This window comes from Acidimicrobiales bacterium (assembly GCA_016794585.1).
Taxonomy (GTDB): Bacteria; Actinomycetota; Acidimicrobiia; order Acidimicrobiales; family DATDAH01; genus JAEUJM01.
Genome location: JAEUJM010000026.1, coordinates 1 through 57,671, shown reverse-complemented (window position 1 = coordinate 57,671; position 57,671 = coordinate 1). Strand labels below are relative to the sequence as shown.

The 57,671-nt window shown below is 72.8% G+C and carries 46 protein-coding genes and 2 tRNA genes (1 of these 48 running past the window's edge); 13 read left to right on the top strand and 35 right to left on the bottom strand.

All coding sequences use genetic code 11. The features are described 5' to 3' along the window. From JNK12_12900 to JNK12_12890, 3 genes are all read right to left on the bottom strand, one after another. Window positions 1–353 carry the 5' portion of a thiolase family protein gene (locus tag JNK12_12900; protein MBL8776831.1) on the bottom strand. 826 nt of this gene lie to the left of the window's left edge, so the window shows 353 of its 1,179 coding nt (coding positions 1–353); it begins with the start codon at window positions 351–353; its stop codon lies beyond the left edge, outside the window. A 77-nt stretch (window positions 354–430) separates the two neighbouring features. Next, complete coding sequence (locus JNK12_12895) at window positions 431–1,261, bottom strand: thioesterase family protein (protein ID MBL8776830.1); 831 nt, start codon at window positions 1,259–1,261, stop codon at window positions 431–433. A gap of 8 nt (window positions 1,262–1,269) precedes the next feature. Continuing rightward, complete coding sequence (locus tag JNK12_12890; protein MBL8776829.1) at window positions 1,270–2,040, bottom strand: SDR family NAD(P)-dependent oxidoreductase; 771 nt, start codon at window positions 2,038–2,040, stop codon at window positions 1,270–1,272. 195 nt (window positions 2,041–2,235) lie between these two features. Here JNK12_12890 and JNK12_12885 point away from each other — a divergent pair, with 195 nt between their 5' ends. Together JNK12_12885 and JNK12_12880 are read left to right on the top strand one after the other, a co-directional pair. Further along, complete coding sequence (locus JNK12_12885) at window positions 2,236–3,843, top strand: OB-fold domain-containing protein (protein ID MBL8776828.1); 1,608 nt, start codon at window positions 2,236–2,238, stop codon at window positions 3,841–3,843. 37 nt (window positions 3,844–3,880) lie between these two features. Next, a complete protein-coding gene (locus tag JNK12_12880; GenBank protein MBL8776827.1) occupies window positions 3,881–4,705 on the top strand; it encodes a hypothetical protein in 825 nt (274 codons plus the stop codon). Here the strand turns inward: JNK12_12880 and hypE are convergent, their stop codons facing one another. The 4 genes from hypE to JNK12_12860 are packed head-to-tail and all read right to left on the bottom strand — an operon-like array spanning window position 4,706 to window position 9,935. Then, on the bottom strand, window positions 4,706–5,812 hold the full coding sequence (gene hypE, locus JNK12_12875; GenBank protein ID MBL8776826.1) for a hydrogenase expression/formation protein HypE: 1,107 nt from the start codon (window positions 5,810–5,812) through the stop codon (window positions 4,706–4,708). A gap of 22 nt (window positions 5,813–5,834) precedes the next feature. Further along, complete coding sequence (hypD, locus tag JNK12_12870; GenBank protein MBL8776825.1) at window positions 5,835–6,947, bottom strand: hydrogenase formation protein HypD; 1,113 nt, start codon at window positions 6,945–6,947, stop codon at window positions 5,835–5,837. After that, complete coding sequence (locus JNK12_12865) at window positions 6,944–7,210, bottom strand: HypC/HybG/HupF family hydrogenase formation chaperone (protein ID MBL8776824.1); 267 nt, start codon at window positions 7,208–7,210, stop codon at window positions 6,944–6,946. Before JNK12_12865 ends, hypD begins: the two co-directional genes overlap by 4 nt. A 1-nt stretch (window position 7,211) precedes the next feature. Continuing rightward, complete coding sequence (locus JNK12_12860) at window positions 7,212–9,935, bottom strand: carbamoyltransferase HypF (protein MBL8776823.1); 2,724 nt, start codon at window positions 9,933–9,935, stop codon at window positions 7,212–7,214. 238 nt (window positions 9,936–10,173) lie between these two features. Here JNK12_12860 and JNK12_12855 point away from each other — a divergent pair, with 238 nt between their 5' ends. Further along, window positions 10,174–10,509 (top strand): hydrogenase maturation nickel metallochaperone HypA, encoded by a 336-nt coding sequence (locus JNK12_12855; GenBank protein MBL8776822.1) that lies wholly within the window; start codon window positions 10,174–10,176, stop codon window positions 10,507–10,509. A 3-nt stretch (window positions 10,510–10,512) separates the two neighbouring features. Beyond that, window positions 10,513–11,313 (top strand): hydrogenase nickel incorporation protein HypB, encoded by an 801-nt coding sequence (gene hypB, locus JNK12_12850; GenBank protein ID MBL8776821.1) that lies wholly within the window; start codon window positions 10,513–10,515, stop codon window positions 11,311–11,313. A gap of 17 nt (window positions 11,314–11,330) precedes the next feature. Here hypB and JNK12_12845 read toward each other — a convergent pair whose 3' ends face one another. The 7 genes from JNK12_12845 to JNK12_12815 all read right to left on the bottom strand — a co-directional run bounded on the left by JNK12_12845 (window position 11,331) and on the right by JNK12_12815 (window position 20,081). Further along, window positions 11,331–12,122, bottom strand: coding sequence for an enoyl-CoA hydratase/isomerase family protein (locus JNK12_12845; GenBank protein MBL8776820.1), 792 nt, complete (start codon window positions 12,120–12,122; stop codon window positions 11,331–11,333). A 21-nt stretch (window positions 12,123–12,143) separates the two neighbouring features. Next, window positions 12,144–13,112, bottom strand: coding sequence for an LLM class flavin-dependent oxidoreductase (locus tag JNK12_12840; protein MBL8776819.1), 969 nt, complete (start codon window positions 13,110–13,112; stop codon window positions 12,144–12,146). Window positions 13,113–13,164: 52 nt separating this feature from the next. Then, on the bottom strand, window positions 13,165–15,693 hold the full coding sequence (locus JNK12_12835; GenBank protein MBL8776818.1) for a glycoside hydrolase family 3 C-terminal domain-containing protein: 2,529 nt from the start codon (window positions 15,691–15,693) through the stop codon (window positions 13,165–13,167). Between the two features lie 144 nt (window positions 15,694–15,837). Beyond that, the gene (locus tag JNK12_12830) at window positions 15,838–16,821 is read right to left on the bottom strand and encodes an NADPH:quinone oxidoreductase family protein (protein ID MBL8776817.1); all 984 of its coding nucleotides are present in this window, start codon (window positions 16,819–16,821) and stop codon (window positions 15,838–15,840) included. A 2-nt stretch (window positions 16,822–16,823) separates the two neighbouring features. Then, window positions 16,824–17,603 carry an enoyl-CoA hydratase/isomerase family protein gene (locus JNK12_12825; GenBank protein ID MBL8776816.1) on the bottom strand — a complete coding sequence of 260 codons (780 nt, stop codon included), beginning with the start codon at window positions 17,601–17,603 and terminating at the stop codon, window positions 16,824–16,826. Window positions 17,604–17,718: 115 nt separating this feature from the next. Further along, on the bottom strand, window positions 17,719–18,786 hold the full coding sequence (locus JNK12_12820; GenBank protein ID MBL8776815.1) for a phosphotransferase family protein: 1,068 nt from the start codon (window positions 18,784–18,786) through the stop codon (window positions 17,719–17,721). After that, on the bottom strand, window positions 18,783–20,081 hold the full coding sequence (locus tag JNK12_12815) for an acyl-CoA dehydrogenase family protein (GenBank protein MBL8776814.1): 1,299 nt from the start codon (window positions 20,079–20,081) through the stop codon (window positions 18,783–18,785). Before JNK12_12815 ends, JNK12_12820 begins: the two co-directional genes overlap by 4 nt. Window positions 20,082–20,207: 126 nt before the next feature. On the opposite strand from JNK12_12815, the gene JNK12_12810 reads away from it, so the two are divergent. The 3 genes from JNK12_12810 (at window position 20,208) to JNK12_12800 (ending at window position 24,316) form a co-directional block, all read left to right on the top strand. Then, the gene (locus JNK12_12810) at window positions 20,208–20,735 is read left to right on the top strand and encodes an AAA family ATPase (GenBank protein MBL8776813.1); all 528 of its coding nucleotides are present in this window, start codon (window positions 20,208–20,210) and stop codon (window positions 20,733–20,735) included. 186 nt (window positions 20,736–20,921) lie between these two features. Continuing rightward, complete coding sequence (locus JNK12_12805; GenBank protein ID MBL8776812.1) at window positions 20,922–22,508, top strand: hypothetical protein; 1,587 nt, start codon at window positions 20,922–20,924, stop codon at window positions 22,506–22,508. Continuing rightward, on the top strand, window positions 22,505–24,316 hold the full coding sequence (locus JNK12_12800) for a glycosyltransferase (protein ID MBL8776811.1): 1,812 nt from the start codon (window positions 22,505–22,507) through the stop codon (window positions 24,314–24,316). Before JNK12_12805 ends, JNK12_12800 begins: the two co-directional genes overlap by 4 nt. Here the strand turns inward: JNK12_12800 and JNK12_12795 are convergent. Next, window positions 24,289–25,050 carry a DeoR/GlpR transcriptional regulator gene (locus tag JNK12_12795; GenBank protein ID MBL8776810.1) on the bottom strand — a complete coding sequence of 254 codons (762 nt, stop codon included), beginning with the start codon at window positions 25,048–25,050 and terminating at the stop codon, window positions 24,289–24,291. The two genes, JNK12_12800 and JNK12_12795, sit on opposite strands and share 28 nt — an antisense overlap. A gap of 101 nt (window positions 25,051–25,151) precedes the next feature. On the opposite strand from JNK12_12795, the gene rhaI reads away from it, so the two are divergent. From rhaI to JNK12_12775, 4 genes are all read left to right on the top strand, one after another. After that, the gene (gene rhaI / locus JNK12_12790; protein ID MBL8776809.1) at window positions 25,152–26,318 is read left to right on the top strand and encodes an L-rhamnose isomerase; all 1,167 of its coding nucleotides are present in this window, start codon (window positions 25,152–25,154) and stop codon (window positions 26,316–26,318) included. After that, on the top strand, window positions 26,315–28,342 hold the full coding sequence (locus JNK12_12785; GenBank protein ID MBL8776808.1) for a bifunctional aldolase/short-chain dehydrogenase: 2,028 nt from the start codon (window positions 26,315–26,317) through the stop codon (window positions 28,340–28,342). The genes rhaI and JNK12_12785 overlap by 4 nt, the downstream gene beginning before the upstream one ends. Window positions 28,343–28,799: 457 nt before the next feature. Next, complete coding sequence (locus JNK12_12780) at window positions 28,800–30,329, top strand: rhamnulokinase (protein MBL8776807.1); 1,530 nt, start codon at window positions 28,800–28,802, stop codon at window positions 30,327–30,329. Window positions 30,330–30,334: 5 nt separating this feature from the next. Next, window positions 30,335–31,552 (top strand): alpha-hydroxy-acid oxidizing protein, encoded by a 1,218-nt coding sequence (locus tag JNK12_12775; GenBank protein MBL8776806.1) that lies wholly within the window; start codon window positions 30,335–30,337, stop codon window positions 31,550–31,552. Here the strand turns inward: JNK12_12775 and JNK12_12770 are convergent. The 6 genes from JNK12_12770 to JNK12_12745 form a co-directional block, all read right to left on the bottom strand. Next, window positions 31,533–32,048, bottom strand: coding sequence for a nuclear transport factor 2 family protein (locus JNK12_12770; GenBank protein ID MBL8776805.1), 516 nt, complete (start codon window positions 32,046–32,048; stop codon window positions 31,533–31,535). The genes JNK12_12775 and JNK12_12770 overlap by 20 nt on opposite strands. Next, entirely contained in the window at window positions 32,045–33,082 is a 1,038-nt protein-coding gene (locus JNK12_12765) for an SDR family NAD(P)-dependent oxidoreductase (protein MBL8776804.1), read from the bottom strand. Before JNK12_12765 ends, JNK12_12770 begins: the two co-directional genes overlap by 4 nt. A gap of 28 nt (window positions 33,083–33,110) precedes the next feature. Then, the gene (locus JNK12_12760) at window positions 33,111–34,436 is read right to left on the bottom strand and encodes a DUF1298 domain-containing protein (GenBank protein ID MBL8776803.1); all 1,326 of its coding nucleotides are present in this window, start codon (window positions 34,434–34,436) and stop codon (window positions 33,111–33,113) included. Window positions 34,437–34,652: 216 nt separating this feature from the next. Continuing rightward, on the bottom strand, window positions 34,653–36,041 hold the full coding sequence (locus JNK12_12755; GenBank protein ID MBL8776802.1) for an ABC transporter substrate-binding protein: 1,389 nt from the start codon (window positions 36,039–36,041) through the stop codon (window positions 34,653–34,655). Next, a complete protein-coding gene (locus tag JNK12_12750) occupies window positions 36,041–38,905 on the bottom strand; it encodes an ATP-binding cassette domain-containing protein (GenBank protein ID MBL8776801.1) in 2,865 nt (954 codons plus the stop codon). Before JNK12_12750 ends, JNK12_12755 begins: the two co-directional genes overlap by 1 nt. Window position 38,906: 1 nt before the next feature. Next, window positions 38,907–41,111: an MFS transporter gene (locus JNK12_12745; protein ID MBL8776800.1), complete on the bottom strand. Its 2,205-nt coding sequence runs from the start codon at window positions 41,109–41,111 to the stop codon at window positions 38,907–38,909. Window positions 41,112–41,313: 202 nt separating this feature from the next. On the opposite strand from JNK12_12745, the gene JNK12_12740 reads away from it, so the two are divergent. Beyond that, on the top strand, window positions 41,314–43,998 hold the full coding sequence (locus JNK12_12740) for a family 78 glycoside hydrolase catalytic domain (protein ID MBL8776799.1): 2,685 nt from the start codon (window positions 41,314–41,316) through the stop codon (window positions 43,996–43,998). A gap of 31 nt (window positions 43,999–44,029) precedes the next feature. Here JNK12_12740 and JNK12_12735 read toward each other — a convergent pair whose 3' ends face one another. The 8 genes from JNK12_12735 to JNK12_12700 form a co-directional block, all read right to left on the bottom strand. Beyond that, window positions 44,030–44,767 (bottom strand): SDR family oxidoreductase, encoded by a 738-nt coding sequence (locus JNK12_12735; protein ID MBL8776798.1) that lies wholly within the window; start codon window positions 44,765–44,767, stop codon window positions 44,030–44,032. A 79-nt stretch (window positions 44,768–44,846) separates the two neighbouring features. Continuing rightward, window positions 44,847–45,461: a TetR/AcrR family transcriptional regulator gene (locus JNK12_12730; protein MBL8776797.1), complete on the bottom strand. Its 615-nt coding sequence runs from the start codon at window positions 45,459–45,461 to the stop codon at window positions 44,847–44,849. A 22-nt stretch (window positions 45,462–45,483) separates the two neighbouring features. Continuing rightward, window positions 45,484–46,902, bottom strand: a complete 1,419-nt coding sequence (locus JNK12_12725; protein MBL8776796.1) for an ABC transporter substrate-binding protein — start codon at window positions 46,900–46,902, stop codon at window positions 45,484–45,486. Window positions 46,903–46,955: 53 nt separating this feature from the next. Continuing rightward, a complete protein-coding gene (locus JNK12_12720) occupies window positions 46,956–48,200 on the bottom strand; it encodes an amidohydrolase family protein (protein MBL8776795.1) in 1,245 nt (414 codons plus the stop codon). A gap of 115 nt (window positions 48,201–48,315) precedes the next feature. Then, window positions 48,316–49,464: a thiolase family protein gene (locus tag JNK12_12715; protein MBL8776794.1), complete on the bottom strand. Its 1,149-nt coding sequence runs from the start codon at window positions 49,462–49,464 to the stop codon at window positions 48,316–48,318. Window positions 49,465–49,552: 88 nt separating this feature from the next. Beyond that, window positions 49,553–49,999: an OB-fold domain-containing protein gene (locus JNK12_12710; GenBank protein MBL8776793.1), complete on the bottom strand. Its 447-nt coding sequence runs from the start codon at window positions 49,997–49,999 to the stop codon at window positions 49,553–49,555. Between the two features lie 76 nt (window positions 50,000–50,075). Next, window positions 50,076–51,680 (bottom strand): MFS transporter, encoded by a 1,605-nt coding sequence (locus JNK12_12705; GenBank protein MBL8776792.1) that lies wholly within the window; start codon window positions 51,678–51,680, stop codon window positions 50,076–50,078. Between the two features lie 209 nt (window positions 51,681–51,889). Continuing rightward, a tRNA-Glu gene (locus JNK12_12700) sits at window positions 51,890–51,962 on the bottom strand. Between the two features lie 121 nt (window positions 51,963–52,083). Here JNK12_12700 and purT point away from each other — a divergent pair. Continuing rightward, the gene (gene purT / locus JNK12_12695; protein MBL8776791.1) at window positions 52,084–53,310 is read left to right on the top strand and encodes a formate-dependent phosphoribosylglycinamide formyltransferase; all 1,227 of its coding nucleotides are present in this window, start codon (window positions 52,084–52,086) and stop codon (window positions 53,308–53,310) included. Between the two features lie 25 nt (window positions 53,311–53,335). Here purT and JNK12_12690 read toward each other — a convergent pair. From JNK12_12690 to JNK12_12665, 6 genes are all read right to left on the bottom strand, one after another. Continuing rightward, window positions 53,336–53,407: transfer RNA gene (locus JNK12_12690), tRNA-Gln, on the bottom strand. 120 nt (window positions 53,408–53,527) lie between these two features. Beyond that, window positions 53,528–54,493: a hypothetical protein gene (locus JNK12_12685; protein ID MBL8776790.1), complete on the bottom strand. Its 966-nt coding sequence runs from the start codon at window positions 54,491–54,493 to the stop codon at window positions 53,528–53,530. A gap of 147 nt (window positions 54,494–54,640) precedes the next feature. Next, window positions 54,641–55,315, bottom strand: coding sequence for a YdcF family protein (locus JNK12_12680; protein MBL8776789.1), 675 nt, complete (start codon window positions 55,313–55,315; stop codon window positions 54,641–54,643). Continuing rightward, window positions 55,312–56,646, bottom strand: a complete 1,335-nt coding sequence (locus JNK12_12675; GenBank protein MBL8776788.1) for a glutamate--tRNA ligase — start codon at window positions 56,644–56,646, stop codon at window positions 55,312–55,314. The genes JNK12_12680 and JNK12_12675 overlap by 4 nt, the downstream gene beginning before the upstream one ends. Before the next feature lie 81 nt (window positions 56,647–56,727). After that, entirely contained in the window at window positions 56,728–57,474 is a 747-nt protein-coding gene (locus JNK12_12670; GenBank protein ID MBL8776787.1) for a nuclear transport factor 2 family protein, read from the bottom strand. After that, window positions 57,465–57,671 (bottom strand): magnesium transporter CorA (locus tag JNK12_12665; GenBank protein MBL8776786.1); only part of this gene is annotated, 207 nt, incomplete at its 5' end. The genes JNK12_12670 and JNK12_12665, both read right to left, overlap by 10 nt.

Genomic DNA, 57,671 nt, shown 5'->3' with positions numbered 1-57,671 from the left:
GTGGACGACGCCTGGACGCCGCCGGCGACCACGATGCGGTCCATGTCCGAGCGGATCGTGCCGGCAGCGGTGGCGACCGCGGCGAGGCCGGAGGCGCAGTGGCGGTTGTGGGCCACGCCGGGGACGTTGTCCATGCCCAGCTCGGTGGCGGCGTAGCGGGCGAGGTCACCGCCGCCGTAGAGGGCCTCCCCGAGGACGATGTCGTCGACCCGGGTGGGATCGATGCCCGAGCGGGCCACCGCCTCGGCGACCGCCTTGGTGGCGAGCTCGAGCCCGTCGACGTCGTTCAGCGAGCCCTTGAAGGCGGTGCCGATGGCGGTGCGGGCGGTCGAGACGATGACGGCGTCAGCCACGGTTCGGGTCCTTTGCGAGGAGAGGGCGCGTTCTGGCACCGAAATCCGGTGCCAGAACGTCCGGAGTGGGGCGCCCGTCAGCCACGGCCCGGGTCCTTGGCGGGCATGGGGCGCAACATGGCGTCCTGGACGTAGGACGCCACGAGGGCGCCGGCGGGGGTGAAGACGTCGGCGCGGCCGTAGCTGCGCCCGTGGCCGGCGTGGGGGCTGCGGTGCGCGAGCAGCAGCCAGTCGTCGGCGGGGAAGGGCTCGTGGAAGGTGAGGGTGTGGCTGACCACGCCCGTGGCCAGGGTGTCGTGGGCCTGGGACTGGCCGACGCCGGCGTGGGGGCGCATGGCCGTGCCGATGAGGAACCCGTCCGAGGCGAAGGCCAGCACCGCCTGCGCGGTGAGCAGGTCGTCGGGGGCGCCGGGGAAGCGGGTCCAGACGTCGAGCTCGGCCGGGCCCGTGAGCTCGGGGTCCGAGATGTCGACGTCGCCGACGATCTGCACCTGCCACTCGTCGGGGCCACCCGAGGCGGGGGTCTCCGGTGGTGCGCCCACGGTCGGGGCCGGGTCGGCGTGGTGGATGAAGTCGGGCTCGTCGGCGGTGAGCAGCACCAGCGAGCGGGTGCAGAGGCGGTCGCCCTGGCTGATGGTCACGGTGCTGCTGGCGAAGGCGCGACCCCCGTGCATCGTCTCGACCGCGACGTCCAGGGGTGTGCCCGGCGCCGCACCCCGGGCGAACACGGTGTGGATGGTCTTGGCCCGCTTGCCCTCGTGGCCGATCGAGGCCGCCACCAGCGACTGGGCCAGCAACTGGCCGCCGAAGATGACCTCGTGGCCGGTCTCGACCTCGGGGGCGCGGTAGCGGTCGGGGCCGGTCGGCTCGAGGGCGAGGCCGGCGACGAGGTGGTCGACCTTCAGCACGGCCGTGCCTACTTCGGCGGGAAGCGCAGGGCGCCGTCGAGGCGGATGTTCTCGCCGTTGAGGTAGGGGTTGCGGGCGATGGACTCGACGAGGAGGGCGAACTCCTCGGGCTTGCCCATGCGCTTCGGGAACTGGATGCCCTCCTCCAGCTTCTCGCGCATCTGCTCGGGGACGCTCAACATCAGCGGGGTGCCCATGGTGCCGGGGGCGATGGCGCACACCCGGATGCCGAGGGGCGAGAGGTCACGGGCCATGGGCAGGGTCATGCCGAGGATGGCGGCCTTGGCGGTGCCGTAGGCCAACTGGCCGGTCTGACCCTCCATGCCGGCGATGGACGCGGTGTTGACGATGACGCCGCGCTCGCCCTCTTCGGTGGGCTCGTTGGCGGCCATGGCCGCGGCCGCCAGGCGGGACACGTTGAAGGTGCCGAACGCGTTCATCTCCATCGTGCCGGTGAAGCTGGCCTTGTCGTGGGGGGTGCCGTCACGGCCGACCGTGCGGCCCCCACCGACCCCGCCGCCGGCGACGTTGACCACCAGTGAGAGGGTGCCGAGCTCGCCACCGGCGGCGATGGCCCCGGCGACGGCGTCGTCGTCGTTCACGTCGCCGGTGGCGAACCGGGCCCGGTCGCCGAGCTCGGTGGCCAGTGCCTCCGCCCGCTCGGCGTCGCGGTCGAACACGACCACGCCGTAGCCCACCTCGGCCAGGTGGCGCACGGTGGCGCCCCCGAGCCCACCGGCGCCGCCGGTGACGATCGCTGCACGTCCCTGTGGATCCATGGGTTCCCTTCCCCCGAAGTCGCTGGGACCGTAGAGGCCTCTAACAGTCACGTCAACTCTCGCCCGTTTCGCCCACGATGCCGGTGGTAGGGTCCGCGCCGTTTCTGACGCCGACGTCACGCCAGGCCTCCTGCCCCGGCCCGCCGGCCCGGCCCCCGGGGAGGGATCGTGCGACCGCTGCCGCAGCTGACACCGATGAACGAGTGGTTCTGGACGTCGGGGGCGGACGGACAGCTGCGCGTCCAGCGCTGCGACGACTGCCAGGCGTTCGTCCACCCGCCGGCGCCGATCTGCCCCGAGTGCCGCAGCCGTGCGTGGACGCCGACGGTGGTGTCCGGTCGGGCGACGGTCATCGGCGCCACCGTCAACCACCAGCAGTGGCTCCCCGGCTTCGCCCCGCCCTACGCGGTGGCCAACGTCGCCCTGCACGACGCCCCTGGTGTCCACCTCACCACCAACGTCGTCGGCTGCGAGCCCGACGAGGTGCACGTCGGCCAGGTGGTCCAGGTGCAGTTCGAGGCACAGGACGACGTCTGGCTGCCGCTCTTCGCGCCGGCCTCCCCCGGTGAGGACGACCCGGTGGACCGGGTGCCCGAACCGCGGCGGCCGACGCCCCGAGCGCCGCTGGGCGACCACCGCTACGAGCACGCCAGCGCCATCACCGGCATCGGGCGGTCCGCCATCGGCCGGCGCCAGATGGTCGACCCGCTCTCGCTCACCATGGACGCCTGCCAGGCCGCCGTGGCCGACGCCGGCCTCACCCTCGACGACATCGACGGCTTGTCCACCTACCCCGGGCCCGGGCCCATGGGCATGAGCGAAGGGGGCGTCATGGCCGTCGAGGAGGCCCTGCGCCTGCACCCCACCTGGCACAACGGCGGCGGCGAGCTCCCGGGCCCCGGCGGCGCCGTGATCGCCGCCATGCTGGCCGTCGCCGGCGGCCTGTGCCGCCACGTGCTCGTGTTCCGCACGGTGTGGGAGACCACCTACGCCTCGTGGGGTCTCCACCAGGGAGGCGCGGGGCGGGTGTCGGGCCCGTTCACCGAGTGGCGGGCGCCGTTCGGGGCGATGTCGGCGGCCAACTGGATCGCCCTCAACGCCAGCCAGTACCTCCACCGCTATGGGGCGACCCGTGAGGTGTTCGGCCACATCGCGGTGAACGACCGGGCCAACGCCGGCCGCAACCCCGCCGCCATCTACCGCGACCCGATGACCATGGACGACTACCTGTCGGCCCGCATGATCACCACGCCCTTCGGCCTGTACGACTGCGACGTCCCCTGCGACGCGTCGATCGCGTTGGTGGTGTCGGCGGCGGAGACCGCGGACGACCTGGCCCAGCCCCCCGTGCGCATCGAGGCGGCGGGAACCCAGATCCTCGAGCGCATCTCGTGGGACCAGGACACCGTCACCCACGAGCCCCAGGTGCTCGGCCAGAGCGCCCACCTCTGGAGCCGCACCTCGCTCACCGCCGCCGACGTCGACGTCGCCCTGCTCTACGACGGCTTCAGCTTCAACGCCATCTCGTGGCTCGAAGCGCTCGGCTTCTGCGGCATCGGCGAGGCCAAGGACTGGCTCGACGGCGGCCGGCGCATCGCCCTCGACGGCGACCTGCCCGTCAACCCCCACGGCGGCCAGCTCTCCGAAGGTCGCACCCACGGCTTCGGCTTCCTCTACGAGGCCGTCGCCCAGCTCCGGGGCGAGGCCGGCGAGCGCCAGGTGGCCGACGCCCGCACCGCCGTGGTCACCAGCGGCGGCGGCACCCCGTCGGGCGTCCTGCTCCTCCAGTCCGCCGACGCCTGACCGAGCGGCGGTGGACCGGGCAGGTCAGACTGCGGGGGTGCGTCGGGTCGTCGCGCTGCTCCTCCTGGGCGGGGTGCTCGGCCTCGGCGCGGGCGCGTGCGGGAGCGACGCCTCCCCCGAGGAGTCGGCGGCGCCGCCGATCCACGCCGAGATCCTGCGGTCGCGCCTGTTCGAGCTCCAGCACCAGCTGAAGCTCGTGCTGCGCAACGACGGGGACCAACCGATCGACGTCGAGGCCCTCCAGCTGGACCTCCCCACCTTCGAGCAGGTCGATCCGCAGGAGCGCCACTCGAGCCTCGTCCCCGGCCGGGCGGTCGCCATCCCCGTCGACTTCGGCGACGCCCGCTGCCCGCCCGCCGGCGACGCCGCGAGCGCCGTCGTCCTCACCATCGCCGGCGAGCCCCGGCGGATCCCGCTGGCGGAGCCGAGTGACGCCCTCGCCGTGCTCAACGAGCGCCAGTGCCTCGAGCGCCGGGTGCACGACGCCTTCGCCATCACCTGGGGCGAGGACGATCTACGACCGGCGGGCGAGCTCGCCGTCGGCACCACCCTCGACGTCGACCGCCTCCAGCCCGACCACACGCTCGACATCGAACTGGTGCGCAGCAGCGTGGTCATCAACCTGTCCGCCGTCGGCGGCGGTCACCCGAGCCTCGCCCTCGACGCCGCCGAGAACCAGGCCTCGGTCGACGTCGTCTTCAACGCCTCCCGCTGCGACTCCCACGCGCTGACCGAGAGCAAGAAGACCTTCGTCTTCGTGGCCGAGCTCCGCCTCGACGACGGACCCGTCATCCCGATCGAGCTCCCGGCCGAGGGCGCCCTCCGCCGCCAGCTCGAGGAGTACCTCGAGGCCTGCCACTGATCAGCAGATGCGGGGCAGTTGCTCCCCGAGGGGGCGGTCGATGATCCGGGTGGCGCCGAGCGTCGTGCGGGCCAGGACGACGCCGGGGCGCTCGTCCCGGACCTGTCCGACGACCACCGCGTGGCGGCCGATGTCGGTGGCGGCCATGGCCGCGAGGACGTCGTCGACCCCCTCAGGCGCCACGAAGGCGACCAGGGTGCCCTCGTTGGCCACGTGGATCGGGTCGAGCCCGAGGAAGCCACAGGCCGCCCGCACCTCCTCGGGCACGGGGATCGCGGACTCGGTGAGCGAGATCCCGACGCCGGCGGTCGCCGCCAGCTCGGTGAGCGAGGCGGCCAGTCCGCCACGGGTCAGGTCCCGGAGCGCGTGGAGGTGGGGTCCGGCGGCCCGCACCATCTCGGCCACGACCCCGTTCAGCGGGGCCGTGTCGGAGACCAGCTGCGTGCCGAACTCGAGGCCCTCGCGGACGCTGAGGACGGCGACGCCGTGGCGGCCGATCGGCCCGCTCACGATCACCGCGTCCCCGGGACGGATGCGCTCGGGGCGCAGGTCCACCCCGGCCGGGACGAGGCCCACGCCGGCGGTGGTCACGTAGAGGCCGTCGCCGTGCCCCCGCTCCACCACTTTGGTGTCACCGGTGACGAGCTGCACACCGGCCGCCGTGGCGGCCCGGCCCATCGAGGTGGCCACCCGGCCCAGGACATCCAGCTCGAGACCCTCCTCGAGGACGAACGCGGTCGAGAGTGCGATCGGGACTGCGCCGCTCATGGCGAGGTCGTTGACGGTGCCGTTGACGGCGAGGTCGCCGATGTCGCCGCCGGGGAAGAACAGCGGCTGCACGACGTAGCTGTCGGTGGTGAAGGCGAGCCGGCCGCCGCCGGCGACGGCGCCCAGTTCGAGCACGGCGGAGTCGGTGGGCGTCGCCGCGGCGGCGGCCTCGCCGAAGGCGGGCAGGAAGAGGTGCTCGATCAGCTCGCCGGACAGGACCCCGCCACCGCCGTGCCCGAGCACGATGCGGTCGTGGTCGCGCAGGGGGAGCGGGCAGGTCCAGCCCTCGAGGTCGAGGCGCTCGTCCGCTCCGGAACCTCCTGCCTCGGACTCACCCACTCCTGTCTCACCCACCGCTCTCTCACCCACCGCGCAACGCCGCCGGCGATCCCGACCGCCGGTACCGGAAGTAGGCGGCGCAGGCCCCCTCGCTCGACACCATCGTCGCCCCGAGCGGGGTGCGCGGCGTGCACGTTGCCCCGAAGGCCTCGCACTCGTCCGGCTTGATGAGCCCCTGGAGGACCTCGCCGGCCCGGCAGGCGGCGGGCTCCTCCACCACGAACGCGCCGACGTCGAAACGGCGCTCGGCATCGTGGTCGGCGTACTCGGCGCGCAGGCGCCAACCGCTGGCGGGGATGGTCCCGATGCCCCGCCACGGCCGGTCGCAGACCTCGAACACCGAGGCCAGTACCTCCTGGGCGGGCTGGTTGCCCTCGGCCGTCACCGCGCGGGGGTAGGCGTTCTCCACCTCGGCCCGGCCCGCCTCGAGCTGCACCACGCAACGGCGGATGCCGTCGAGCACGTCCAGGGGCTCGAAGCCGGTGACCACGATGGGGACCCGGTAGCGCGCCGCGAGCGGCGCGTACTGGTGGGTGCCCATCACCGTGCACACGTGACCGGCGGCGAGGAAGCCGTCGACCCGGCTGGTGCCCGACGCCATCAGCGCCTCGATGGCGGGCGGCACCAGCACATGGCTCGCGAGCACCGAGAAGTTGGCCAGGCCGCGGTCGTGGGCCTGCACCACCGCCATGGCGTTGGCCGGCGCCGTCGTCTCGAAGCCCACACCGAAGAAGACCACCTCGCGGTCGGGCTCGGCCTCGGCGATGGCCACCGCGTCGAGGGGTGAGTAGACGACCCGCACGTCGCCGCCCGCCGCCTTCACGGTGAACAGGTCGCCGGCGCTGCCCGGCACGCGGAGCATGTCCCCGAACGAGCAGAACGTGACCTCGGGTCGCGCCGCGATCAGCAGGGCCCGGTCGATCATCTCCAGCGGGGTGACGCACACCGGGCAGCCCGGGCCGTGGACGAGCTCGATCTCGGCCGGCAGCAGCTGGTCGATGCCGTGGCGGAGGATGGCGTGGGTCTGGCCGCCGCACACCTCCATGACCGACCACGGGCGGGTGGTGGCGGCGTGGATCTCGGCCACCAGCCGGCGGGCACGGTCCGGGTCGCCGAACTCGTCGAGGTACTTCACGGGGCGGACCCCTCGCTCTCGCCGCCGAGCTCCTCGTCGATGACGCCGAGCTCGTCCATCATGGCCAGGGTCTCGAGCGCGGCGGCCTCGTCGAGGCGGGTGATGGCGAACCCGGCGTGCACGATCGTGTAGTCCCCCACCTCGGCCTCGGGCACGTACGCCAGGCAGACGTCCTTGGTCACGCCCCCGAAGTCCGCCGTGGCCATCGGGGTGCCCCGGTCGTCACGGATGGCCAGGATCTTCCCGGGGATGCCGAGGCACATGTCAGGCCCCTTCCTGTCGTCGTTGTCCTGCTCCGACCGAGCGCCGGCCGGCGACAACCGCCTGGCCGAGGGACAGGCCGCCGTCGTTGGCCGGGACGAGCCCGTGGACCAGCACCTCGTGGCCCGCGGCGGCGAGAGCGGCACGGGTGGCCGTCGCCAGCAGGTCGTTCTGGAACACGCCGCCGGTCAGCGCGACGGGCGGCGGCGCCGGGACGGCGGCCTCCGTGGTGGCGGTGGCTCCGGCGGCGTCGGGCGCATGGGTGAACGCGTCGACCGCGTCGACCACGGCGGCGGCGACGGCGAGGTGGAAGGCCAGGGCGAGGTCGGCCACGGGCACGCCCCGCCCCACGGCATCCACGAGGTCGGCGAGCACCGGGGCGGGGTCGATCACCCCGTCGCCGCTCCGGGCGAAACCGAGGCGCACCGCACCGGATCGCCCCCGCTGGGCCAGCGCCTCCAGCTCGATGGCGGCCTGCGCCTCGTAGCTCACCCGGTGGCGGACCCCGAGCAGCGAGGCCACCACGTCGAACAGGCGCCCCATGCTCGTCGTCGCCAGACAGCCGACGTCGCGGGCCACCTGGCGGCGCACCACACCGAGCTCGACCTCGTCGCAGGCCAGCACCGCGGGCTGGGTGGGACCGGGGTCGATGCCGAGGGCCTCGAGGTAGGCCACCGCCACCCGGCACGGGTTGCGCACGCCGGCGTCGCCCCCCGGGAGCGGGAGAGGGCGGAGGTGGCCGACCCGCTCGGCGTGGCCGTGGTCGGCGAGCAGGATCTCGCCGCCCCAGGCCTGGGCCGATCCGTCCGCCGCCCAGCCGTGGCCCGTGCCGTCGAAGGCGACGCCGAGGACGGGCCGGCTGCCGTCGAGGCCGTGCTCGGCCATGACCGAGGCGACGTGGGCGTGGTGGTGCTGCACCTCCACGACGGCGTCGCCGAAGTGGGCGACCGCCCAGCGCCGGCTGAGGTAGCCGGGATGGGCGTCGGCGGCCACGACCTCGGGCTCGACGCCGACCATGCGGGTGAGCGCCTCGACGCTGCGCTCGAACGCCTCCATGGTCTCGAGGTTGCCCATGTCGCCGATGTGGGGGCTGACCCAGGCGTGGCTTCCGGCGGCGAGACAGAAGGTGTTCTTCAGCTCCCCGCCGACGGCGAGGGTGGGCGGGACCTCGAACGGCAGGGCGAGCGGGACGGGGGCGAAGCCCCGCGCCCGCCGCACGGGTTGGATCCGGCCGGCGACCCGGCGCACCACGGAGTCGTCGCACGGCACCTCGATGGGCCGGTCGTGGGTGCAGAAGGCGTCGGCCAGGTCGCCGAGGCGGACCCGGGCCTCGTCGTCGTCGAAGCAGATCGGCTCGTCGGCCCGGTTGCCGGACGTGGCCACCAGCACCCGGGGAGGGACGGTGGCGTGGCCGGGGACGGGCCGGAACAGCAGGTGGTGCAGCGGCGTGTAGGCGAGGAGCACACCGACCATCGGGTTGCCGGGCGCGACCTCGGCGGCGAGGCCCGAGTCGGGGCGGCGCCGGGCCAGCACGATGGGACGGGCGGGGTCGGCCAGCGCCGCCGCCTCGTCGTCGGTGAGGTCCGCCAGCGCCCGGGCCGCGTCGAGGTCGGGCACCATCACCGCGAAGGGCTTGTCGCCCCGCCCCTTGCGCTCGCGCAGGAGGCGCACCGCGTCGGGTCGGGTGGCGTCGCACACGAGGTGGTAGCCGCCGAGGCCCTTGAGCGCGACGATCCCGCCGGCGGCGAGCGTGGCCTGCACCGCGGCGAGCACGGCGTCGGTGCCCGAGACCCGCGGCACGGTGCCTCGATCGGCGGCGCCGGTACCCGAGGCCAGCGGCGCCGCGGCGAGCGCGGCGTCGGTGCCCGAGACCCGCGGCTCCGCGCCTCGATCGTCGCCACCGGCGCCGCCTTCGGCCGCCGGACGCCCGTTCTCGATCTGAGTCGGCTCCGGCGCCTCGGCCCCGCCGCTTCGAGCCAGCCCCTCGAAGGCCAGCTGCGGACCGCAGTCCGGGCAGCTCACGGGCTGGGCGTGGTAGCGGCGGTCGGCCGGGTCGGCGTACTCGGCGGCGCACGACGCACACATCGCGAAGCCCGCCATCGTCGTCGCCGGACGGTCGTAGGGCAGGTCCCGGATCACCGTGTAGCGCGGGCCGCAGTCGGTGCAGTTGGCGAAAGGGTGTCGGTAGCGGCGGTCGGTCGGGTCGAGCACCTCCGCCAGGCAGGCGGGGCAGGTGCCGACGTCCGGCGCCACGAAGACCGGCGGCGACGTGACCACCTCGACGCGGGACCCGCCCGGACGGGACCGGCCGACCGGCGGCCGGCCGACGTCAGCCACGCCGCCAGGGCCGTCAACGAGACAGGCGGCGGGAGCGGCGCCGGCCTGCCTCTTCTGACGGCGCGAGGACACGATGCGGAAGCCCTCCACGCCCTCGACGGGGGTGGCGGCGACCGCCTCGGCCCGCTCGATCCGAGCCAACGGGGGCGCGTCGGCCCGCACCCGGTGACCGAACTCGGCGACCCGATCGGGCGGGCCCTGCACGTCGATGACCACCGCGGCGTCCTCGTTGGCCACGGTCCCGACCAGGTCGAGCGCCGAGGCGAGCCGGTGGACGTGGGGCCGGAACCCGACGCCCTGCACCACGCCGGTGATGCGCCAGTGCTGGCGGACGACCGTGCCCGGAGTCCCGGCGCCCGGATCACGACACGTTGTTCCCGAGTCGACCATGGCCACGCATCCTCCGGAGGACCCCAACCTACCGCGCTCACCCGGAGCGACCGCCCGCCTGACGGACCGCCCGCCCCGCCAGCCAGGGGCTCGGTGCCGACGGAGGGAACGGGCGGCGAGCAGTCGGTCGCGCGACCGCCTCCACCTCGGCTGCCCGACGGAGGCAAGGGCGGCGGCGCACCGCCGTGCGCCCACCAGGCGGCACCGGTCGTGCGAGGTCGTGGGTAACGTTCGGACCGTGCACGAGCTGTCGATCTGCGCGGCGATCGCCGGGATCGTCGAGCAGCACGCGGAAGGTCGCCCCGTCGAGATCGTGCGCATCGACGTCGGCCACCTCCGCCAGGTGGTGCCCGAGACGCTGCAGTACTCATGGGAGCTGGTCGTGGCCGACACCCCGCTGGCCGGCTCGGTGCTCGAGGTGAACCACGTCCCCCTGGTGGTCCGCTGCGACGCCTGCGGCGAGTCCACCGAGCTCGACACCGCCGTGCTCCGCTGCCCGTGCGGGTCGACCGACGTGACCCTTACGAGCGGCGAGGAGCTGCTGGTGCGCTCACTCGAGCTGGTGGACGCCTGAGCCATGGGACGCTTCCACGCCCACGCCGACGGCACCGTCCACGAGCACGATCACGGCGACGAGGACCACGAACACGCCGGCCACGCGCATGACGCCGAGGGCCGCGACGTCGGCGACCACTCGGGCTACACGACCGGGGGCCTGCGGGTGGAGGTGCTCGAGCACATCCTCGGGGAGAACGACCGCACCGCGGCGGCCAACCGCGCCGACTTCGCGTCGCACGGCGTGCGGGTGGTGAACGTGATGTCGTCGCCGGGCGCGGGGAAGACGGCCCTGCTGGTCGAGCTGGCCCACCGCCTCGAGGGCCGCGCCCGCATCGGCGTGGTCGAGGGCGACATCGAGACCGCGCTCGACGCCGACCGCCTCGCCGCCGCCGGCGTTCCCGTGGCCTTGGTGAACACCTCCGCCGGCTTCGGAGGCGAGTGCCACCTCGACGCGACGATGGTCCGCTCGGCGCTCGAACGCCTCCCCCTCGACGACCTCGACCTGGTGCTCATCGAGAACGTCGGCAACCTCGTGTGTCCCGCCGAGTTCGACGTCGGCGAGGACGCCCGCCTCATGGTCTTCTCGCCCACCGAGGGCGAGGAGAAGCCCCTCAAGTACCCGGTGATGTTCCGGTCCGCCGACCTCGTCGCGGTGAACAAGGTCGACCTGCTCCCCCACCTCGACGTGGACCTCGCCCGGTTCGAGGCCAACCTCGAGGGCGTGCACCCCGGTGCGGCGATGCTGCTGACGTCGGCGAAGACCGGCGAGGGCGTCGACGAGCTGGCCGACTGGCTGCTCGCGCTCCTCCCCGCCTCCTGAGCCTCCGCACCCGCAGGTCAGCGGATGCGGGGTTCGATGCGGCCGCCCTTGAAGACCTCCTGGCCCTCGTTGAGGGCGTCGACCGACGTGCCGATCTGGAGGAACACGTTGCCCAGCTCGGTGGCCTGGTTGATGGGCAGGTCCTTGGCCGCCCACAGCGTGCGCAGGGTGGCCTGCACGGCCAGCGCCGGCTGGGAGGCGATGGTGGCGGCCAGCTGGTGGGCGGCGCCGGCCAGCTCGTCGGCGGCCACCACCTCGCTGACGAGGCCGAGCTCCTCGGCCTTGCCGGCGCTCAGGCGCTCGTGCACCCCGGTGAGGGCCATGCGCAGCACGTCGCCGAAGGGCATGCGTCGCAGCAGGAGGATGGGCTCGTAGGCGGCGACCATCCCGTAGGTGACGTGGGGGTCGAAGAAGGTGGCGTGCTCTGCCGCGAGGATCACGTCGGCCTCGCCCAGGAAGTAGAAGGCACCGCCGCAGGCCATGCCGTTGACCGCGGCGATCACCGGCTTCCAGAGGCCTTGGCTCTTGGGGCCGAGGAGCTTGCCCGGGTCCTCGTAGGTGAACACGTCGTAGGCGAACTCGACGTCGGTGCGGTCGATGCCCGTGCAGAACGCCTTCTCGCCGGCGCCGGTGATCACCAGGGCCCGCACGTCGTCGGCGGTCTTCGCCCACTGCCACACCGAGGCGAGCTCCTCCACCATGGCCGGGTTGAAGGCGTTGTAGACCTCGGGGCGGTTCAGCGTGACGGTGGCCACCCCGTCGGCGGCCTCCAGGAGGAGGGTGGTGAGCTCAGGGCGATCGTCTGCCATAGCGCCGGATGCTAGGCGGGGTCAGAGGTTGGGCATGACCTCGTCGGCGATGAGGTGGAGGGACGACCAGGCGAGGTCGGGGTCGAGGCCGCCGCACAGCGGCTGGAGGCCCAGGTAGCCGTTGGCGTGGACCAGGGCGACCGCCTCTTCGGGGGTGACGATGCGGTAGCTGCCGTTCTCGGCCCGCAGCTCGTCGACCGTCGTGGCCCGGGACCGGGTGACGGCGTCGTGGTCGTCACCCAGCCAGGCCCCGTAGGCCTGGGCGTCGTGGAGCAGGTGCGGGCCCATGGCGGCCCAGGCGGCGTCGACGTCCTCGGCCACGAAGACGGAGCTGGGTGACGCCTTGGACGGGACCAGGCACGCGCCTGGCGTCCGCCCGACCCGCTCGGCTTCCGCGGCATGGGCGTCGGCCAGGTCGGGCCGGTCGGCCTCGCCGATGAAGTCGAGCCCGAAGCGGGCGGCACGGCGGGCGGCGGCGGGCGTGCCTCCGCCGTAGGACAGGCGCATCCCGCCCTCGGTGTAGGGACCCGGCCGCACGGTGGCGGTGCGTCCCCGCCACGTGACGGTCTCGCCGGCGAGCAGCCGCTGGAGGACGGCGAGGCGCTCCTCCATCTCGGCGCCACGCGCCGACGGGTCGACGCCGAACATGGCGAACTCCTCGGGCCGGTAGCCGAGCCCGATCGTCGGTGCCACCCGTCCCCGCGACAGGTGGTCGAGCACGTTGAGGTCCTCGGCCAGCTTCACGGGGTCGTACATGAGGAGGAGCAGCGCGGCGATGCTGATCGGCACCGTCGACGTGCGCGCCGCGATGGCGGCGGCCATGACAAGGGGCGAGGGCAGGTAGCCGTCGTCGGAGGCATGGTGCTGGGAGAGCACGACGGCGAGGCAACCGTTCTGCTCACCCCACGTCGCCATGTCGAGGGCGGTGGCGTAGAGGTCGGCCGGCGGGGTGGGCCCGGGGGCCCGCAGGTCGAAGCGCATCAGGAACACGCCGAGAGCATGCCCGCTCGTCGCCGGCGCCGCGGGCGGGACCCGGCGCAGGTCAGCTCGGCTCGGGGATCTCCACGGTCAGCTGTGCGGGCAGGTCGCCGGCCGAGCGGCCCACCAGGAGCGCGTAGGTCCCCGGGTCGACCTGCCACCCGGGAGCGCGCCGCTCGGCGCGCTGCTGCGCCCCGAGCATGTCGCCGAGGCGCTCGGCGACGACGTCACCATCGGGCTCGCCGGGGTCCCAGTAGGCGAAGGCGCGGTCGTCGAGCACGAGCTCGACCGTGCGGGACTCGCCCGGCGCCAGGCGCACCTTGGCGAAGGCCTTGAGCTCCTTGGGCGGACGGGCGAGGCGGGCCGATCCGGGAGCGACGTAGAGCTGGACGACCTCGGCGCCGGCCCGCGACCCGGTGTTGGTGATCGGCACCGAGATGGTGAGCGTGCCACCCGGCTCGAAGGTCGGCGACGAGAGCTCCGGCTCCCCGAGGGAGAAGGTCGTGTAGCCGAGGCCGTGGCCGAACGGGAACCGTGGCGTGACGGCCCGGTGGTCGAAGCCGCGGTAGCCCAGGAAGACGCCCTCGCCGTAGCGGACATGGCCGTTCTCGCCGGGGAAGTTGTCGTGCGAGGGCGAGTGCTCGACCCGCTCGGGGTACGTCGTGGGCAGGCGCCCACCCGGTTCGGCCGCGCCCGTCAGCACGTCGGCGATCGCCGGGCCGAGCTCCTGGCCGCCGAACCAGCACTGGAGGGTGGCCGGGACGTCGTCGACCCACGGCAGGTCCACCGGCGAGGCGGCGTTGACGACGACGGCGGTGCGGGGGTTGGCGGCGAGCACGCGGCGGACGAGGTCGTCCTGACCGCGTGGCAGGGAGAAGTCGCGGCGGTCGTGGCCTTCGGACTCCCACTCCTGGTTCGTGCCGACGAACACCACCGCCACATCGGCCTCGGCCGCGGTGGCCACCGCCTCGGCCAGCAGCGCATCGGCGTCGGCGGTCCGGAACCCGACCCGCACCCCGGCCATGCCCGAGCCCCGGTAGAAGTAGTCGACCCGCACGGCGATCGGTGTGCCGGCGGTGACCTCGACCTCGGTGACCTTGTCGAGGCTGGCGTAGCCGAAGAAGTCGGTTCCGCCTCGCGGTGGCGGGTCCTCCACCCCGTCGAGCACGAGCTCGTCGTCGAGGTACACCCGGGACGTGCCGACCTGGGCGAGCGAGAGCTGGAAGCGGCCGGTCACCGCAGGCACGACCGTGCCCGTGATGCGCATCGTCCACCGCTCGTCCTCCCCCTCGGGCTGGCCGAGGCGGATCACCATCTTCCGCAGCTCGTCGAGCCCGCCCCGCTCGACCACCTCGCCCTCGAAGGCCTCGCCGGCGAAGCGCTCGAACGTGAACCCGTCGGGAGCGGGCAGGACCGACGTGCCGAGCACGGCGGCCGAGCGGCCGATCTCCAGTGCCCGGGCGTAGGTGACCTCCACGCCGTCGCCGAGCGCGGTGGTGAGGGCGTCCAGCGCGCTCGTCTGCGGATGCTGGACGACCTGGGCGGAGCCACCGCCGACGATGCAGGCGGACACCGCGGGCTCGCCGATGACGGCCACCCGCGGTACCGCCGTCGGTTCGATCGGGAGCAGCCCGTCGTTGGTGAACAGCACGCAGGCGTCGGCGGCGGCGCGTCGCAGCAGGTCGACGTCCGCCGCGGTGGGCGGCTTGGGGACGAGCGGCGGGGTGGGCTCGTCGAGGGCGCCGATCCGGTCGAGCGCATGGAGGAGTCGGGCGACGGCGGCGTCGAGGTCGGCTTCGGGCACGCGCCCGTCGGCCACCGCCTCGCCCACGACAGCGCCGAGGGCCCGTGCCGGCGCCGGCATCTCCAGGTCGAGCCCGGACCGCAGCGACGTCTCCGTGCTCGCCACGGCGAACCAGTCGGTCATGACCAGGCCCTCGAAGCCCCACTCGTCGCGGAGGAGGTCGACGAGCAGGGCCTGCTGCTCGGTGAGCCAGCTCCCGTTGAGCCGGTTGTAGGAGGTCATGATCCCGAGGGCGCCACCCTCCTTGACCGCCAGCTCGAAGGGCACGAGGTAGAGCTCGCGCAGGGCCCGGTCGTCGACGTCGGAGCTCATGGTCATGCGCTCGAACTCGGCCTCGTTGGCCACGAAGTGCTTGACCGTGGCGAAGACCCCGTTGCCCTGGACCCCGCGCACGTAGGCGGCGGCGAGCTTGCCCGACAGGAGGGGATCCTCGGAGTAGCACTCGAAGTTGCGGCCGGCGAACGGGTGGCGGTGCAGGTTGACCGTGGGCGCCAGCAGGCCTCGGCACCCCCGCTCGAAGGCCTCGCGCCCCACCAGCTCGCCGAGGGCCTCGGCCACGGCCGGGTCCCACGTGGCCCCGACGGCCGACCCGCACGGCAGGCAGCTCGACGCCGCTCCGCCGGCCCCCGGGTAGCTGAGGCCACGGGCCCCGGAGGGCCCGTCGGTCACGTTGACCTGCGGGATCCCGACCCGGTCGACGCCGACCAGCGAGAACATGTCCGCACCGGCGGTCAGCGCCGCCTTCTCCTCGAGCGTCAGTGCGGCGACGAGCGCCTCGACGTCAGCCATGTGGGGTCCCCCGGTCTCGATCAGATGCCGCGCTCGGCCGGACGCCGAGGACGGGCACCGCACGGTAGCGGGGGTCGCGATGGCGCGGTACCGCCGCCGCCCGACCGGATCGCGGATGACCGACCGACGGGTGGTCGGGCGCGGTCAGGGCGACGGCGCCACGTCGACCACGACCTTGCCCACGGCGCCGCCCCCGCCGACGAGCGCCAGGGCGTCAGCGGCCCGGCTGAGGGGGAACCGCGCCCCGATGTGGGGCACGACCCTCCCGGCGGCAAGCAGGTCGAGCAGCTCGGCCTCGTTGCGGGCGGCGTCCTCGGGCTGGTTGACCATGAAGGAGAGGAACTCGAAGGCCCGGATCTGGCTGCCCTTGAGCAGGACGAGGTTGAGGGGCACCCGGGGGATGGTCCCCGAGGCGAAGCCCACGGCGACGAAGCGGCCGCCGTAGCGCAGGGCCCGGAGCGCCGGCTCGGCGAGATCGCCGCCGACCGGGTCGATCACCGCGTCGGCGCCGTCGGGGAGCGCCCCACGCAGGGCCTGGCGCAGGTCGCCGGCCCGGTGGTCGATCAGCCGGGTGGCGCCCTCGCTCCGGGCGGCGGCCAGCTTCTCGGGCGACGAGGCCACGGCGGTGACCGTCGCCCCGAGGTGTGCCGCGAGCTGCACCGTGGCCAGGCCCACACCGCCACCGGCACCCAGCACGATCACCTCGTCGCCCGCCTGCACCTCGGCCACCGAACGCAGCGTGTGCCAGGCGGTCCGGTGGGCGACGCCGAAAGCGGCCGCGTCGGCCTCGGCCACACCGTCGGGGATCCGGGTGACCGCGGAGGCTCCGACCACGACCTGCTCGGCGAAGGCGCCCACGAGCCCGGTGCCGAAGACCCGCTCCCCCACCGCCGGTGAGGAGACGTCGGAGGCGACCTCCACCACCGTCCCGGCGAACTCGCTGCCGGGGACGAACGGCGGTGGCACCTTGATCTGGTACTCCCCCGCGACGAGCAGCACGTCGGGGAAGTTCACCGCGGCGGCGGTGACGCCCACCCGCACCTGGCCAGGGCCGAGGTCGGGCGAGGGGCGCTCCTCGACGGTGACGACCTGGGGCGGCCCCCACGCAGGGCACCAGGCCGCCCGCACCGTCAGCGACCCTTCCAGACCGGGGCGCGCTTCTCCACGAAGGCGGTGGCCCCCTCCTTGGCGTCCCCGCTGGAGAAGACCACCTTCTGCCAGTGGCGCTGACGGGCGTTGGCCTGCTCGGTGTCGACCAGGACGAGGCGGGCGATCTCCTTGACCGCGGCGACGCCCAGAGGGCCGTTGGCCCCGATGCGCTCGGCGAGATCGATGGCGGCGGTCAGCACGTCGTCGGCGGGCACGACCCGGTTGACGAGGCCGATCTCGTAGGCACGGGCCGCGTCGACGAGGTCTCCGGTGAGCAGCATCTCGAGGGCGAGGCCGAGCGGCACCCGCAGCGGGAGGAACGTGCCCCGACCGCCGGGGAACAGCCCCCGCTTCACCTCGGGAAGCCCGAACCGGGCGTCCGCCGAGGCCACGATGAGGTCACAGCCGAGGAGCAGCTCGAGGCCCCCGCCCACGGCGGCGCCGTTGGCGGCCCCGATCAGCGGGACCGACACGTCGCCGGCCATGAGGCGGTTGCCGGCCTTGGTCTCGGGGTCGTCGCCGACGCCGACCTGCTCGCCGGCGGCGAAGGCGGCGAGGTCCATGCCCGCGCAGAAGGCCCGGTCGCCCGTCCCGGTGAGCACCAGCACCCGCAGGTCGGGGTCGGTCTCGGCCTCGAGCACCGCGGCGCCGATGGCCCGGAACAGCGAAGCGTTGAGGGAGTTGCGGGCGTCCGGTCGGTTGAGCCGGGCCACCAGCACCGGGCCCCGCCGCTCCACCACCAGCTCGTCGGTCTCGCTCATCCTCGTACTCCCTTCGTCGGTGCCCCTTCAGGGCCCGGCTCGTCGATCGGCGCTGCGCCGCTCGGCGGCGCAGCCTCACACTCCGGCGTCACGGTGGACGCGGGGCGCACCCGGCTCACGAGCCGTAGTCCGTGGTCTCGGCCAGCTCGGCGGCGCCGGCCATCAGGTCCAACACGATGGGTCCGAAGGCTTGGAGCTTCGGGTCGACACCGGCGCGCTGGAAGCCCTGCTCCAAGACGATGGCGAGCTTCCACTTGGCCAGCACGAGGTAGTAGTCGAGGTCGTCGACCTGACGATCGGCCACCTCGGACCAGTGGGCCGCCATCTCGTCGCGCGACGGCATGTGCTGGAGATCGACGTAGCCCGAGGTGGCGGCCTCGGGTGCGCTGGTGTCCTCGGGCCAGCCCTGGAGCATCCACGCGAGGTCGAGCTTGGGGTCGCCGACCGTGCCCATCTCCCAGTCGACGATGGCCGCCATCCGCGCCGGCGCGCCGTGGCAGAACATGACGTTGGCGAACTGGTAGTCGCCGTGCATGAGGCCAGGCACGAAGTCGAGGGGCTTGTGCGCCCGCAACCACGCCGACGCCTCGTCGAGGCCCGAGAGCTCCCGACCCTTGATGCGCTCGAGGAAGCCCGTCCACCGGTCCACCTGGCGCTCGTGGAAGCCGTCGGGGCGACCGAGGTCCTGGAGGCCCTTGGCCCGCCAGTCCACCCGACCGAGCAGGGCGATGCCCTCGGCCAACTGGAACGCGAGGCCCCGCTTGGCCTCGAGGTCGGCGTCGAAGGGTGCCGGCCACGGCTTGCCCCCGGACAGCCCCATCGGCGACCACCCGTCGACGAATCCCATCAGGTAGAAGGTGCGGCCGAGCACGGCCTTGTCGGTGCAGACCGCGATGGCCTCGGTGTGGGGCACGTCGGTGCCGTCGAGGGCCTCGATGATGCGCCACTCGCGCAGGATGCCGTCGTCGCGGCTCTCCGGCGCGGTGGTCGGCGGGATGCGAAGGGCGCCGTGGAGGTCACCACGACGGATCTCGTAGATCTCGTTCTGCGAGCCCCCGGAGACGAAGCCCCATTCGAGGGGAGCGCCCGCCGGGCCCAGGCCCTGGGCGTCCATCCAGGCGGCCAGGCGCTCGAGGCTCGGGTCGTCCAGTGTCGGCTCGTCGCTCGTCGGCTCGTCGCTCACAGGTTCCCCACCTCCATCTCCAGGAACTCGGCGTACTTGGCCCGGGCCGCCTCGCGCAGCTTGGGCAGGTGCCCGGTCGGCCAGAGGTCGTCGCTGGGCCGGTGGTCGCGCAGCACCTGGCGGGCGACGGTCACCTTGTGCACCTCGGTGGGCCCGTCGGCGAGACCCATGATGCTGGCCGCCAGCAGCATCCCGGGGAACGGCATCTCGTTGCTGACGCCGAGGGCGCCGTGGACCTGCATGGCCCGCCAGGCGATGTCGTGCAGCACCTGGGGCATCACGACCTTCACCGTGGCGATGTCCTTGCGCACCTTGCGGTAGTCGTTGTGCTTGTCGATGGACCACGCCGTGTAGAGCGTGAGCAGGCGGAACTGCGTGAGCTGGGCGTACGAGTCGGCGATGTAGCCCTGCACGAACTGCTTGTCGGCGAGGAGGCTGCCCTGCGTCTCACGGCTGAGGGCCCGCTCGCACATCATGTCCATGGCCTTGCGGGCCATGCCGATGGTCCGCATGGCGTGGTGGATGCGCCCGCCGCCGAGACGGGTCTGGGCGATGGCGAAGGCCTGGCCCTCCCCGCCGAGCAGCGCCTCCTCGGGGACCCGCACGTCCTCGTAGTGGATGAGGGCGTGCGAGCCCTCGTCCTCGGCCTCGCCGCCGAGGCCGACGTTGCGCACGATGTTGACGCCCGGGGTGTCGGTCGGGACCAGGAACATGGACATGCCGTTGTAGGCACTGACGTCGGGGTTGGTCACCACCATCACGATCAGGAAGGCCGCCGTGTTGGCGTTCGAGGAGAAGAACTTCCAGCCGTTGATCACCCACTCGTCGCCGTCCTTCTCGGCCCGGGTGGTGAACATCGTGGGGTCGGCGCCGGCGTGGGGCTCGGTCATCGAGTAGCAGGAGAACAGCTCGCCCTCGAGCAGCGGGCGCAGGTAGCGCTCCTTCTGCTCGGGCGTGCCGTAGTGGGCGATGATCTCGGCGTTGCCGGTGTCGGGGGCCTGGCAGCCGAACACGATCGGGGCCCACGAGGAGCGGCCCAGGATCTCGTTCAGAAGCGAGAGCTTGAGCTGCCCGTACCCCTCGCCGCCGAGCTCGGGCCCGAGGTGGGTCGCCCACAGCTTCTGGCGGCGCACCTCCTGCTTCAGCGGGTCGATGGCACGGCGGCGCACGTCGTCGAGCGGCGTGAACTCGAGGCCCCGCCAGATGTGGTCGAGGGGCTCGACCTCCTCGCGCACGAATTCGTCGGCCCAGTCCAGCTTCTCCTGGAACTCGGGCTCGGTCTCGAAGTCCCACATGGCGCTCCCCCTTCGTCGGTCGCGCAGGATAGGTCGCCCACGCGATGGCCAAGGCCGACACCCGGCGGCCTAGGTCCCACCAGGCGGCGTTGGCGACGGGCCCGGTGGTCTGTGAACGTGGACGCCGTGCTGCCCCCCACCACCCCCCTCGTGCTCGTCGGCCTGATGGGGGCGGGGAAGTCCACCGTGGGCGGCCGCCTCGCCGAGGCCACCGGCCGCGAGCTGGTCGACGTCGACGTCGCCATCACCGCCCGGACCGGCAAGACCGTGCGCGAGCTCTGGGAAGACGGGGGCGAGGCCGCGTATCGCAGCCTCGAGAGCGCAGAGGTGCTGGCCGCGCTGCGCCGTGGCGACGTCGTGGTGGCCGCGCCCGGCGGGGTCATCCTCGACCCCGCGGTGCGCGAGGCGCTCGGCGCAGCCCACGTCGTCTGGTTGCGGGCGGACCCCACCGTGCTCGGCGAGCGGGTGCACGCCGGCGACCACCGGCCGCTCATCGGCGCGGACCCGGCCGCCGACCTCGCCGCGATGGCCGACGACCGCTCGGCGCTCTACGAGTCCGTGGCGGACCTCGTCGTCGACACCGCCGCGCTCGGCCCCGATGCCGCCGCCGACGCCATCCTCGCCTCGCTCCCACCGGATCCTCCCGAGCGGTAGGCCGCTTCGACCCACCGGCGCCCTCGTACCGGACGCACCGAGTGACGCCCGGAAGGGCACCTCGGCGCCAAGGTCGTCGCCGTCGGGGCATCCCCGGTCGGGTGCAACCACGGGGCTACGTTCACCGTCGTCGGCGGCGCGTGCGCACCGGCGTGACGGAACGGTCAGCGAGGGCGAACGAGCGGCATGGGCGCGAGCGACGATCGGACGGCGGCCGATCTCCGACGGGTCGCGGTCGGCGCCGCCGCCGTCGCCCTGTTGGCGACGTGGTGGGTCTCGCACCAGGGTCTGCAGCTGCTGTACGCCGACACCCGCTCGCACCTGACCATCGCCCGTCGCCTCGTCGACGGGCCCAACCGCGGGCTGGTCCAGCTCGGCACGGTCTGGCTGCCACTCCAGCACCTGCTGCTCGCCCCGTTCTCGGCCCTCGACGCCCTCTGGACGAGCGGGTGGGCGGGCGCCCTCGTGGGCGCGGCCTGCCTCGCCGTCGAGGCGGCCGCCCTCTGGCACGTCACCACCGTCCTCAACCGGGACGCCCGCTTCGCCGGGCTGGTCGTGGTCGTCCTCTACGTCACGAACCCCACGATCCTCTTCCTGCACACGTCGGCCTTCGCCGAACCCGTGCTCTACGCCGCGGTTCTGCTCACCGCGGCGGCGCTCGTGCACTGGGCGGTGCGGGAGAAGCCCTACAGCGGCGGTGAGATGGCCCTCTACTGCGGTGGCCCCGCGGCACTGGCCGTGCTCGCCCGCTACGACGGCTGGGCCTTCGCGCTGGTGTGGGCGCTCTGCATCGCGGTGATGTCGTGGCGGCGCTGGGGCTCCCGCCGCTACGCGGGGAAGATGACGCTTTGCTTCGCGGCGCCGCCGCTCGGCGCGGCGCTGTGGTGGCTGTGGTTCAACTGGGTGAACTTCGGCGACCCGCTCGAGTTCCAGCGGGGGCGCTACAGCGCCCAGGCCCAGCAGCAGGTGCTGGCCGACCAGGGACTGCTCCCCGACCAGGGCGACCTGCCCGCCTCGGTCGGGACCTTCCTCCGCAGCGCCTGGATCGCCCTCGGCTGGGTCACCCTGGTGGGCGCTCTCGCCGGACTCGTGGTGCTGGCGATCCGGGCCCGGCGCCGTGACGAGCGGGCCCGGCCGCCGGGGCGGGTCCTGGCCCTCGTGCTGGTCCTCACCGCCACCCCCGTGGTGTTCTACGTGTGGTCCCTCTTCACCGGCCAGGTCGCGCTCCGGTTCGGCGACGCGGCCGGTGAGTCGATCTTCAACCTGCGCTACGGCGCCGCGGTGTTCCCGGGCCTCGCCGTCCTCGCCGCCACCGCCCTCGCCGCGGTCGGTGGCGCCGTCTGGTGGCGGCGGGTGGTCGCCCTCGGGCTCGCGGCGGCCCCGTTCGTGGCGCTCGCCGTCGTGCCGGGCTGGCGCGAGGTCGGCGTCGTCGAGGAGGCCCTCGAACAGCGCCAGGCCGGCGACGACCAGTGGGCGGCGGCCGAGTGGCTCGAGCGAGACCTCGGTGGCGGACGGGTGCTCGTCGACGACTCGGTGAACCCGATGCTGCCGGTGATCGGCGCCGGCCTCGACGACGTGGTGGCGCCGTTCAGCCGCGACTGGGACGAGACCCTGCGCGACCCCGGCGGCGTGACCCACGTGTTCGTGGACCAGGGCAATCCCGACGACCAGGTCGGCCAGGCCCTCGCTGCAGACCCGGACCTGCTCGACGGGTTCGACGTCGCCGCCGAGTTCGGGCCCGTCGTGATCTACCGATCTCAGGACGCACCGTGACCAGCACCCCCGCCGGCACCCCCGCCGGCGGCCCCGTGGGCGCGCCGACCACCGCGGCGGTCACCCCCGGCTCCCGCCGGGACCAACAGGCCCGCGTGGCCGAGCGTGCCGGCCTCGACCTCGTCGACCTCCTGGCCGAACCACCCGAGCCGACGCTGTTCGCCGGCCTCGACCACCACCTGCTCGTCGCCGAGCAGTGGGTGCCCTGGCGTCGCCTCGACGCCGACCGGGACGGAGCCGGAGGAGCGATCGCCATCGCGTCGGTTGCACCGCTCGGCGACGACCGCCTGGCCGAGGTCGCCCGGCGCCTCGACGCCCCGTCGGTCACCAACCTCATCACCACCGACTGGGACATCGAGCACGTGGTCCTCGAGGAGTACCGGGCCCGGATCGTGGCCGAGGCCACCGACGGCCTGGCCGAGCACCAGGGCGAGCTCTCGGCCGCCCACCCCTGGCGCTCCCGCCAGCTCATCGGCATCGGGCTCATCGTGGTCGTGACCCTCGGCGCCCTGCTCCTGTGGCCCAACGGGACGGCCATCGTGGCCCTGACCGCGACCAACCTCGTCTTCCTCGCCGCGGCCATGTTCAAGGTGGTGGTCGCCCTGTGTGCTCCCCGCCACCGCCGAGGCGACGAGACGCCGACCGCCCCCCGGATCCCCGACGAGGATCTCCCCCTCTACACCCTGCTCGTCCCCGCCTACCGCGAGGCGGGAATCACCCAGCAGCTCATCGACAACCTGGGCGGCATCGACTACCCCACCGAGAAGCTCCAGATCCTGCTCCTGCTCGAAGAGGACGACCAGGACACGATCGACGCCTTCCGGGCCACGGCGGCGCCCGACGGTGTGCACATGATCCTGGTCCCCACCAGCTCGCCCCGGACCAAGCCCAAGGCCTGCAACGTGGGCCTCGACTTCGCCCGCGGCGAGTTCCTGGCCATCTACGACGCCGAGGACGTCCCCCACCTCCAACAGCTCCGGGACGTCGTCGCCCAGTTCCGGGCGAGCGGCGACGAGGTCGCCTGCATCCAGTGCCGGCTCAACTACCACAACGCCGAGGAGAACCTCCTGACCCGGATGTTCACCCTGGAGTACTCGTTCTGGTTCACCTACATGCTGCGGGGCCTCGACCGGCTGCACCTCCCGATCCCCCTCGGCGGATCGTCCAACCACTTCCGCACCGAGGTCCTCCGCGAGCTCGGCGGCTGGGACCCGCACAACGTCACCGAGGACGCCGACCTCGGGCTGCGGGCGACCGCCCTCGGCTACAAGGTGGCGGCCAACCCCTCCACCACCATGGAGGAGGCGTGCAGCAGGACGGGGCCGTGGATCCGCCAGCGCACCCGGTGGATCAAGGGCTACATGGTCACCTACCTCGTGCATTCACGCCACCCGGTCCGCTTCACCCGGGCCACGGGCCTGCGGGGCACCCTGTGCCTCCTCCTGCTGGTCCTCGGCACGCCGGCGCTCTACCTGGCCAGCTCGGTCGTCTGGGCCTTCTGGCTGTTCACGTTCCTCGGCGGCAGCGTGAGCTGGCTGCACATCCCGCCGACGCTCCAGACGCTCAACCTGGTGGCCTTCGCGCTCGGGTTCGGCTCGATGATCGCGGTGCACGCCATCGCCGGTCGCCAGCGCCAGCGGGGCCTCGCCGTGTACGCCCTGCTCCTGCCCCTGTACTGGCTGCTGCACTCGTACGCCTCGTGGCGGGCCATCTGGCACCTCGTGGCCAAGCCCGACCTCTGGGAGAAGACCCCCCACGGCCTCGTCGCCGCGGCGCCGGGTCAGAGGAGCTCGGCCAGCTCCCGATAGGGCGCCAGCCGGTCGTCGTCGGGATCGAGGTCGGTGACGAGCACGTCGATCTGCTCCCACTGCAGCCCCACGGCCACTGCCTGACGCCCCAGCTTGCTGGCGTCGACGGCGACGATCACCCGCTCGGCGCCGGCCGCGATCGCCCGCTTGACCTCGGCCTCTTCGAGCGTCGACTCGAGCGCGCCGCGGTCCGGAGAGACGGCGGCGGCGGAGGCGAAGAACGCCTGGACCGACATCTGCGAGGCGGTCCGGAACGCGAGCGGGCCGACGAGGCTGCCGGTCCGCGGCTCGAGGCGGCCGCCGGTGAGCAGGGGCTCGACCCCCGGGAGGCCGTTGAGCGCGCCGAAGGTGTCGAGCCCGTTCGTGAGGACGGTGAGGTCCCGCGCGTCACCCAGCAGGGCGGCGAGGCGCATCACGGTGGACGACGCGTCGAAGGCGACGGCGCCCCGGGTGGGCACCAGTGGGGCGAGCTTCGCGGCGATCCTGCCCTTGGCCTTGGCGTTGGTCTGCGTGCGCTCGGCGAAGGGCTCGGGCCCCAGGGCTCGAGCGCCGCCCCGGACGCGGCGGGCGGTGCCGCGCTCCTCGAGCTCCTCGAGGTCCCGCCGGATCGTCATCTCACTCACGCCGAGCGCCTCAGCTGCGGCCGTGATGGTGACCGCCCCGTCGGCGGTGAGCCGGTCGGCGATCCATGCGAGTCGGTCCTCCGCCGCCAACGTGCCACTCACCGTCGCCATCGGGCCTCCCTTCGAGCATCCCTTGACCGGCTCTGTTCGATCATGTGAGTATTCCAAAGATAGAACACGGGGCAAGCCTCGTCGAGGACCTCGGGAGGGACATGGCCACCTTCGCAGACATCAGCGCCGACCTGGAGCATCAGGCCATCGAGCTGCCGTCGTGGGCCTTCGGGAACTCAGGCACCCGGTTCAAGGTGTTCGCCCAGGCGGGGGTGCCCCGCGACCCGTACGAGAAGGTCGCCGACGCCGCTGAGGTCCACCGCCACACCGGCCTGGCCCCGTCGGTCGCGCTGCACATCCCGTGGGACCGCGTGGACGACTACGACGACCTGGCCCGGCACGCCGCCGACCGCGGCGTGCGCCTCGGCACCATCAACACGAACACGTTCCAGGACGACGACTACAAGCTCGGGTCGCTCTGCCACGCCGACGAGAGGGTGCGGGCCAAGGCCCTCGCCCACTGCCTCGAGTGCGTGGACATCATGGACGTGACCGGCTCGCGCGACCTGAAGGTCTGGCTGCCGGACGGGCTGAACTACCCGGGCCAGGGCGACCTGCGGGACCGCCAGGACCGCCTGGCCGACTCGCTGGCCCGGGTCTACGAGCGCCTCGGGGACGACCAGCGCCTCGTCCTCGAGTACAAGCTCTTCGAGCCCGCCTTCTACGCCACCGACGTGCCCGACTGGGGCACCGCCTACGTGCAGTGCCTGGCCCTGGGCGAGCGGGCGGTGGTGTGCCTGGACACCGGTCACCACGCACCCAGCACGAACATCGAGTTCATCGTGATGCAGCTGCTGCGCCTCGGTCGGCTGGGGGCGTTCGACTTCAACTCCCGCTTCTACGCCGATGACGACCTGATCGTCGGGGCCGCCGACCCCTTCCAGCTCTTCCGCATCCTGTTCGAGGTGGTGCGCGGCGGCGGCTACGACGTGGACAGCGAGGTGAGCTTCATGCTCGACCAGTGCCACAACATCGAGGCCAAGATCCCGGGCCAGATCCGCTCCGTGCTGAACGTCCAGGAGATGACCGCCCGGGCCCTGCTCGTGGACCGGTCGGCACTCGCCGACGCGGAGTCGGCCGGCGACGTGCTGGCGGGGAACGAGGTCCTGATGGACGCGTTCTACACCGACGTGCGCGGCGACCTCGCCGAGTGGCGCTCCGGTCGGGGGCTGCCCGCCGACCCGATGGCCGCCTACGCGGCCTCGGGGTACGCCGAGCGGATCGCGGCCGAGCGGGTCGGCGGCGCCCAGGCCGGCTGGGGGGCGTGAGCACCGTGGCGCACCCCCAGGTCGAGGCGCTCCTCGCCCGGTCGAACCGGCTCGGCGCCGACCCGACCACGACCAACTACGCCGGCGGCAACACCTCGGCCAAGGGCGTCGACCGCGACCCCGCCACGGGCGCCGACGTCGAGTTGCTCTGGGTGAAGGGCTCCGGCGGCGACCTCGGCACCCTCACCGAGGACGGCCTCGCGGTCCTGCGCCTCGACCGCATGCGCGCCCTCGTCGACGTGTACCGGGGTGAGGAGCACGAGGACGAGATGGTGGCGGCGTTCGACTTCTGCTGCCACGGCAAGGGCGGCGCGGCGCCGTCCATCGACACGGCCATGCATGGGCTGGTCACCGCCGCCCATGTCGACCACCTGCACCCCGACGCCGGCATCGCCATCGCCACGGCGGCCGACGGGGAGCAGCTCACCAAGGAGATCTACGGCGACCGGGTCGTGTGGGTGCCGTGGCGCCGGCCGGGCTTCCAGCTCGGGCTCGACATCGCCGCCGTGCACGACGCCCACCCGGAGGCGATCGGCGTGATCCTCGGCGGGCACGGCATCACCGCCTGGGGGGCGACCAGCGACGAGGCCGAGGCCAACAGCCGGTGGATCATCGACACCGCCCAGGCCCACCTCGACGCGCACGGCGACGCCGAGCCGTTCGGGCCCGTCGTGACCGTGCGCGCTCCGCGGTCGCCCGAGCACCGCCGGGCCGAGGCGGCCCGGCTGGCGCCGCGCCTCCGCGCGATCGCCTCGCGCGACCAGCGGGTGGTCGGGCACTTCACCGACACCGACGTGGTCCTCGACTTCCTGTCACGCGAGAAGCTCGACGGGCTGGTCGCCCTCGGCACCTCCTGCCCCGACCACTTCCTGCGCACGAAGATCAAGCCGCTCGTGGTCCCCGCCGGCAGCACCGAGGACGAGCTCGTCGCCCTCCACGAGCGGTACCGGGCGGAGTACACCGCCTACTACGAGCACCACGCCGCCCCCGACTCGCCGGCGATGCGGGGCGCGGACCCCTCGATCATCCTGGTGCCGGGCGTCGGCATGTTCTCGTACGGCGCCAACAAGCAGACCGCCCGCGTCGCCGGCGAGTTCTACGTCAACGCCATCAACGTGATGCGGGGCGCCGAGTCGGTATCCACCTACACCCCGATCAGCGAGGCCGAGAAGTTCCGCATCGAGTACTGGGCCCTCGAGGAGGCCAAGCTCCGGCGCCTGCCGAAGCCGAAGCGCCACGCCGGCCGGATCGCGCTCGTCACCGGTGCGGCCAGCGGCATCGGCCGGGCCATCGCCGCCCGCCTCGCCGCCGACGGTGCGTGCGTCGTCATCGCCGACCTCGACGCCGACCAGGCCGCGGCGGTGGCCGCCGAGCTCGGCTCGACCGACGTGGCCGTCGGGGTCGCCGTGGACGTGACCGACGCCGACGCCGTGCGGGCGGCGGTCGACGCCACCGTCCTGGCCTTCGGTGGTGTCGACCTGGTGGTCAACAACGCCGGCCTGTCCGTCTCCAAGCCGCTGCTCGAGACCACCGAGGCCGACTGGGACCGCCAGCACGACGTGATGGCCAAGGGCAGCTTCCTGGTGGCGCAGGCCGCCGCCCGGGCGATGGTCGACCAGGGACTCGGCGGCGACATCGTCTACATCGCCTCCAAGAACGCGATCTTCGCCGGCCCGAACAACATCGCCTACAGCGCCACCAAGGCGGACCAGGCCCACCAGGTGCGCCTCCTCGCCGCCGAGCTGGGCGAGCACGGCATCCGGGTCAACGGCATCAACCCCGACGGCGTGGTGCAGGGCAGCGGCATCTTCGCCAGCGGCTGGGGGGCCCAGCGGGCTGCGGTCTACGGGGTGCCCGAGGACGAGCTCGGCGCCTTCTACGCCCAGCGCACGATCCTCAAGCGCGAGGTGCTGCCCGAGCACGTGGCCAGCGCCGTCACGGCGATCTGCTCCGACGAGTTCAGCCACACCACCGGCCTGCTGATTCCGGTCGACGCCGGCGTCGCCGCCGCCTTCCTCCGCTGACGATCGTGCCGGCGGTCACGATGGCGCCCGGGTCCTGCTTCCGGCGAAACGCTGACGCCGTCCACGCCGTCACCGTGGTCCCGGATCGGGGGCTCCCGCGGCCGAGGTTCGTCGGCGGCGGCTCGATTCGCTCGGTGCTGGGCGGAGGAGCGGCTCTTGAAGGGGTCGTGGCGCCGGTCGGCGGCAGCTCGGCCCGCTTGCGGCCAAGCGGAAGAGCTGCTTTCGAAGGCGACGTGGCGCCAGTCGGCGGCAGCCCTGCGCCCTCGGCCCCGACCGACGACAGCCAGGCGCACCCGGCGCCGGTCGGCGGCAACCCCGCGCGCTCGGTTGCGGGCCGAACAGCTGCTCTTCAAGGGGTCGTTGAACCGATCGGCGGCCGGGTTCGCCCCTTCACCACGCACGGTGGTCACCCATCGGGCCGCACTCTCGTTCTTTGTCCACTTGACGGCGCCGGCGCATGGCGCGGTCAACCCGTCAAAGAACAGGTCGGCGGTGGTCGCCCGGCCCTGTCGCGGCGGCCTTCGGTCACGGAACGTGGCCACGGGGGTCGAGGTCGACCGGCTGCGTGCTGCGCTCCCTCGAAAGCGCCTTTGTCTGTTCTTCGCGCCCCCGCACTGGTCCCGGCGTGAGCGAGATCTGCGTCCTCGCCGCGGTCGACCTCGGGGCGTCGGGCGGACGGGTCATGGCCGGGACCGTGCACGAGGACGGTCGGATCGAGCTGGAGGCGCGGCACCGCTTCCCCAACGGGGTGGTCGAGCGGGACGGGCACCTGCGTTGGGACATCCGCCGCCTCCACGCCGAGGTGCAGGCCGGGCTCGCCCTGGTCCCCGAGGCGGCGTCGATCGGCATCGACACCTGGGCGGTCGACTACGGGCTGCTCGACGCCGACGGCGAGCTCCTCGCCGACCCGGTCGCCTACCGGGACGACCGCACCGCCGACGTCATCGACGACGTCCACCGCCGCATCCCGCCCGACGAGCTCTTCGCCGTCAACGGACTCCAGTTCCTGCCCTTCAACACGATCTACCAGCTTGCCGCCGAGCAGCGCGGACCCCTCTGGGGTCGGGCCGCCCACCTGCTCCTGATCCCCGACCTGCTCGCCTACTGGCTGACCGGCGACCTCGGCACCGAGGTCACGAACGCCTCGACCACCGGGCTGCTCCACGCCCGCGCTCGCGACTGGTCGGCCGAGCTCCTGGACCGGATGGGGGTCCCGGCCTCGCTGCTCCCCCCGCTGCAGCCACCCGGGGCGCGGCGGGGCACGACGGCGGACGGCACGCCGGTGGTCACCGTCGGCTCGCACGACACCGCCTCCGCGGTCGTCGGCGTGCCAGCCACCACCGACCGCTTCGCGTACATCGCCAGCGGCACGTGGTCGCTCGTCGGCCTCGAGCTCGACCAGCCGGTGCTCACCGAGGCGGCCCGGGCGGCCAACTTCACGAACGAGGCCGGGGTGGACGGGCGCACGCGGTTCCTGCGCAACGTGGGTGGGCTCTGGCTGCTCCAGGAGTGCCTCCGGGAGTGGCCCCGCGACGACCTCGACGCGCTGCTGGCCGCCGCCGCCGCCCTCCCCGCCGGCGGGCCCCGCATCGACGTCGACGACCCCGCCTTCATCCCCCCGGGCGGCATGCCGGAGCGCATCGCCACCGCCGTGGGCGGCGCCGACCTCGACCCGCCGCAGACCGTCCGCTGCATCCTCGACTCGCTGGCCGACGGCTACGCCCGCACCCTCGAGGACGCCGTCCGCATCGCCGGGCGCGAGATCGACGTCGTCCACGTCGTCGGCGGCGGCGCTCAGAACGAGCTGCTCTGCCGACTCACCGCGGAGGCCACCGGCCGCCCGGTGATCGCGGGCCCCGTCGAGGCCACCGCCCTCGGCAACGTCGTCGTCCAGGCCCGCGCCGCCGGCGCCCTGCCCGCGGGCCTCGACGACATCCGGGCCCAGATCGCCGCCTCCACCCCGCTCCGGCGGTACGACCCGTCGTGAGGACGATCGAGACCCTGCGCTCGGTGATCCGCTTCAAGCGGGTCGAGACCGACCGGCTCGAGCGCCGCCTGGCCAGGGCGGCGTCGGTGGCCGACCTGCGCCGCATCGCCCGGCGGCGCCTGCCGGGTGGGGTGTTCGACTACATCGACGGCGGCGCCGAGGACGAACACACCATGGCCGCCAACCAGCAGGCGTTCGCCGACGTGGCCTTCCGGCCCCGGGTCCTCCGGGGCATCGAGCGGGTCGACCCGGCCGCCACGATCCTCGGTCGTGACGCGGCACTGCCGCTGGTCCTCGCCCCCACCGGGTTCACCCGCATCGCCGACCCCGACGGCGAGCTCGCCGTCGCCCGCGCCGCGGAACGCGCCGGCGTCCCGTACACGCTGTCCACGCTCAGCACCCGCTCCATCGAGGAGGTGCGGGCCGTGAGCGACGGGCGGCTCTGGTTCCAGGTCTACGCCTGGCGCGACCGCGGCCTCGTGCAGGAGATGGTCGAGCGGGCCGCCGCCGCCCGCTACGAGGCGCTGGTGCTCACGGTGGACACCGCCGTGTTCGGCCGTCGCGAGCGGGACGTCCGCCGAGGGTTCTCCCTGCCCCCGATGATCGGCCCGGGGACCATCCTCGACGGTGCCCGCCACCCCGGCTGGACCCTGGACTTCGTTCGGGGCGAGCCCATCCGCTTCGCCAACGTGGTCGGTCGCGGCGTGGGCGACGGCGCCTCACCCGTCACGCTCTCCGACTACATCAACGCCCAGTTCGACCCCACCCTCTCGTGGGAGGACATCGACTGGCTCCGCACGATCTGGGACGGGCCCATCGTGGTCAAGGGCATCCAGGGCGTCGAGGACGCGGTCCTCGCCGCCGAGCGGGGCGTCGACGCGGTCGCCCTCTCCAACCACGGCGGACGACAGCTCGACGGAGCGCCCGCCACCTTCCCCCTCGTCGCTCCCGTGGCCGACGCCGTCGGCAACCGCACCGAGGTGATCTGTGACGGCGGTGTCCGCCGTGGGAGCGACATCGTCAAGGCCGTCGCCGCCGGCGCCACCGCGGCCATGGCCGGCCGGGCCTACCTCTACGGCCTCGGCGCGGCCGGCGAACGCGGCGTCGACCGCGTCCTCGAGTGGTTCCACGCCGACGTGGTCCGCACCATGAGCCTGCTCGGCGCCGCCACGGTGGACGATCTCGACGCCCAGCTGCTGACGGTCAGCGCGGCGGCGGGCTGAAGTCCCGGTTCGGGTTCGGCGGGGGCGCGGTGAAGTCCGGGCCCGGCTGCCACCCGGACTCGACCACGTCCTCCATGGCGTGGACCATGTTGAGCAGGTCCTCCTCGTAGTCGAAGAGGCCGTCGCCGGCGTACCGGATGGTCGACACCGCCGACTGCTCGTAGGGCCGTCCGTCGGGTCGCGTGCCCGGGAGCACCTGGCGCCACTTCACCATGATCCAGTCGCCATTGACGGCACTGAAGTCGACGGGAAAGGTGAAGTCGACGCCGGGCATCGCCTCCCGGAACATCTGCGCGATGGCGTCGCGGCCCTCGACCCGCCCCCAGGCGCAGTCGACGAACACGGCGTTCTCGGTGAACATCTCGGCGAACTCGGCCCAGTCGCCCTCGCCGCGGTCGAGTCGCTCGCGCACCGCGAGGTAGTGCTCGAGCGCGGCCTGGACCTCGGCGGCGCGACCTGTCTGGTCGGGCTGGTCGGGCTGGTCGACTGCGGTCATGGGGTGCTCCTCTTGGAGTCGGGCCGGCGGGGTGTGCCCCGCTGGCGGGTGGTCAGCAGCCCGGCGGCCAGCCAGGCGTCGAGTGCGGTCTCGAGGGTCTCGGCGATCGGTCGGTACGTGACGCCGAGCCCGGTGCGGGCGTTGTCCTCGGTGCCCTGCCACTCGGTGATGAGGGTCATCGCCTCCTCGGTGAGGGCCGGCTCCATGGGGAGCCGGGCGGCGAGCCGGTCCACGGCCCGGCCCATGCCGCGGAGGGCCGCCGGCGGCAGCGGCGCGATCGGGTAACGACGCCCGGTCAGCGCGCCCACCTCGCGCTGTAGGTCGACCATCCTCAGCCGGGTCCCTCCGCACATCACCCGCTGCTCGGGGGTCGCCATGCCGGCCAGCAGCCGTCGGTGGATCTCGGCGACGTCACGGACGTCGATGACCGACAGCGAGGCATGCCGGGTGGGCAGCAAGCCACCGGCGACGAAGCGGGCCATGCCGCGCGACGTCTCCCCCAATGCCTCGCCGGCGGCGGGGCCGACGATCCCCGCGGGGTAGGTGATGTGCAGCGGCGCGCCTCTCGCTTGGAGCTCTCGGGCCACGTGCTCGGCGGCCGCCTTGGAGGCGGCGTAGCCGACGCTCTCCGCGACCGGCGCGTCGATCCGCAACGGGCCGGCACCCGGCGCCAGGGCGCTGGTGCTCGAGACGTGCACGATCGGGGCCAGCCCGAGCTCGGCGGCTTCGCGGAGGACGTGCTCGGCGCCGGCCTGGTTGACCGCGAGCGACTCGGCGGCGTGCTTGCGCTCGACCGACACCGCCCCGGCGGCGTGGAGCACGGCGTCGCAACCGGTGAGCGCCGCCCGGACCGAGGCGGCGTCGGTGATGTCGCCGTCGACCAGCTCGGGATCCGTCACTCCCACGGCGGCGCCGATGCGGCGGGCCTTGTCCCGGCTGCGGACGAGGAGCCGCAGCTCGTGCCCGTCGGCCTGTAACGCCGCCGCGCTGTGGGCCCCGACGAAGCCCGATGCCCCCGTGACGAGCACCTTCACGACGCCGCTTCCCCCTGCGCCCCGACGGTCATGCGGTGCCGACCTCTCGTCGGAGCGCGTCCAACTCGTCGGTGAGGAGCGCCGCGAGCCGATCGAGGTCGGCGCCGGCCGAGGCGGTGCTGTGGATGCCGACCATGAAGTCGTCGCCGTAGCTCCACCCCGTCAGGTTGAGGCCGAGGTGCCCCGACAGCGGGCCGAGCGAGCGCAGCTCGACCACCGGGACACCCATGAGCGAGAACGGCTGCGGCCCGCGGACGCTCGACACGATGACGTTGTACGCCGGACGGCCCTTGCGGGCGGCCACCCACTCCATCGAGCTGACGAGACCGCCGTAGAGGCGGGGGTAGCGCTGGAGGTCCGGCAGGACGCGCGGGTCGACGTCGGTGGCGCCGCGGGTCGCTCCGAGGCTGGCCCCGACCGCTCGGAGGCGGGCCGCCGGACCCTCGATCTCGGAGTGCAGCGCCACGTAGAGCGTCGTCACCGCGTTGCCGTAGTCGTGCCTGCGGTCCGGGAGCGCGGTCGGCACGGTGGCGGTGAGCCCGGCGTCGGGGGTCTCACCACGTTCGACCAGGAGACGCCGGATGGCCCCGCCGGCAACGGTGAGGAAGACCTGGGTGAGGGTGGCGCCGCTCGCGGCTCGGACCGCCTGCAGGTCCGGCAGCGCCAGGGTCGCGAAGGCGCAGGCGCGCGCCGCCTCGGGCGGGCCGTTGAAGGAGGTCATCGGGCCGGCGAACACCTGGGCGGGGCCGTGCTCGGCGTCCGCGACCTGGCGGCGGGAGGCGCCCAGGAAACGACCCACCCGACCAGGCAGCTTCACGAGATCCCCCGCGCCGGCCCGGAGTGCGTCCTGTGCCCGGGACGGCGAGGCGGCACCTTGTGCCGCCGGAGCGACGGGCGCCGCCGACCCGTCGGCGAGTGCCTCCCAGAGCGCGACGCTCGCGGCGCCGTCGGCGAGCAGGTGGTGGACCTGGAACACCAAGGCACTCCGCCCGCCGGCCAGGCCGGTGAGGTGGGTGAGGTGCCACAGCGGCTCGGCGCGGTCGAGCGGCCCCGCGCACAGCGTTGCCAGTGCGGCGCGGAGCTCGGCCTCCCCACCCGGCCCGGGCAGGGCTGCGTGGTTGACGTGGTGGGCGAGGTTCGGCGGACCACCGTCGACCAGCACCGGACGGGCCCAGCGGGGCCCGGCGAGCACCCAGCGCATCGGCGGGAGCCCGGTCAGCCGTTCGGCCGCCCAGGCGTCGACGGCCGCATCGTCCACCGCCCGCTCGAGCAGCGCGACCTTGAGCGTGTGCGTGGGCTGGTCGGGGCGCTCCTGGTGCAGCTGGAAGAGGTCGGGACCGTCGAGCCGGATCATCGGGACCTGCGCAACACGTCCGCGTGCTCCCGATGGACGACACCTCGATGACCCACGTCGCTTCTTCCCCCCGGGGACGGCCCCTTCGGCGTCACCATAACGTTGTTATCGACCGGTCGCCAGGAGCGCTGTCGGCCCGTCAACGGACCCGACCCCTCCGACGAGGGCGGCCGCCGCCGGCCCTCGCCCGAGGGTCGGCGGCAGCGGCCGTGCGCGCTAGCCGTCGGTGGGGGTGGCCTCGGTGTCGCTGACGAACCGGCCGGCGTCGGCGTCGAAGCGCAACAGGTAGATCGGCATGTCGCCGTCGAGCGAGTCGGGCCCGTAGGTCGAGCCCCCACCGTCGCCGGGGAGGTCGACCTCGCCGAGGTCGTAGCCGGCCTGGCCGAAGGTGCCGTTGTTGAGGTCATCGCCGGCGGCGGTGGCGATCGCCTCGAAAAGGCCGAGCTGGAGGCACGCCGCGAAGACCGAGACATAGGGCTCGGGATCGCCGGCCTCGATGTCGGCGGGGTCGGGCAGCGTCGTCCCGGTCGCTTCCTCCACGAGGCCGGCGCACTCCTGCATGTCCTGCTCGTCGGCCTGGACGCCCGACGTCGCGTAGCCGCCGGTGATTGCGTCGGCGATGACGGTCTCGTCGAAGCCGGCCTCGCCACCGACGTACGTGGCGAGCGACTCGAACCCGGTCCCGACCAGGCGCGGGCGGTAGTCCGTCACCTCGAAGCCCTGCGCGGTCGGCAGGCCGGCGTTGCCGACCGTGACGACGGTGTCGATGCCCGCAGCGTCGAAGCGCTCCGCGATGACGCCCACCTGCTGTTGCGCGGCGGCCTGGTCGTCGGCGGGCGCGTCGATCACCGCCGTGTCCGCGACGGTCACCCCGGCATCCTCCAACGCGGGCACGGTCACGTCGTCCATGGTCGCCTGGTCCTCGGGGATGGCGACGACGCCGACGGTGGCGTCGTCGAACACCCCGTCGGCGGCGAACGCGTCGATCAGCGTCGTGTTCACCCGCTCCTGGCTGGCCACGACGCTGAACCAGGGGGCCTTGGCGTCGGCGAGGCGGGCGTCGGTGATGGGACCGCTGTTGATGAGCGGGGTGTCGTGCTGTGCGTTCACGTAGCAGAGCGGCGCGTCGTCGATGGCGAATCCGACGACGGCGAAGACCTGCTCGTCCTCGGTCAGCTTGGTGCAGGCCTCGTCGGCGGGCGCGGTGCCGACGGGCAGGACAGGCGCGAACACCGGGTCGATCTGGCGCCCGTTGATGCCACCGCCGGCGTTGATGTCGTCGATGATCGCGGTGTACGCGGCCTCGTAGTCGCCGTGGTCGATGTCGATGACGTCACCGAGGGAGGCCAGGTCGACGTAGGGGATGCCGACCTTGATGCTGTCGGCGGTCACCCCCGTCGAGCGGTCGTCGGGCGGGAACGTGGCCGTCGCCGCAGTGGTGGCGGTGCTGTCCGAGCCGGACCCCGCCGTGGTGGTCGTGGCGGCGTCGTCGTCGCTGCCGCCGACCGAGCAGGCGCCGGCCAGCAGCACGCCGGCGAGGACGAGGACGAGGTACTTGCGCATGGGACTCCCGATCTGGTGGACGGTGTGGTTGACGTGCTGCATCAGGTGCTGAGGTCGTGGACGGAGGAGGTCGAGGGGGCCGCGGCGCCGCTGCGGGCGATGGCGCGCTCGTCGGTCCCGAGGTAGCTGGCGATCACCGCCGGGTCCTCGCGGACGGCGGCGGGCGGGCCCTCGGCGATGACCCGGCCCGCCTCCATGCAGTAGACGCGGTCGCTGATGCCCATGATCAGGGGCATGTCGTGCTCGATGAGGAGCACGGAGGCGCCGAGCTCGGCCCGGATCTCCCCGATGACCTGGCCGAAGGCCTCGGTCTCGCGCTGGGCCACGCCCGCGGTGGGCTCGTCGAGGCAGAGCAGCCGGGCATCGAGGGCGAGCAGGCCGGCGAGCTCGACGATGCGGCGCGTGCCGGTGGACAGGTCCGCCACGTAGCGATCCGCGTAACGGCCGAGCCCGAGGAAGTCGATGAGCTCGGCCGCCTCGACACGCGCGGTGCGCTCGCGGCGGCGGGCCGCGGGCAGCGCGAGGGCGGCGCCCAGCAGTCGGGAGCGGCCCCGCGCTTCCAGCGCGACGAGCACCACGTCCCGCACGGTCAGCTCGGGGAAGAGGGTGGCCGACTGGAAGGTGCGCCCGAGCCCCAGCGACGCCCGCTTGGCGGCGCTGAGGCGGGACACGTCCCGCCCGAGGATCTCCACCCGGCCGGTGCTGGGGACGAAACCACCGATCGCGTTCATCAAGGTGGACTTGCCGGCGCCGTTCGTGCCGATGAGGCCGACGACCTCGCCTTCGCGCACCTCGATCGAGGCGCCGTCCACCGCGGCGATCCCACCGAACCGGACGCGCACGTCCGTGGCCGCGAGGGGCCCGACGGCGGGCGTGTCCCCGGCCGGCGGCCGCGCGCGCTCCCGGTGGAGGCTCGGTCGGGCGGGGGTCGACTTCGGCGGCGGGGCCGGGACCCGCTGCTCGACCCACGCCAGCAGGGCACGACGGGTCGAGTAGCCGATCTGAGCGAGCCCACCCGGGAAGTAGAGGAGCAGGACGAGCAGTCCCACGCTGGAGGTCACGAGGGGGACGAGCTCCTGCTGCGGGAAGAAGGCCGGGAGGCCGACGACCCAGATCGCCCCGAGAATCGCGCCGCTCAGAGAGCCCAGCCCGCCGATCACGACCATCGCGACCAGGGCCAGCGAGTCCTCCACCCGGAAGAACCGCTCGGTGAAGGGGACGGCCTGGATGGTGCCGGCGAGCAGGGCGCCGCCGATCCCGGCCAGCCCGCCGGCGATGGCGAAGGCCCGCAGCTTCGTCGAGGCGGCCGGCACGGTGTAGGCGGCGGCGGTGTCCGCATTGTCCCGGACGGCGATGGTGGTGCGTCCGATGCCGCTGCGCCGCAGTCGGCCCAGCACGGCGAGGGCGAGGGCCAGCACCGCCAGCACGACGTAGTAGTAGGTGCGCTGCGAGGCCAGGTCGAGGCCGAGGAGGTCGCCACGGGGGAAGGCGACGGTCGAGCCGCCCTCGCCGACGAAGAGCGGCCGGCGGTAGAGGTACTGCTGGGCGGCCAGCCCGAACGCGAACGTGGTCACGGCGAGCAGCAGGCCGCGGACCCGGAGCGCGCCGGCGCCGATGGCCACGGCCAGCACCGCGGTGACGAGGCCGGCGATCACGATCGAGAGCGCGAACGGCATCGCGTAGATCTCGATCACGGTCAGGTCGCCCCAGTGCAGGGCGAGCCCCCTCGTCAGGGCGGCGGCGGTGAGCGCACCGATGCCGGCGAAGGCCATCTGGCCGAGCGAGAGCTGGCCCGCCCAGCCGGTCAGGACGGTCAACGACGTCGCGCACAGGGCGAAGGCCAGGACCGTCGTGTAGAGCAGGTGCCGAGAGGGGGCGGTCACCACGAGGGGCAGCGCGACGGCCGCGACGCCGGCCGCGACGAGGAAGAGCCGGTCGAGGTGGCGGACCCACCAGAGGCCGCGCAGGTGCTCGGGCACCGGCGCGACCCGGGGGGTGAACGAGAACACCGAGCGATCGGGCTCGCCCTGGCGGCTCTGGAAGAACACCGCCACCAGCACCGCCAGGAACACGAGGAAGTCGATCAGGCCGACCTGGTCCAGGAAGTTGAACGCGAGCAGCGCCTGGACGACGCCGAGGACGACCCCGGCGAGCAGCGCCCGGCGGAACGAGGTCATGCCCGCGATGACGGCCGCGGCCAATGCACGCACGAGCGTGTTCGGGCCCAGGGTGACGAAGTCCGTCACCGAACCGTCGTCCCCCGCGATCAGGATCATCGACACGGTCGCCACCAGGCCGGCGAGGGCCCACACGCCGGTGGAGACGATCTTGGGGTTGATCCCCGAGAGACGCGAGAGATCGGGGTTCGACGCGGCGGCCTTGACCGTCTTGCCGAGCGTGGTCCGGTTCAGGACCCACGTGAGCCCGAGCGCCACCACGGGGACGGCGACGAGGACGGCGAGCTGGGCGCCCGTCACCCGGATCTGGGCGATCTCGCGATCGGAACCGATGGCCAACGGGAACCGGGCGCGGCGGTCCTCGATGTCGGGGAAGGCGGTGACGACGGCGAGGGCGAGCTGCGCGATGCCGATGGTCGCTACGAGCACGATGACGCGGGGCGCGTCGAAGAGCCGACGGATGACGGCGAGTTCGACCGCCGCAGCGAAGGCGGTGCCGATGAGCAGGGCCAGACCGAGGGCGATCCAGAACGGGAACCGGTACTGGACCACCATGAGCGCGAACAGCGCGGCACCGACGAGACCGAGGTTGCCGACCGCGAAGTTGATGACCCGCGTGGCCCGATAGACCAGCACGATGCCCATGGCCAGGAGGCCGTAGACCAGCCCGTCCACGAACCCGTCGAAGAGCAGCTGGCGGGTGAACCAGCCCGCCGCGGCCAGGACCACGTCAGCCGCCCTCGGCGCCCAGGAACACGGCGCGCACCAGGTCGTCGCGCTCGGCCAGCTCGGCGGCGACGCCCTCGAAGCGCACCTGGCCCTTCTCCATGAACACGGCCCGGTCGGCGATGGCAAGGGCCACGTTGAGCGACTGCTCGACGACCACGATGGTCAGGCCCTCGGCCTTGAGCGCCTCGACGACCTCGAGGAGCTGTTGCACGACGACCGGGGCCAGCCCGAGAGACAGCTCGTCGATGATGAGCACCTCGGGGTCGTGCAGGAGCACGAGGGCGAGCGCCAGCATCTGCTGCTGGCCGCCCGACAGGGAGCCGGCCGGCTGGTCGAGGCGCTCGGCGAGGTCCGGGAACAGCCCCAGGACGTGCTCGATCTTGGCGGCGAGGGCGACATGGTCCCGGCGGTAGGCGAAGCCGGCCATCTCGAGGTTGTCGCGGACCGAGAGGTCGGGGAACACGCCCTTGCCGCCCTGGAGCAGGTGGATGCCGAGGGTGCTGCGCCGCTCCGGCGAGACATAGGTGATGTTGCGGCCACCGAGGCGCACCACGCCCCGGCTGGGGGTGCCGAGGCCGGCGATCACCCGGAGCACCGTGGACTTCCCGGCGCCGTTGGTGCCCAGGAGGGCCAGCACCTCGCCCCGCCGGACCTCGAACCCGACGTCGAACAGCACCTGGACCGGCCCGTAGGAGAAGTCGAGGTCGTTGACCTGCAGCAGGGGGATGCCGTCGGGTTCCGCCTGCTGCCGCTCGTGCTCGGCCATCTCCTCGCGGAGCTCCTCGACGACGAGGCTGAGGTCGTTGCGGATGAAGGTCGAGCTCCGCAGCACGAGCAGCCCACCGATGAGCGTGGAGGGAACCATGAGCAGGAGCACCGCGGCCCGCACGCCGTACAGGTTCGTCAGGAGCGCGGCGAGCAGCGCACCGCCGGTGGCACCCACGAAGAAGATGTAGATCGCGCCGAGGGCCGAGCCGAGGCCGCGGAGCCGGTACGGCACCACCGACTGCAACACCGGGCCGACGAGCGCGAACGCGGTGGACAGCAGGACGAGCTGCGGGAGGCCCACGATGGCGAAGAGGACGGCGTTCGGCATGAAGTACTGCACCGGCGTCAGCAACGCGGCCGGGAGGACGAGCAGGCCGATCAGGGCGAGGGCCCGCGACGGGTCCCGGCGGTAGAGCCGGTCGTAGTAGCGCCCCACGAAGGGGAGCACCGCGATCAGCGCGACGCCGCCCACGGTGCCGAGCAGGCCCCGCTCGAGGGCGTCGAGCCCGTAGCGCTCCTCGACGAACAGGTTCGTCAGGACCGGCCCGGTGAAGAGCCCGAAGCCCATCGCCGCGAAGGCCAGGATGACCGTGCGCAGCGTGCGGATCTGCATCAGGCGGGAGAAGGCGGCCTCGACCGAGACGGGGGCGGGGCGCTCGTCCTCGATGACCTCGCCGAGGACATCGGCCATCTCGAACTGGCCGCGAGGTGGCTCCGGCAGGCGGAAGGCGACGGCGGCGGCCACCGCGACGGGCAGGCCGAGGATGAAGTAGGCCCACCGCCACCCCTCGACGCCGCCGGCGAGCGCGGCGATCCCGCCCACGATCAGCGGGCTCAGGGCTCCCGAGATCCGCGCGGAGGCGGTGAGCAGCGACGAGATCCGGCCGCGGATGCCGATCGGGTAGGCGTCGGCGATCAGCGAGCCGTGCACCGGCAGCGAGTTGGCCTTCGCCACGCCGACGCCGAACCGGGCCCAGAAGAGGCTGAAGGCGTTCACCGCCAGCCCGGAGCAGAACACCATCACCGAGAAGGCGATGTTCGCCCACGCGATGATCGGCCCCCGCTTGAAGCGGTCGGCCAGCATCCCCATGGGCAGGGCGCCGAGGACCAGGAACCCACCCGCGGCGGCGCTCAGGAACACGATGGCGCCGTTGCTCATGCCGAAGGTGTCGCGGATGTCCGGCGCCAGCACACCGAGCGCGGCCCCTTCGAGCTCGTCGAGCGCGACCAGGGCGAGGAGCACCAGGAAGGTGAAGCGGCCGCCGACGGCGAGGCCCTGTCGAAAGGACAGCTCCTGGCCGCCGACGCCGGGCAGGAGGTCGTCGGCGAACAGGACCGGCTCCCCCGCGGCCGCCGCCTCGCGCTCGGCCTCCCGCTCGAGGATGCCGGCGGCGAGCCCCGGCGCTCCCTCGTCGGTGGTGGTGGCCGGCTGGCTCAACGCGTTCCCCCCTGCCGGCCGCCCGCTCCGGCCGGTTGATCGAATCTGTTCGATCAAACATAAACCGACAGGCGGCGCCTGACAACAGAAAGATAACGTTGTTCTGACGGCCGTGCCCGTCGGGCCGCCCCGACGACCCCGCAGCACGCAACGACCTCAGATAACGTTGTTATCCACTGTTCCCGAACCTCGGAGCGCTTTCGTGCCTGCACCGACCCGCCTGATGGTCGAACACCTCGTCGCACCGCTGGGCCTCGCCGTGGCGGCGCCGCGCCTCTCCTGGTGGCTGCCCGCCGGCGCAGCGCGCCAGGAGGCCTTCGCCGTCCGGGCCGACGGGTGGGAGTCCGGCCGGATCGAGGGTGAGCGACACATCGGGGTCCCCTGGCCCGGCCCCGGGGTCGGATCCGGGGAGAGCGTGACGTGGCAGGTCAAGGTCTGGACCGACGCCGGTGAGAGCGACTGGTCGGACACCTCGACGTGGGAGACGGGCCTGCTCCACCCGAGCGACTGGTCCGCGTCGTGGATCTCCCCTGCCGAGGGTGAGGTCGCCCCCGCGGGCGAGCGCCCGGCCCAACTGCTGCGCGCCACCTTCGACCTGCCCGCCGAGGCCACGGTGGCCCGGGCCCGCGCCTACGCCACCGCGCACGGTCTGTACGAGCTGTTCGTGAACAACCGCCGCGCCGGCGACATCGAGCTGGCACCCGGGTCGACCGCCTACCGGGCGAACCTCGACGTCCAGACCTACGACCTCACCGACCTGGTCGGGCCCGGGCCGAACGCCGTCGGCGCCGTACTGAGCGACGGGTGGTTCCGCGGCAAGAACGGGTTCACCCGTGAGCACGACTGCTTCGGATCGCAGGTCGCGCTGCTCGTCCAGGTGGTGGTGGAGCTCGATGACGGCGGCCGCGTCGTCGTCGGCACCGGGCCGGACTGGCGGTCCTCGACCGGCGAGATCGTGCGCGCCGACCTCATCGACGGCGAGGCCGCCGACCTCCGTCTCCGACAGGACGGGTGGTCGACGCCGGGGTTCGGCGACCGCGACGGCTGGCGGCCGTGCGCGGCGCGTGACGACCTCGGCTTCGCCACGTTGACGTCCTCGCCGGCGCCGCCGGTGCGCCGGACCGAGGAGTTGCGTCCCCTCTCGGTGACCCGGGTCGGCGACGGGGCCGGCGCGGTCGACGTCGTCGACCTCGGTCAGAACATCAACGGTTGGGTGCGCCTGAGCTCGCTCGGCCCCGCCGGCGCCACGACCACGCTCACCCACGGGGAGATGCTCGACGAGGCCGGCCGCGTGACCCTCGACCACCTGGTGCCGTTCGACTTCATGAAGCAGGAGGCGCTGTCGCCCGGCCAGGTCGATCAGGTCGTCTCGCGCGGCGAGCCCACGGACACCTTCGAGCCCCGGCACACGACCCACGGCTTCCAGTACGTCCAGGTCGACGGCCACGAGGCGCCCCTGACCGCCGACGACGTCACCGGTGTCGTGGTCCACACCGACCTCGTGCGGACGGGCTGGTTCTCGTGCAGCGACGACCGCCTCGAGCGGCTGCACGAGGCCGCCATCTGGAGCTTCCGGGACAACGCCTGCGACGTGCCCACCGACTGCCCGCAGCGCGAGCGGGCGCCCTGGACCGGCGACTGGCAGATCTTCGCCCCCACGGCCGCCTTCCTCTACGACGTGGCCGGCTTCTCGGCCAAATGGCTGCGCGACCTGCGCGCCGACCAGTGGCCTGACGGCCGCGTCCCCAACTTCACGCCGGACCCCGCCGGCCCTGCGGCGTACGACCACGACCTCGCCCGCTTCATGACCGGTTCCTCTGGCTGGGGCGATGCTGCCGTGCTCGTGCCCTGGGAGATGTGGGTCGAGTACGGCGACGAGCGGTTCCTCACCGAGCAGTTCGACTCGATGGCCGCCTGGGTCGACTTCGCGGCGACGACGGCCGCGAACGACCGCCACCCGACCCGAGCGGCGAGCCGACCCGAGCCGGCCGACCACGAGACGTACCTCTGGGACACCGGCTTCCACTGGGGCGAGTGGTGCGAGCCCGACTCGGATCCCACCACCGTCTTCACCCGGGAGGCCGACCTCGCCGACGTGGCCACGGCCTACCTGCACCTGTCCGCCCGGCGGCTCGGCCAGATCGCCGGCCTCCTCGGCCGCTACAAGGAGGCGGAGCGCTACCGGGAGCTCGCCGACCGCAGCCTCGCGGCATGGCGGGCAGAGTTCATCGCCGACGACGGGCGGATCGCCCCGGACACGCAGCCGAACCTGGTGCGGGCCTTGGCGTTCGACCTCGTCCCCGACGACCTGCGGGCGGCGACGGCCGACCGACTCGCCGAGCTCGTCCACGCCGCCGGCGACCATCTCACCACGGGGTTCCTGGCCACGCCGTACCTGCTGCCCGTGCTGGCCGACCACGGCCACCTCGACCTCGCCTACCGCCTCCTGTTCCAGGACACGCCGCCGTCGTGGTTGGCGATGGTCGATCGCGGGGCGACCACGATCTGGGAGCACTGGGAGGGCGTCGACGCCCAGGGCGACGGCTCGCTCAACCACTACAGCAAGGGTGCCGTCGTCACCTTCCTGCACCGCCACGTCGCCGGGCTCCGGCCCGACCCCGACCACCCCGCGTACGAGCGCTTCACCGTGGCGCCCCTGCCCGGGGGCGGCCTGACCCACGCGGAGGCGGTCCACGACAGCCGGCGCGGCCGCGCCCGATCCGCCTGGCGGATCGAGACCGGCCGCTTCGACCTCGACGTCGAGGTCCCGCCCGGCGCCTTCGCCGACGTCGTCCTTCCCGACGGGCAGCGCCACGAGCAGGGCCCCGGCACCGCGGGCTACTCCTGCGCCGTCGGCGAATTTCTCCCAGACCGGGCGGCCATCTGAGGTTCACCGGCGGGCGCCGCGCAGCGGGCCGTCAGTGCGGCACCATGCCGCCGTCGACGAGCAGGGCCTGGCCGGTGATGAAGCTGCCGGCGTCGGAGGTGAGCAGGAGGGCGGGCCCGACGATCTCATCGGGGCCGGCCATGCGCTTCAGCAGCATGATCTGGCTCATCATCTCCTGACGGTCGGGCGAGTTCGCCCGCACCATGTCGGTGTTCACCGTGCCCGGGGCGAGGGCGTTCACGCGGATGCCGAACGGGGCGAACTCCGCCGCCGCCGAGCGCGTGTGGGCGAGCAGCCCGGCCTTGCCCGTGGCGTAGAGGGAGATGTTGGGCGAGAACATGAACGCCGCGCCGGAGAGGATGTTGAGCACCGCGGCGTGCTCGCTCGCCTTCAGGTGCGGGAGGGCCTTGGTGGTGAGGAAGACAGGACCGCGGAGGTTCACGTCGAGCGACTTCTCCCAGGCCTCCACCGTGTAGTCCTCGATCGGCTGGGCGAGGGCCGTGGCCGCGTTGTTGACGACCACGTCGATCCCCCCGAAGGCGTCGACCGTGCGGTCGACGAGGGCCTGGAGGTCGTCGAGGTCGCCGAGGTGGGTGGGCACGCCGAGGGCATCCACGCCGAGCGAACGCAGGTGGGCCTCGGTCTCGGCGCAGGCCTCGGCCTTGCGGCTGGCCACCACGACGGTGGCGCCGGCACAGGCGTAGCCCTCGGCGAGGGCCCGGCCGATGCCCCGGGTGCCGCCGGTCACGATGACCACGCGGCCGGACATGTCGAACAGGGAGGAGAACGTCGTGGGATCCACGAGCCGAGGATAACGATGTTATGGAGGGCGGGCCAGCCCGCCGTCCTCAGCCCGAGCGGCCGGACGGTCCCTCGATGGACTCGATGAACCGCCGGGTCAGGTCGGCCCACGCTTCCGGGTCGGGGGCGTCGATCGCGAACGCTTCGAGCACCCCGAGCCCGAGCTCGATGGCCCAGAGCATCATCACCGCGGCGCGCATGTCGACGTCGGGGTCGAGTTCGCCCGAGCCCTGCGCCGCCTCGTACTCGACGATCCACGACTCCAGCCGACGCTCCTGCTCGCGGTTGAGCCGCTCGCGGACTGCGGCATCACCTCGAGCCGCCGCGGCCCCCTCGAGGAGCAGTGCCCGGAGCTGGGCCCGCTCCGGATAGCGCCGGCCCACACCCTCGAGGTAGGCGCGGAAGGTCGTCTCGATGTCCCGGGGCGCCTCGACCCCGGCGTCGACCCGCGCGTCGATGGCCTCGACGAGCAGGTCGGCCTTGTTCAGGAAGTGGGCGTAGATCGCGCCGGTGGTCAGCGACGAGCGCCGGGCGAGATCGCGCACGGACACCGCGGCGTAGCCCTCGTCAGCGAACACCTGACCGGCGAGCTCGAGCAGCCGGTCCCGCGTGAGGGGAGCCGGCGCGTCGTCAACGGCCTCTGCGTCGGCGGCGTCCGTCACGGGACGAAGGGTACCGACCGGTTCAGTCGGACGAGGTGAAGTCGCCCTCGAGCTGCGCGATGTAGTCGTCGCCGCAGGCGAAGGTCTCGTCTTGGGGCTGGTGGCGGACGAACGTCCCGTCCTGGACCTGCATGACGATGACGCAGGAAGCGCTCTCGTTCTCGGAGGGGTTCGTGGGGGCGTGGAGCCCGCCGCCGTCCCACTCGGTCACCGAGGCCGCCTCCTCGAGCAGGCAGTCGCGGGTCAAGGTGCCCGCGTCGTCGCAGGCGTCCGCCGCCTGGGTGAAGAGCAGCCAGGCGGACATGCTCTGGGCCCCGAGGAGGGCCACTTCGCCGTCGATGCCCTCGACGAGGTCGATGTACTGCTGCACGGCCGGGTTCTCGTCGGCTTCCTCGAAGGGGACGAACGAGGACCGGACGAAGGTGCCCTCGGCCGCGTCACCGGCGGCGTCCAGGTAGCCCTGGTCGTAGAAGTTGGCGTCCTGCGCGATGACCTCGGGTGAGTAGTCGGCCTCGGCCATGGCCTGCTGGAGCTGCGCCAGGAAGGTGCCGTCGCCGACGAAGTTGAGCCATTCGACCCCGTCGTCCTTCAGGTTCTGGACGAAGGGCGCCCAGTTGGCCTCACCGGTGACGTTGTAGGACTGCTCGGAGACGATGGTGGCGCCCACCTGCTCGTAGGCCTCGGCGGTGCGGTCGGCGATGGTGATCAGGGTGCCGAAGTCGGCGTACATGATCCCGACGCGGTCGAGGGCGCCGGGGTGCTCCTCGGCCAGCAGGCGGATGTCGCCCACCGGGAAGCGGTCCTGCGGGTTCGGAGCCGGCTGCACGGTGCGCCGCTCGATGACGCTGTCGTTGCCGGCCGGGCCACCCTTCTCCGGCGTGGCCGCGTAGGCGGCGATGTCGACGAGGCCGCACTCCTGGCCGGTCGAGGACCACTCCGTGTCCTGGGCACCACCGCCGCCGACGAGGGCGAGCACCTCACCGCAGGCTTCGGTGACCTTGGCGGCGTAGTCGAAGATGGCCGCGTCGTACTCGGTGAGCTCGATGGGCCGACCGTTGATGCCGCCCTGGCTGTTGCACCACTCGACGAAGGCCTGGCCGGCGTCGAAGAGCTCCTGGTTGAGCCCGGGCTGTCCGGTGAACCCCGGATCGGAGATCGTGCCGATGGCGATGGCGTCGTCGCTCACCCCGGTGGTCTGGCTCGCGTCCTCGGAGCCGCCGCCGGCCTCGGTCGTCGTCGTGTCACCGGCGTCGTCGCTCTCGCTGCAGTGCGAGGGCTGCGTGCCGAACGTCTCGCCGTCGGCGCCAGAGGGTGCGCTCGTGGTCGTGGCCGAGCCGCTCCCCTCCTGGGCCGCGTCCTCACCGCGTGACGAGCAGGCGGCGGCGCCGAGCACGAGCAGCACGACGACGGCGAGGGGCACGAGACGTGGGCGGAGGGCCATGGGCGCAGATCATAACGTTGTTCTCATACTCGCCCGGGCCACGCTTAGGACCGCTACGCCACGGGGCGCTTGGCGATCCGGCCGCCCTGCATGACGAAGGCCACGTCGCGGCACACGCTGATGTCGTCGAGGGGGTCGCCCGGCACGCCCACGATGTCGGCGAGCATCGTCGGGGCGAGGCGGCCGAGGTCGGGCGCCTCGATGAGCTCGGCGCTCACCATCGTGGCGGCCCGGATGGCCTGCAGTGGCGTCATCCCCCGCTTCACCAGGACCACGAGCTCCTCGGCGTTGCGGCCGTGCCAGATCGCGGGCGCGTCGCTGCCACTGGCGATCTTCACGCCGGCCTCGATCGCCTTGGACAGCGACTCCCTCGCCTTGGGGAACACCTCCGCCGCCTTGGCCTGCATCGCCGGCGGGTGGCGCGAGACGTCCCAGTTCTCGGCCAGGGCGTTGGTCGACACGAGGAAGGTGCCCGTGGCCACCATGCGCTCGATGGTCGGCTCCGTGATCATGAAGCCGTGCTCGATGCAGTCGATCCCGGCGTCGATGCACGCGTTGACGGCGTCGTCGCCGTGGCAGTGGGCCGCCACCCTCAGGCCCCGCCGGTGGGCCTCGTCGGCGATGGCCGCGAGCTCGTCGTCGGAGAGCTGCTGGGCTCCCGGTGGGCCCATCGAGGCGATGACGCCTCCCGAGGCGCAGCACTTGATCAGCTTCGCCCCGTGCTTGACCTGGTAGCGCACCGCTTTGCGCACCTGGTCGACGCCGTCGGCGATCCCCTCCTCGACCGACAGCGGCATCATGTGCGGCGCGAGGCCGCTCTGGGCGCTCGGGTCGAGGTGGCCGCCGGTGGCGCAGATGGCGTGGCCGGCGGGCACGATCCGGGGGCCCTCGATCCAGCCCGCTTCGACCGCCTCGCTGAGGGCGACGTCGAGCAGGTAGCCGCCCGTCTTCACGAAGAGGCCGAGGTTGCGCACGGTCGTGAACCCGGCGTGCAGGGTGCGCCGGGCGTTCACGGTCGCCCGCAGCGACATCTTCACCGGGTCGGTCACGACGGGGTCGGTGAGGCCGGCGCCCGGGCCGCCGAGCACGAGGTCGACCTCCATGTCCATGAGGCCCGGGAGGAGCGTCAGCTCGGGGAGCTCGACCACCTCGTCGGCGTCGGACCCGATGCTTCGGTCCGAGCCGATCTCGGCGATCCGATCGCCTTCGACCCGGATGCAGGCCCCCTCGAGGACCTCGCCCAGCTCGATGTCGACCACCGCACGGGGCACGAGCAGGGTCACGGTGCTGTCGGACATCAGTGGGTCTCCCGTCGATCGTCATCGCGGTCGGCCGGTCGTTCGACGCGGCGCAGCAACTCTTCCACCAGCGCGTGGGCCTCGCCTCGCGCCGTGCGACGGCCACCCGCCCCGCTCACGTCGTGAGGATGGAGACGCCGGCGGTGCCGGGGGCGCCGTAGAGCTGGGCGTACCCGACCTTGGGGTCGCCCGCGACCTGACGCTCGCCGGCCTGGCCGCGGAGCTGCAGGACGAGCTCGTGGACCTGGCGCAGGCCCGAGGCGCCGATGGGCTCGCCGTTGGCGATGAGGCCGCCGTCGGTGTTGGTCGGCAGCGGGCCGGCGATCTCGGTGGCCCCGTCGGCGATCAGCCGCTCCTGGTCGCCGTCGGCGCAGAAGCCGTTCTCGGCGAGGTGGATCACCTCGGCGCCGGCGTCGGTGTCCTGGAGCTGGATCACGTCGACGTCCTCGGGCCCGATGCCCGCCTGCTCGTACGCCGCCTTCGAGGCGAACACCGTCGGCGCCGGCTCCTGGTCGACCGCGGCCCACGAGGCGTGCACCTCGAACGCCCCGTAGCGACGGGTGCGCAGGGCGGTGGCCCGCAGGTAGATCGGCGTCGATGTGTACCTGTGGGCCTGGTCGGCCCGGCACAGCACCACCGCGGCGGCGCCCTCGTCGGGCGCGCAGAACATGTAGTGCGTCAACGGGTAGTTCAACATCCGGGAGGCGAGGATGTCCTCCTCGGACACGGGCTTGCGGCGGAAGGCGTTCGGGTTCAGCGCGCCGTTGCGGTAGTTCTTGGCCGCCACCCTGGCCAGGGTCTCGTGCGAGATGCCGTGGTCGTGCATGTAGCGATTGATCTTCATGGCGAAGAACTTGGTGGTGAGGAAGTACCCCATCTCGCCGTACCAGGGCGGCGCCGCGTAGTCGGTCGGGTCCGACGTGAACGCCCCCGAGTCGTGCTTGTCCATCCCGACCGCGACGCCCAGGTCGTACTGGCCCGAGCGGATCCCATCGGCGGTGAGCTGCAGCGCCGTCGCCGCGGTGGCGCAGCCGTTGTAGACGTCCATGAAGGGGATGCCGGTGAGGCCGAGGCGGCTGGTGACCGCGTCGGGGTTGTCCACCTCGAAGCTGCCGCCGAAGGCGAACTGCACGTCGGACCACTGGGCGCCGGCGTCGGCCAGCGCGTTTCGGATGGCCTCCGCGCCCATGTCGATGGCGGTCTTCGGGCCGAAGCGGCCGAACGGGTGAAGGCCCACCCCGATGATGGCGACGTCGTTGCTCATCGCTTTGGCCCTCCTTCGTCGGGCCCCCTTCGGGATCCGGTTCGGTCCACCCGCTGCTCCGCTCCGCTCCGCAGCCTCACGAGCCGGTTCACGACTGCCCCTCTCCATTCGCGGACTCGACGGGGGCGAACGCGTAGGTCACGACCTCGGTGCCGTCGTCGTCGGTGCGGAACGGCACCACCACCAGCTCCATGGCCATCCCGAAATCGAGCGCCTCCGGGTCGGCCACCGTGAGCCGGCTCTCCACCCGCACCTCGTCGCCCAACTGGACGATGCCGACCCCGAAGGGCCGGAAGGTCTCCATCGTCTCGCCACTCGCGTACGGCTCCTTGGGCAGGAACCCCTGGGTGGTGAACGTCCACAGCGTCCCCTGCCGGGGTAGCAGGTGGCGCTCGACCTCGACCGACCCGCACCGGGCGCACGACGGCGGTTGCGGGAACGCCACCGACCCGCAGCCGGCGCACCGTCCACCGATCAGCTGCGGCTCGTCGGCCGGCCAGGTGAACACGTCGTCGGCGAAGGGAACGCTCGGCACGCCGCCACGCTAGTGGAGAACGTCGTTTCCGTCACGCGGGTGTGACGTTCCCGGCGGCGTGGCGAGACCGCCGACCTCAGCCGAAGTCCATGCCGTCGAGGTCGCCCGCCGGAACGATGTCGGGGAGCCTGACCATGCGCAACGAGTTCGCCAGGCCGAGGAGGCCGGCGAGGACGGGGACGAGCAGCGCCACCTGCAACGAGAGGTTTCGGGCGTCGTCGTTGATGGCGAGCACCGCGGCCTCGACCTCCGGTGTCTCCTCGGTGATCAGCGCGTCGAGCTGGGTGTTGCTCATGACCTCGGCATCGTCCTCGAGGACGGCAGTGATCTGTGCCTGCTGGTCGGGCGGGATCACGGTGCTGTCCTGCACCTGATTGGTGAAGCGGAACGAGAGTGCCGCCAGCAGGACGCCACCGGCCACCGCCAGGCCGAACGAGAGCCCGAAGTTGCCGGAGGCCGAGTTCACGCCAGCGGCCTCGCTGATGCGATCGTCCTCGATCGGGGCGAGCGTGTAGTTGTTGAGTTGGGAGACGAGCAGACCGAACCCGCAGCCGACGGCCACGAGCGGGAGCACGAGGTACCAGCCGCTGTCGACCCTCGGCACGAGCGGGATCATCGCGGCCAGCCCGATCGAGGCCAGGAGGAACCCGGCACGCACGATGACCGCCGGGCGATGCCGGCCGGCCCGTTTCCCGGCCACGACCGCGGTGGCGAACATCGTCAGTGAGAGCGGGGCCATCGAGAGGCCCGCCTTCATGGCGTTGTACTCGAGCGTCATCTGGAGGAACAGCGGCAGCGCGATCATCACGCCGCCCAGCGCGATCTGCTGCATCATCTGGGCCGAGACACCCGCGGTGAAGTTGGGATGGTGGAACAGGTCCGGGTCCAGCAGTGTCACCGATCCCTGTCGCTTGCGGCGCACGAGCCACCTGGCGAGCGATCCGAGGGCGACGGCGCCCGCGGCGACCAGCAGCACGACGAACTCGCCACCCTCCTGCCAGACGAGGATGCCCAACACGACGCCGCCCATGCCGACCACCGACAGCGCCGCGCCAACGACGTCGACCTTGCGTGACCCCGTGTAAGGCACGTCCCTGATCAGGCCGATCTGCGAGAGGACCACACCGATGATGACGACCTCGAGGGCGAAGCCGACCCGCCACGAGAGGTAGGTCGTGACGAAGCCGCCCAGGAGCGGCCCGACCGCCGCGGCGATCGCGGCGGCGGCGCCCACCAGTGCGTAGGCCTGCTTCTGGGCCCGGCCGGTGAAGTTGCCGTGGATGAGCGACTGCATGGCCGGGAGCAGGAGCGAGGCGCCGAGGCCACCGATGATCGCCCAGAAGATGACGATGGCGGTGAGGCTCTGCGCCAGCGTCATGGCCAGCGCCCCGAGGGCGTAGGCGATCAGGCCGAGGGTGTAGGCCCGCTTGCGGCCGATGAGGTCGCCCATCTTCGAGTTGATGAGGATGAAGGCGGCGGACACGAGGGCCTCGAGAGCGATGGCCGACTGGACCCCGCTGGCGGTGGTGTCGAGGTCGTCGATCACCGCCGAGATGGACACGTTCATCAGCGACGTGTCCACCACCAGGACGAACATGGCCATGGCCAGCAGGACCTGAAGGCGGCGACTGCCCTCCGGCATGCCGTCCTCGGCGTCTGCGGGCGTCGCTCGATCGCTCATGGCCGCCCCAGTGTCCCACGCAGCCGCCAGGCGACGGCACCCCCCGACGCGACAAGAACCCTGCCGAAGCAGGGTTCTTGCCTTGCAGCCCAACGGGATTCGAACCCGTGTCGCCACCATCAGACAGGCGTGGTGTCCCCGGCGCCGCCAGGCGACGGCTCCCCCAGACGCGGAACTGACCTGCGGTATCCGCAGGTCAGTTTCCTTTGCAGCCCCAACGGGATTCGAACCCGTGTCGCCACCTTGAGAGGGTGGTGTCCTAGGCCTCTAGACGATGGGGCCAGAGCTGTTGCAGGGCTCGGGCGAGGACCCGAGATCCTAGCCAGAAGCTACCGATTCGCACCCCTGCCGTGCGAATCAGTACCCCTCGTGGACCGGACGAACACGTCCGCCGATCGACCGAGTGGAGATCGCCTCCAGACTCCGCTACGACTTCACCATGGGCATCGGCACACCACTCTCCTCCTCCGCGACGCGCGTCCTCATGCTGGGCTCGGGCGAGCTCGGCAAGGAGGTCGTGATCGAGCTCCAGCGACTTGGTTGCGAGGTCATCGCCTGCGACCGCTACGCCGACGCGCCCGCGATGCAGGTCGCCCACCGCAGCCACGTGTTCTCGATGCTCGACGGGGCCGAGCTGCGCCGGGTGATCGAGCTCGAGCGGCCCGACCTCGTCGTCCCCGAGATCGAGGCCATCGCCACCGCAACGCTCCTGGAGCTCGAGGCCGAGGGGCAGCGCGTCATACCCACCGCGCGCGCCGCGAACCTCACGATGAACCGCGAGGGCATCCGCCGATTCGCCGCAGAGGAGCTCGGCCTGCCCACGTCGCCGTACCGGTTCGTCGACACCGAGGACGAGCTTCGCGCCGCCTTGGCCGAGGTCGGTCTCCCTGCGGTGATCAAGCCCGTGGTCTCGTCCAGCGGTCACGGGCAGAGCACCCTGCGATCCGACGACGACATCGCCGGCGCGTGGACCAACGCGCAAGAAGGCGGCCGAGCGGGTGGAGGCCGCTGCATCGTCGAAGGCTTCGTCGACTTCGACTACGAGATCACCGTGCTCACCGTGTCGGCGGCGAACGGCATCCAGTGCTGCCCACCGGTGGGCCACCGCCAGATCGACGGCGACTACCGCGAGTCGTGGCAGCCGGCGGCGATGTCCGACGCGGCGTGGGCGTCGGCGCAGGAAGCGGCCAAGACCGTCGTCGGCGGGCTGGGCGGCTGGGGCATCTTCGGGGTCGAGCTCTTCGTCCGGGGCGACGAGGTGATCTTCAGCGAGGTGAGCCCTCGGCCGCACGACACGGGCCTCGTGACCCTCGGCAGCCAGAACATGAGCGAGTTCGCGCTCCACGCTCGGGCAATCCTCGGTCTCCCCGTGCCTCCGGTCGCTCTCATCCAACCGGCGGCGTCCGTGCCATTGCTCGGCGACGGCACCGGCGTCCCCCGTTTCGAGGGGCTGGAGGAAGCGCTCGCCGAAGCTGGTTCTCAGGTCCGGCTGTTCGGCAAGCCCGTCTGCGAGGGCCATCGCCGCCTCGCGGTGTGCATCGCCGGCGCGACCACGCTCGAGGAGGCCCGCAGCACCGCGGCGCGGATGGCCTCGGCCGTGAGGATCGAACTCGACCCGATCGGCGTCTGACTGGGCGCCTTGCGCCCTTGTAAAGCTCGGGGGGGAGGACTCGAACCCCCAACGACTGGACCAGAACCAGCTGTGTTACCGATTACACCACCCCCGAACGGGAGAGACCGAGGTTAGCGGCTCTCCGCCAGGATTCCGAAACCGGATGGGTGGCCACCGATCGAGGTGGAGGCGAGCGCGTCCGGATTCCGGAAGCCCTCGCCTCCACCTCGTGTCGTTAGCTGCGCGCCAGCCGACCTCGCGCAGCATCGGCCATGAGCTCGCACCGCAGGTCGTAGACCTCACGGGCGAGACAGGCCGTCCCCTCGGGATCGCCCATGATGTTCTCCCAGAGCAGGCGGAGCGTGTCATAGCCGACCCGAAGCGCCTCGGCATCCCGCCAGTGGTCCCTCGCCAGGTCCTGGATCCTCGTATGCCAGCGCCGGCCGTCCGCCTCGATGATCAGACGGGGCGGCCGCCATCCGGCGTCGACGCACCCACGGGTCACCGCCCGACCGGGGTGCTCCATCTGGCGGATCGGTGCCGGGATGCCGGCCCGCTCGATGACCTCGAACAGCCCCCGCTCGAGCTCACTCGCCGGCGGCACGTACCCGGGGCCGCGTGCGTCCAGCACGGAGGCGAGCCTCAGCATGCCGCGACGACCCGGGACCGCCAGCCGCGCGAACGTCTGGTGGACGTCGGCCATCGTGGCCTTCTTCTCGTTCAGCGCCTCATCGAGCAGGAGTCCGAGGCGCTTCGTCCCGAACCGAGGAGCGAGGTCCACCAGGGTGCGCGGCACCGTGGTGACCGGGAGGCCCTTCACCCGACCCACATCAACAGGGGCGAGGACCCGGGTCTGGTGCACGACGACTCCAGGGATCACCGGGTGGCGGCCGTGAGGCACCGTCACCTCGATGTCATCGGGCAGGGAGGTGGTCAGCCACCGAGCCGACGCCGCGGACTCATGGGACACCGCCGCATCCTCTCCCCCGGCGTGCACGGCGACCCACAGGCGCTGCTGGAACGAGGGTGCCACTCCGGGGAGCCCGTAGACGCCCGGTGCCAGGTGGATCCAGCGACCGCTGCGAAGCCGCCGGTGCACGAGGGAGTTGGTGCCGCCGACGCCCAGGGCGTCGGCGCGGGTGAAGGTGCCGCACTGGCGGCTGGCAATGGCCTCGATGGCCTGATCGACGAGCGTCGACATGGATTCCCCCAGGGACTGTTGCCGTTGTCAGGGGGAAGTCGATGTGACCCTACGTTCGACGGGCGGGTCTGACCAGAGGTGGAGGCGACAGCGTCCGGATTCCGGATGCTGTCGCCTCCACCTTGGGTTGGGCGGGTCGGCGGCGGGTCAGTTCTGGCCGACGCCTTCGCGGATGCGGCCGACCTGGTCGTCGATGCGGACCAGGCGGCGGTAGCCGACGAAACGGCCGACGGACACGGCGAGGGTCTCGCGGACCATCGAGCGGAACTCGCTGAAGGCGCTGGCGGGGCTGCTGCGGGTGGGCGACAGGTGGGGGGTCATGCCGAGGTCGCGGGCGATCTGTCCCACCCGGTACGAGTGGTACGGGTCGGAGACGAGGATGACCTCCTCCACGCCCTCGTCGTCGAGGATGCGGGCCACGGCGGCGAGCGACTCCCACGAGTTGTGGGCATCCACCTCACGCCGGATGTCCTCCTCGGGCACGCCGTTGGCCAGGAGGTAGTTGGCGCCGGCGGCCGCCTCGGTGAAGCGGTCGCCGGGCTGGTTGCCGCCCGTCACCACGATGGTGGGGGCGAGGCCCTGCTCGTAGAGCTCGAGGGCGTGGTCCAGCCGGGCCTCGAACACCGGCGAGGGGGTGCCGTCGTACTGCGCCGCCCCGAGCACCACGATGGCCTGCGCGTCGGCGGCATCGTCCTGGCGGGCGGTCCACCAGACCTGGACGAAGGTGACCGCCAGGTAGAGCCCGACCAGTGCCACGGCGGCCAGCGCCACCCGCACGGTCACCCGCAGCCAGCGGGGCGAGCGGTGCGACCGGCGGCTCACAGGCGGCTGCGAGCCGCCCGCAAGCGTTCGAGGGTGCGCTCACGGCCGAGCAGCTCCAACGACTCGAACAGGGGCGGGCCCACCGTCCGGCCCGTGACGGCCACTCGGACCGGCGCCTGCGCCTTGCCCAGCTTGAGGCCGCGGGCCTCGCCCAGGGCGAGCAGGCAGGCGTGCAGCGCCTCGGCCGTCCACTCCGCCTCGGCGAAGGCGGCGATGGCGTCGTCGAGCATGCCGACGGCCTCGGGCCCCTTGACCATGGCCTTCTCCCACGAGGCCTCGTCGATGGGCGCCTCGGGGAGGAACAGCCAGTCGACGTAACCGGGCACGTCGGCGAGGGTGGTGACGCGCTCCTGCACGAGTGGGGCGATGGCCGCGAACTCGGATGCGTCGAAGGCGTCGGCCGGCCAGGGACCCTCGGCGAGCACCGGCCCGCAGCGCTCGACGAAGTCGTCGACGGCGAGTCCGCGCATCCACTCGCCGTTGACGTGGTCGAGCTTCTTGAGGTCGAAGAACGCCGCCGACTTGGTGATGTCCTCGAGGCGGAAGCGCTCGATGATCTCGGCCATGGGCCGCACCTCGACGCCGTCGGGCGGTCCCCACCCGAGCAGGGCGAGGTAGTTGGCCATGGCCTCGGGCAGGTAGCCCTTGTCCCGGTAGTCCCACAGGGCGACGTCGTCGCGGCGCTTCGAGAGCTTCTGGCGCTGCGCGTTCACCAGCAGGGGCAGGTGGGCGTAGACCGGCAGCACGCTGGTGCCGAGGGCCATGCGCAGGTGGATGACCTTCGGTGTGGAGGAGAGCAGGTCCTCGCCGCGGATGACGTGGGTGATGTCGAGGTCGACGTCGTCCACCGCGTTGGCGATGAGGAAGGTGGGCGTGCCGTTCGAGCGCCAGATGACCGGGTCCTCGACGTTCTCGTTCTCGAAGCGCACGTGGCCGCGGATGACGTCGTCGAACTCGATGGCGCCCTCGTCGGGCACCCGGAAGCGGGCGGCGAGGCCGGCGGTGAGCGTGGTGCCCTCGACCTCCTGGTCGTCGGCGTCGACGAGGTAGGCCTTCCCGTCGGCCAGGAGCTTCGAGGCCGCCTCGCGGTAGAGCTCGAAGCGGTCGGACTGGTGGATCGGGCCCTCGTCCCAGTCCATGCCGAGCCACTCGAGCGAGCGGAGGATGCCGTCGATCAGCTCCGGCTTGTTGCGCTCGGTGTCGGTGTCCTCGATGCGCAGCACCATGGTGCCGCCCACGGCCCGGGCGTAGAGCCAGTTGAACAGCGCCGAGCGGGCGCTGCCGACGTGCAGCGAGCCGGTGGGCGCGGGCGCGAAGCGGACACGGGGCACTCGGGGGGTCACCGCTCCGAGGCTACCGGCCCCCTGTGACGGTGGATCGACGGGTGGCGCCCCGTGGCCGCAGGCGAGGGCTCAGCCGACCCCGGTGACGTCGGCGTAGCGGTGCACCAGCCAGCCGCCCTCGTCGTGCCAGCGCCAGTACATGAGGTAGCGGCCCTCGTGCGGCTCGTCCTCGGCGGCGTCGGGGCCGGCGGGCACGAGCGGCGCCTCGACCTCGACCTCCTCGACCTCGGCCTCCTCGACCTCGGGCTCGTCGCCCCCATCGCCCTCATCGCCGGGGAGGGCCGCTTCCGGCGCCGGGGCGTCCTCCGGTCGGTCACCTCCCGACGGCTCGACCGCAGGGGAATCGCCACCCGCGAACGGCTCGGCCATCGACGCGGGCTCGTCACCGACCTGGGGCTCGGCCGCCTCGGCGTCCGGCGCAGCCGCCGGCGCGACGTCCCCATCGTGGGCGCCGCCCAATTCGTCCACGGCGGACGGCTCCGGCGCAGCCGCCGGCGGCGTCACCGGGAGCGGTCGTGTCGACGGCGGCTTGGGGGTCATGCGGGACACGAACCGCGCCCGTTCGATGCCGAGGCTTCCCGCCACCCGGACGTCGGCCACGGTGATGGTGAGCTCGTAGTCGAACTGGGCGAACACCGGTGCCAGCCAGGCCCGGATGGCCTCGCGCCCGACGATCTCGTCGAGCTCGGGGGTGACCCAGACCGCGTCCTCGTGGAACAGCGCCAGATAGCCGTCGAGGTCCCCGGAGGACACCGTCGCCCACCACCGTGCCCGCTGGCGCTCGAGCTCTTCCTGGGTGCCTTCGCTCACAGCCATCCCACTCGTTTGAAGTTCCGGTACAGCAGCAAGCACACCACGAAGATGGTGGCCAGGGCCATCGGGTAGCCGAATCGCCATCCCAGCTCGGGCATGTGGCGGAAGTTCATGCCGTAGATCCCGGCCATGGCCGTGGGCACGATCCCGATGGCCGCCCACGCCGCCATCTTCTTCATGTCCTCGTTCTGGCGGATGCT

Excerpts from the sequence above, each read along its gene's own strand:
- JNK12_12890 (MBL8776829.1), bottom strand. The coding sequence starts at position 2,040 with ATGGATCCACAGGGACGTGCAGCGATCGTCACCGGCGGCGCCGGTGGG.
- JNK12_12885 (MBL8776828.1), top strand. The coding sequence starts at position 2,236 with ATGAACGAGTGGTTCTGGACGTCGGGGGCGGACGGACAGCTGCGCGTC.
- JNK12_12865 (MBL8776824.1), bottom strand. The coding sequence starts at position 7,210 with ATGTGCCTCGGCATCCCCGGGAAGATCCTGGCCATCCGTGACGACCGG.
- JNK12_12860 (MBL8776823.1), bottom strand. The coding sequence starts at position 9,935 with ATGGTCGACTCGGGAACAACGTGTCGTGATCCGGGCGCCGGGACTCCG.
- hypB (MBL8776821.1), top strand. The coding sequence starts at position 10,513 with ATGGGACGCTTCCACGCCCACGCCGACGGCACCGTCCACGAGCACGAT.
- JNK12_12845 (MBL8776820.1), bottom strand. The coding sequence starts at position 12,122 with ATGGCAGACGATCGCCCTGAGCTCACCACCCTCCTCCTGGAGGCCGCC.
- JNK12_12835 (MBL8776818.1), bottom strand. The coding sequence starts at position 15,693 with ATGGCTGACGTCGAGGCGCTCGTCGCCGCACTGACGCTCGAGGAGAAG.
- JNK12_12825 (MBL8776816.1), bottom strand. The coding sequence starts at position 17,603 with ATGAGCGAGACCGACGAGCTGGTGGTGGAGCGGCGGGGCCCGGTGCTG.
- JNK12_12815 (MBL8776814.1), bottom strand. The coding sequence starts at position 20,081 with ATGTGGGACTTCGAGACCGAGCCCGAGTTCCAGGAGAAGCTGGACTGG.
- JNK12_12805 (MBL8776812.1), top strand. The coding sequence starts at position 20,922 with ATGGGCGCGAGCGACGATCGGACGGCGGCCGATCTCCGACGGGTCGCG.
- JNK12_12795 (MBL8776810.1), bottom strand. The coding sequence starts at position 25,050 with ATGGCGACGGTGAGTGGCACGTTGGCGGCGGAGGACCGACTCGCATGG.
- rhaI (MBL8776809.1), top strand. The coding sequence starts at position 25,152 with ATGGCCACCTTCGCAGACATCAGCGCCGACCTGGAGCATCAGGCCATC.
- JNK12_12780 (MBL8776807.1), top strand. The coding sequence starts at position 28,800 with ATGGCGCGGTCAACCCGTCAAAGAACAGGTCGGCGGTGGTCGCCCGGC.
- JNK12_12770 (MBL8776805.1), bottom strand. The coding sequence starts at position 32,048 with ATGACCGCAGTCGACCAGCCCGACCAGCCCGACCAGACAGGTCGCGCC.
- JNK12_12760 (MBL8776803.1), bottom strand. The coding sequence starts at position 34,436 with ATGATCCGGCTCGACGGTCCCGACCTCTTCCAGCTGCACCAGGAGCGC.
- JNK12_12755 (MBL8776802.1), bottom strand. The coding sequence starts at position 36,041 with ATGCAGCACGTCAACCACACCGTCCACCAGATCGGGAGTCCCATGCGC.
- JNK12_12735 (MBL8776798.1), bottom strand. The coding sequence starts at position 44,767 with ATGTCCGGCCGCGTGGTCATCGTGACCGGCGGCACCCGGGGCATCGGC.
- JNK12_12725 (MBL8776796.1), bottom strand. The coding sequence starts at position 46,902 with ATGGCCCTCCGCCCACGTCTCGTGCCCCTCGCCGTCGTCGTGCTGCTC.
- JNK12_12720 (MBL8776795.1), bottom strand. The coding sequence starts at position 48,200 with ATGTCCGACAGCACCGTGACCCTGCTCGTGCCCCGTGCGGTGGTCGAC.
- JNK12_12715 (MBL8776794.1), bottom strand. The coding sequence starts at position 49,464 with ATGAGCAACGACGTCGCCATCATCGGGGTGGGCCTTCACCCGTTCGGC.
- JNK12_12705 (MBL8776792.1), bottom strand. The coding sequence starts at position 51,680 with ATGAGCGATCGAGCGACGCCCGCAGACGCCGAGGACGGCATGCCGGAG.
- JNK12_12685 (MBL8776790.1), bottom strand. The coding sequence starts at position 54,493 with ATGTCGACGCTCGTCGATCAGGCCATCGAGGCCATTGCCAGCCGCCAG.
- JNK12_12670 (MBL8776787.1), bottom strand. The coding sequence starts at position 57,474 with ATGGCTGTGAGCGAAGGCACCCAGGAAGAGCTCGAGCGCCAGCGGGCA.